The organism is Anaerostipes hominis (ex Lee et al. 2021) (assembly GCF_002270485.1).
Taxonomy (GTDB): domain Bacteria; phylum Bacillota; class Clostridia; order Lachnospirales; family Lachnospiraceae; genus Anaerostipes; species Anaerostipes hominis.
This window is the reverse complement of the sequence record NZ_NQOG01000010.1, coordinates 57,672-110,304: the sequence shown is the minus strand read 5'-3', so window position 1 is coordinate 110,304 and position 52,633 is coordinate 57,672. Positions and strand designations below refer to the sequence as shown.

43 protein-coding genes and 1 other annotated feature (1 of these 44 running past the window's edge) are annotated in these 52,633 nt (G+C 45.8%); of the genes, 4 read left to right on the top strand and 39 right to left on the bottom strand.

The annotated features are described in order from the left end of the window. Nucleotides 1-163: 163 nt before the first annotated feature. Nucleotides 164-538, bottom strand: coding sequence for a RidA family protein (locus CI597_RS10790; protein ID WP_024729152.1), 375 nt, complete (start codon nucleotides 536-538; stop codon nucleotides 164-166). A gap of 232 nt (nucleotides 539-770) precedes the next feature. Between CI597_RS10790 and CI597_RS10785 the strand changes: the two genes are divergently transcribed. Then, entirely contained in the window at nucleotides 771-1,475 is a 705-nt protein-coding gene (locus CI597_RS10785; RefSeq protein WP_024729151.1) for a helix-turn-helix transcriptional regulator, read from the top strand. 162 nt (nucleotides 1,476-1,637) lie between these two features. On the opposite strand, the gene rpoC is transcribed toward CI597_RS10785, so the two are convergent. The 10 genes from rpoC to CI597_RS10735 form a co-directional block, all read right to left on the bottom strand. Beyond that, nucleotides 1,638-5,213: a DNA-directed RNA polymerase subunit beta' gene (rpoC, locus tag CI597_RS10780; protein WP_024729150.1), complete on the bottom strand. Its 3,576-nt coding sequence runs from the start codon at nucleotides 5,211-5,213 to the stop codon at nucleotides 1,638-1,640. Between the two features lie 30 nt (nucleotides 5,214-5,243). Further along, a complete protein-coding gene (locus CI597_RS10775; RefSeq protein ID WP_024729149.1) occupies nucleotides 5,244-9,044 on the bottom strand; it encodes a DNA-directed RNA polymerase subunit beta in 3,801 nt (1,266 codons plus the stop codon). Nucleotides 9,045-9,293: 249 nt separating this feature from the next. Beyond that, nucleotides 9,294-9,662, bottom strand: a complete 369-nt coding sequence (rplL, locus tag CI597_RS10770) for a 50S ribosomal protein L7/L12 (protein WP_024729148.1) — start codon at nucleotides 9,660-9,662, stop codon at nucleotides 9,294-9,296. Between the two features lie 41 nt (nucleotides 9,663-9,703). Beyond that, nucleotides 9,704-10,225, bottom strand: a complete 522-nt coding sequence (rplJ, locus tag CI597_RS10765; protein WP_024729147.1) for a 50S ribosomal protein L10 — start codon at nucleotides 10,223-10,225, stop codon at nucleotides 9,704-9,706. Between the two features lie 50 nt (nucleotides 10,226-10,275). Continuing rightward, nucleotides 10,276-10,408: a sequence feature (ribosomal protein L10 leader region), on the bottom strand. Nucleotides 10,409-10,605: 197 nt separating this feature from the next. Beyond that, entirely contained in the window at nucleotides 10,606-11,475 is an 870-nt protein-coding gene (locus tag CI597_RS10760) for a cysteine ABC transporter substrate-binding protein (RefSeq protein ID WP_024729146.1), read from the bottom strand. Next, on the bottom strand, nucleotides 11,462-12,226 hold the full coding sequence (locus CI597_RS10755) for an amino acid ABC transporter ATP-binding protein (RefSeq protein WP_024729145.1): 765 nt from the start codon (nucleotides 12,224-12,226) through the stop codon (nucleotides 11,462-11,464). Before CI597_RS10755 ends, CI597_RS10760 begins: the two co-directional genes overlap by 14 nt. Nucleotides 12,227-12,236: 10 nt before the next feature. Then, nucleotides 12,237-12,914, bottom strand: coding sequence for an amino acid ABC transporter permease (locus CI597_RS10750; RefSeq protein ID WP_024729144.1), 678 nt, complete (start codon nucleotides 12,912-12,914; stop codon nucleotides 12,237-12,239). Next, nucleotides 12,895-13,554 carry an amino acid ABC transporter permease gene (locus CI597_RS10745; RefSeq protein WP_024729143.1) on the bottom strand — a complete coding sequence of 220 codons (660 nt, stop codon included), beginning with the start codon at nucleotides 13,552-13,554 and terminating at the stop codon, nucleotides 12,895-12,897. The genes CI597_RS10750 and CI597_RS10745 overlap by 20 nt, the downstream gene beginning before the upstream one ends. A gap of 274 nt (nucleotides 13,555-13,828) precedes the next feature. After that, nucleotides 13,829-14,167, bottom strand: a complete 339-nt coding sequence (locus tag CI597_RS10740) for a hypothetical protein (protein WP_095142947.1) — start codon at nucleotides 14,165-14,167, stop codon at nucleotides 13,829-13,831. A 199-nt stretch (nucleotides 14,168-14,366) separates the two neighbouring features. Then, a complete protein-coding gene (locus CI597_RS10735; protein WP_158221718.1) occupies nucleotides 14,367-18,827 on the bottom strand; it encodes a DUF11 domain-containing protein in 4,461 nt (1,486 codons plus the stop codon). Between the two features lie 368 nt (nucleotides 18,828-19,195). Between CI597_RS10735 and CI597_RS18565 the strand changes: the two genes are divergently transcribed. From CI597_RS18565 to CI597_RS10725, 3 genes are all read left to right on the top strand, one after another. Then, nucleotides 19,196-19,693, top strand: coding sequence for an IS110 family transposase (locus CI597_RS18565; RefSeq protein WP_024729141.1), 498 nt, complete (start codon nucleotides 19,196-19,198; stop codon nucleotides 19,691-19,693). Further along, nucleotides 19,677-19,811, top strand: a complete 135-nt coding sequence (locus CI597_RS19475; RefSeq protein WP_235824604.1) for an IS110 family transposase — start codon at nucleotides 19,677-19,679, stop codon at nucleotides 19,809-19,811. The genes CI597_RS18565 and CI597_RS19475 overlap by 17 nt, the downstream gene beginning before the upstream one ends. A 575-nt stretch (nucleotides 19,812-20,386) precedes the next feature. Next, nucleotides 20,387-20,908 (top strand): hypothetical protein, encoded by a 522-nt coding sequence (locus CI597_RS10725; RefSeq protein WP_095142945.1) that lies wholly within the window; start codon nucleotides 20,387-20,389, stop codon nucleotides 20,906-20,908. A gap of 185 nt (nucleotides 20,909-21,093) precedes the next feature. Here CI597_RS10725 and rfbC read toward each other — a convergent pair whose 3' ends face one another. The 28 genes from rfbC to ispE all read right to left on the bottom strand — a co-directional run. After that, nucleotides 21,094-21,648, bottom strand: coding sequence for a dTDP-4-dehydrorhamnose 3,5-epimerase (gene rfbC / locus CI597_RS10720; RefSeq protein WP_024729140.1), 555 nt, complete (start codon nucleotides 21,646-21,648; stop codon nucleotides 21,094-21,096). Nucleotides 21,649-21,657: 9 nt separating this feature from the next. Continuing rightward, nucleotides 21,658-22,503: a dTDP-4-dehydrorhamnose reductase gene (gene rfbD, locus CI597_RS10715; protein ID WP_024729139.1), complete on the bottom strand. Its 846-nt coding sequence runs from the start codon at nucleotides 22,501-22,503 to the stop codon at nucleotides 21,658-21,660. Between the two features lie 3 nt (nucleotides 22,504-22,506). Beyond that, nucleotides 22,507-23,538 carry a dTDP-glucose 4,6-dehydratase gene (gene rfbB / locus CI597_RS10710; protein WP_024729138.1) on the bottom strand — a complete coding sequence of 344 codons (1,032 nt, stop codon included), beginning with the start codon at nucleotides 23,536-23,538 and terminating at the stop codon, nucleotides 22,507-22,509. A 16-nt stretch (nucleotides 23,539-23,554) separates the two neighbouring features. Continuing rightward, nucleotides 23,555-24,436 carry a glucose-1-phosphate thymidylyltransferase RfbA gene (gene rfbA, locus CI597_RS10705; RefSeq protein WP_024729137.1) on the bottom strand — a complete coding sequence of 294 codons (882 nt, stop codon included), beginning with the start codon at nucleotides 24,434-24,436 and terminating at the stop codon, nucleotides 23,555-23,557. A 367-nt stretch (nucleotides 24,437-24,803) separates the two neighbouring features. Next, nucleotides 24,804-25,991 (bottom strand): MerR family transcriptional regulator, encoded by a 1,188-nt coding sequence (locus CI597_RS10700; protein WP_024729136.1) that lies wholly within the window; start codon nucleotides 25,989-25,991, stop codon nucleotides 24,804-24,806. 481 nt (nucleotides 25,992-26,472) lie between these two features. After that, complete coding sequence (locus tag CI597_RS10690) at nucleotides 26,473-27,087, bottom strand: hypothetical protein (RefSeq protein WP_024729135.1); 615 nt, start codon at nucleotides 27,085-27,087, stop codon at nucleotides 26,473-26,475. 19 nt (nucleotides 27,088-27,106) lie between these two features. Further along, entirely contained in the window at nucleotides 27,107-28,645 is a 1,539-nt protein-coding gene (locus CI597_RS10685; protein WP_095142944.1) for a Hint domain-containing protein, read from the bottom strand. Nucleotides 28,646-28,686: 41 nt separating this feature from the next. Next, nucleotides 28,687-29,775, bottom strand: a complete 1,089-nt coding sequence (locus CI597_RS10680) for a hypothetical protein (RefSeq protein WP_024729134.1) — start codon at nucleotides 29,773-29,775, stop codon at nucleotides 28,687-28,689. 10 nt (nucleotides 29,776-29,785) lie between these two features. Further along, the gene (locus CI597_RS10675; protein WP_024729133.1) at nucleotides 29,786-30,547 is read right to left on the bottom strand and encodes a hypothetical protein; all 762 of its coding nucleotides are present in this window, start codon (nucleotides 30,545-30,547) and stop codon (nucleotides 29,786-29,788) included. A 15-nt stretch (nucleotides 30,548-30,562) separates the two neighbouring features. Beyond that, a complete protein-coding gene (locus CI597_RS10670) occupies nucleotides 30,563-31,849 on the bottom strand; it encodes a hypothetical protein (RefSeq protein ID WP_207727540.1) in 1,287 nt (428 codons plus the stop codon). Nucleotides 31,850-31,854: 5 nt separating this feature from the next. Beyond that, a complete protein-coding gene (locus CI597_RS10665; protein WP_024729131.1) occupies nucleotides 31,855-35,256 on the bottom strand; it encodes a hypothetical protein in 3,402 nt (1,133 codons plus the stop codon). Next, nucleotides 35,253-36,071 carry a hypothetical protein gene (locus tag CI597_RS10660; RefSeq protein ID WP_024729130.1) on the bottom strand — a complete coding sequence of 273 codons (819 nt, stop codon included), beginning with the start codon at nucleotides 36,069-36,071 and terminating at the stop codon, nucleotides 35,253-35,255. The genes CI597_RS10665 and CI597_RS10660 overlap by 4 nt, the downstream gene beginning before the upstream one ends. Next, on the bottom strand, nucleotides 36,043-37,323 hold the full coding sequence (locus CI597_RS10655) for a hypothetical protein (protein ID WP_024729129.1): 1,281 nt from the start codon (nucleotides 37,321-37,323) through the stop codon (nucleotides 36,043-36,045). The genes CI597_RS10660 and CI597_RS10655 overlap by 29 nt, the downstream gene beginning before the upstream one ends. Nucleotides 37,324-37,335: 12 nt before the next feature. Beyond that, nucleotides 37,336-40,080: a DUF6603 domain-containing protein gene (locus CI597_RS10650; RefSeq protein WP_024729128.1), complete on the bottom strand. Its 2,745-nt coding sequence runs from the start codon at nucleotides 40,078-40,080 to the stop codon at nucleotides 37,336-37,338. A 245-nt stretch (nucleotides 40,081-40,325) separates the two neighbouring features. Next, nucleotides 40,326-41,135, bottom strand: a complete 810-nt coding sequence (locus tag CI597_RS10645; protein ID WP_024729127.1) for a LytTR family transcriptional regulator — start codon at nucleotides 41,133-41,135, stop codon at nucleotides 40,326-40,328. Between the two features lie 124 nt (nucleotides 41,136-41,259). Then, nucleotides 41,260-42,612 (bottom strand): MATE family efflux transporter, encoded by a 1,353-nt coding sequence (locus tag CI597_RS10640; protein ID WP_034550583.1) that lies wholly within the window; start codon nucleotides 42,610-42,612, stop codon nucleotides 41,260-41,262. Between the two features lie 73 nt (nucleotides 42,613-42,685). Further along, the gene (gene rplA / locus CI597_RS10635; RefSeq protein WP_024729125.1) at nucleotides 42,686-43,378 is read right to left on the bottom strand and encodes a 50S ribosomal protein L1; all 693 of its coding nucleotides are present in this window, start codon (nucleotides 43,376-43,378) and stop codon (nucleotides 42,686-42,688) included. A 180-nt stretch (nucleotides 43,379-43,558) separates the two neighbouring features. Continuing rightward, nucleotides 43,559-43,984 carry a 50S ribosomal protein L11 gene (gene rplK, locus CI597_RS10630; RefSeq protein ID WP_006568184.1) on the bottom strand — a complete coding sequence of 142 codons (426 nt, stop codon included), beginning with the start codon at nucleotides 43,982-43,984 and terminating at the stop codon, nucleotides 43,559-43,561. Nucleotides 43,985-44,061: 77 nt separating this feature from the next. Beyond that, on the bottom strand, nucleotides 44,062-44,610 hold the full coding sequence (gene nusG / locus CI597_RS10625; protein ID WP_024729124.1) for a transcription termination/antitermination protein NusG: 549 nt from the start codon (nucleotides 44,608-44,610) through the stop codon (nucleotides 44,062-44,064). A 15-nt stretch (nucleotides 44,611-44,625) separates the two neighbouring features. Beyond that, the gene (secE, locus tag CI597_RS10620) at nucleotides 44,626-44,823 is read right to left on the bottom strand and encodes a preprotein translocase subunit SecE (protein WP_024729123.1); all 198 of its coding nucleotides are present in this window, start codon (nucleotides 44,821-44,823) and stop codon (nucleotides 44,626-44,628) included. A gap of 27 nt (nucleotides 44,824-44,850) precedes the next feature. Continuing rightward, the gene (gene rpmG, locus CI597_RS10615; protein ID WP_207727542.1) at nucleotides 44,851-45,015 is read right to left on the bottom strand and encodes a 50S ribosomal protein L33; all 165 of its coding nucleotides are present in this window, start codon (nucleotides 45,013-45,015) and stop codon (nucleotides 44,851-44,853) included. A 96-nt stretch (nucleotides 45,016-45,111) separates the two neighbouring features. Next, complete coding sequence (gene nrdG, locus CI597_RS10610; RefSeq protein ID WP_024729122.1) at nucleotides 45,112-45,603, bottom strand: anaerobic ribonucleoside-triphosphate reductase activating protein; 492 nt, start codon at nucleotides 45,601-45,603, stop codon at nucleotides 45,112-45,114. 31 nt (nucleotides 45,604-45,634) lie between these two features. Further along, a complete protein-coding gene (gene nrdD / locus CI597_RS10605) occupies nucleotides 45,635-47,755 on the bottom strand; it encodes an anaerobic ribonucleoside-triphosphate reductase (RefSeq protein ID WP_024729121.1) in 2,121 nt (706 codons plus the stop codon). Between the two features lie 207 nt (nucleotides 47,756-47,962). Further along, a complete protein-coding gene (locus tag CI597_RS10600) occupies nucleotides 47,963-48,496 on the bottom strand; it encodes a hypothetical protein (RefSeq protein WP_024729120.1) in 534 nt (177 codons plus the stop codon). After that, nucleotides 48,477-49,535: a GerAB/ArcD/ProY family transporter gene (locus CI597_RS10595; protein WP_024729119.1), complete on the bottom strand. Its 1,059-nt coding sequence runs from the start codon at nucleotides 49,533-49,535 to the stop codon at nucleotides 48,477-48,479. Before CI597_RS10595 ends, CI597_RS10600 begins: the two co-directional genes overlap by 20 nt. Beyond that, on the bottom strand, nucleotides 49,516-51,039 hold the full coding sequence (locus CI597_RS10590; protein ID WP_024729118.1) for a spore germination protein: 1,524 nt from the start codon (nucleotides 51,037-51,039) through the stop codon (nucleotides 49,516-49,518). Before CI597_RS10590 ends, CI597_RS10595 begins: the two co-directional genes overlap by 20 nt. A gap of 85 nt (nucleotides 51,040-51,124) precedes the next feature. Beyond that, complete coding sequence (locus tag CI597_RS10585; protein ID WP_024729117.1) at nucleotides 51,125-51,805, bottom strand: GntR family transcriptional regulator; 681 nt, start codon at nucleotides 51,803-51,805, stop codon at nucleotides 51,125-51,127. A 16-nt stretch (nucleotides 51,806-51,821) separates the two neighbouring features. Further along, a protein-coding gene (gene ispE, locus CI597_RS10580; RefSeq protein WP_024729116.1) for a 4-(cytidine 5'-diphospho)-2-C-methyl-D-erythritol kinase crosses the window boundary here: on the bottom strand, nucleotides 51,822-52,633 show its 3' portion. 61 nt of this gene lie beyond the right edge of the window; only the last 812 of its 873 coding nucleotides appear in the window; its start codon lies beyond the right edge, outside the window; it ends in the stop codon at nucleotides 51,822-51,824.

The following is a 52,633-nucleotide window of genomic DNA, read 5'->3' as shown; positions in this document are numbered from 1 at the left end:
TTTTCAGGCATAGCGACAGTTATGTCTATTTTCTATGTTCTTTTTTCTGTTTTAAATAATATTTACTTTTCAAAGTACGTTTCTCGGCTGTTGCCGATAATAATCACTCAGGATTCCGAGAGATTATTAAACATAAATTATTCAATCAACTGTAACTTGGTCTTTATCCTATGGCAATACATTCAATCTCTACCAATGCATCCTTAGGCAGCCTGGCAACTTCCACAGCACTGCGAGCCGGACAGCTATTTGCAAAAAAATCTGCATACACAGTGTTGAAAACTGCAAAATGATTCATATCACTGAGAAAAACTGTTGTCTTAATTACATGATCCATAGAAACACCGGCTGCTTCCAGAACATTTTTACAATTCATCAGAGATTGTCTGGTCTGTGCTTCAATGCCTTGAGGAAATGTACCGGTATCCGGATCAATCGGTAATTGACCGGACGTAATTACGATTCCTCCTGCTGCAATGCACTGCGAATATGGTCCAATGGCTGCAGGTGCTTTGTTTGTACTAATAACCCGTTTCATATGTCACCTCCTTAATTATAATAAAATATTATCAGTATAATATTTTATTGTCAACATTTTTTGTCACATTATTATATTTTTCTTTATTTTTTTCACAAAATTTGTGCAAATTCCCCTCGTTTGGACAACTATCATCGTTCTAACTTTATTATTATTGAGAATTTTTTATTGCCTCTCCTTCGCAGAAATGGTATAATGACTACAATTTAATGAACGCTAGGAAGTGAAATAAATGACAAACGATATCCTTCGCCACTATATACCATTGGTCAAATTTTTAGGGAATACTCTGGGTCCCGATTATGAAATTGTACTTCATGATTTGACACTCAAGCAGCCTGCCATTATAGCTATCGCCAATAAACACATCAGCGGTCGTGATATGGATGCCCCCTTGACCAATATGGCAATGCAGACAATTGCAGAAAAATCCTATACAACTCAAGACTGGAAGTTGAATTACAGGGGTCAGTCTGCTAATGGCAAAATCCTGCGCTGTTCTACCTTGTATATCAAAGACGGTCAAGGTAAACTGATAGGATTGCTGTGCATTAACTTTGATGATAGCCGCTTCCGGGATATTTCCGAACAAGTCTTTGCTTTATGCCATCCCAATAAGTACGTCACCCAAAATATCGCCATCAATACAACTCCGTTAGCCTCGGATAACGGAGATAGCGAACAGGAAACTTTTTATAACAGTATCTCTGCCGCTACCGAAGATGCGCTATTATCGGTTGTAAACACCTTGCAGGTTCCTGCAGACCGATTGACTCAGACAGAAAAATTAAAGATTCTTCAGCTCCTGGATGAGAAAGGCCTTTTTATGCTTAAGGGTGTAGTCCCCATTATTGCACAAAAACTATCCTGCTCTCCGGCCAGCATTTATCGCTATTTGAGTAAAATCAGGCTGGAAAGCCAAAACAAGACCGAGTAAATCCAAAAACAATTAAGAAATGAAAATAATACAAAAAAGCCTTACGGATTTTCAGTTTGCATCTCTGAAAATCCGTAAGGCTTTTTATTTTTACAAAATAGTTATTCTTTATTCAGAAAGCTCCCGTCCCTGCAAAGTGCAGGGACGGGAGCTTTTAAGACCTTATTCGAAATCGATTTCGTCTTCGAGTGTCAGTTCTTCTTCCTCTGTGTTAATTTTTACATTGCGGTACCGTTTCATTCCGGTTCCTGCCGGGATCAGTTTTCCGAGGATAACATTTTCCTTCAATCCGACCAATGGATCGACCTTTCCTTTGATAGCCGCATCGGTGAGGACTTTCGTGGTCTCCTGGAATGACGCTGCGGATAAGAAAGAGTCTGTGGCAAGAGATGCCTTGGTAATACCGAGGATAATCTGTTCTGCCTTCGCAGTCTCTAAGTTTCTCTCTTCCAGCTCCCTGTTTGTCTTTTCAAATTCCAGCACGTCAATCATGGCGCCAGGCAGGTAGTCGCTGTCTCCACCTTCTTCGATGCGGACTTTCTTCAGCATCTGGCGGACGATGACTTCTACGTGCTTGTCGTTGATATCTACACCCTGCAGACGGTATACTCTCTGCACTTCACGGATCATGTAATCCTGAACAGCGCGGATACCTTTAATCTTTAAGATGTCATGCGGATTGACAGAACCTTCGGTCAGCTCGTCTCCGGCTTCCACTTCCTGTCCTTCCATGACTTTCAGCCTGGAACCGTAAGGAATCAGATAGGCCTTCATATCTCCGGTTTCTTTGTTGGTGATGACAACTTCCCGCTTCTTCTTCGTATCTTTGATCTGCACTTTTCCTGCAAACTCAGAGATGATGGCAAGACCTTTCGGCTTTCTTGCCTCGAAGAGCTCTTCGATACGCGGAAGACCCTGTGTGATATCATCACCTGCAACTCCTCCGGCATGGAACGTACGCATGGTCAGCTGTGTACCAGGCTCACCGATGGACTGGGCCGCGATGATACCGACTGCCTCTCCCACCTGTACCGCCTGACCGGTAGCCATGTTGGAACCGTAGCATTTTGCACAGCATCCCACCTGTGACTGACAGGTCAGCATCGTCCTGATCTTGACCTTTGTAAGACCTGCATCGATAACGGTCTTGGCCCTTCTCGGAGTGATCATGTGATTTGACTTTACAAGAACTTCTCCTGTCTCAGGATGTTTGATCTCTTCTGCGGCATAACGCCCTGTGATTCGGTCCTGAAGACTTTCGATGACTTCCTGTCCGTCCATGAACGCCTCCACATACATGCCCGGAATCTGTCCGTCCGCATCCAGTCCACAGTCTGCTTCCCTGATGATCAGATCCTGCGATACGTCTACAAGACGTCTTGTCAGATAACCTGAATCGGCAGTTCTTAAGGCCGTATCGGAAAGTCCCTTTCTCGCACCATGAGCGGAGATAAAGTATTCCAGTACGTCCAGACCTTCACGGAAATTGGACTTGATCGGCAGTTCGATGGTACGTCCTGACGTATCGGCCATCAGCCCACGCATACCGGCCAGCTGTTTGATCTGCTGATTGGAACCACGGGCTCCGGAATCGGCCATCATGAAAATATTGTTATATTTATCTAATCCTGTGATCAGTTTGTCAGTCAGGACATCATCGGCGTCAAACCATGTCTTGACAACCGCTTTGTAGCGCTCTTCTTCTGTCATGAGACCGCGTTTGAACTGATTGTTGATGAACTCAGCCTGATCCTGTGCTCCTGCAAGAATTTCCTTTTTCTCTTCCGGCACTGTCATGTCTGAAATAGAAACGGTCAGGGCTCCTCTTGTAGAGTATTTGTATCCCAGTGCCTTGATATCGTCAAGCACTTCGGCCGTCTTTGTAGCGCCGTGGATATTGATACATTTGTCGAGGATCTGTTTTAACTGTTTCTTTCCTACATGGAAGTCGATCTCTAAATCCAGTGCGTTTTCCGGATTGGATCTGTCTACAAATCCCAGATCCTGCATGATGATCTCGTTAAATAAAATTCTTCCGAGTGTACACTGTACGACCTTGGAAATCTTATTTCCGTCTTTGTCAACCTTTGTACGCCTTACATTGATCCTTGCGTGCAGGGTAATAGCTTTATTCTCGTAGGCAAGAAATGCCTCATTTTCTGATTTAAAGTATTTGCCTTCTCCCTTATCTCCCTCTTTTTCCAGAGTCAGATAGTAAATACCGAGAACCATATCCTGTGAAGGAACGGCTACCGGACCTCCGTCGGAAGGTTTCAGCAGATTGTTCGGTGACAGCAGAAGGAAACGGCACTCAGCCTGTGCTTCCACGGACAGAGGCAGATGGACAGCCATCTGGTCACCGTCGAAATCGGCATTGTAAGCGGTACATACCAACGGATGCAGCTTAATTGCCTTACCTTCTACTAAGATCGGCTCAAACGCCTGGATACCAAGTCTGTGCAGTGTCGGTGCACGGTTCAGCATAACCGGATGTTCTTTGATGACATCTTCCAGCACATCCCAAACCTCCGGCTGGAGCTTCTCTACCATCTTCTTGGCAGATTTTATATTATGGGAAAGTTTTCTCTCCACCAGCTCTTTCATTACAAACGGTTTAAACAGCTCGATGGCCATCTCTTTCGGAAGACCGCACTGGTAAATTTTCAGTTCCGGCCCGACGACGATAACAGAACGTCCTGAGTAGTCAACACGTTTTCCGAGCAGGTTCTGGCGGAAACGTCCCTGTTTACCTTTCAGCATATCGGAAAGGGATTTCAGCGCACGGTTACCCGGTCCTGTAACCGGACGTCCGCGGCGGCCGTTATCGATCAATGCATCTACCGCTTCCTGAAGCATACGTTTCTCATTTCTCACAATGATATCCGGAGCCCCGAGTTCCAGCAGACGTTTCAGACGGTTATTTCTGTTGATGATCCTTCTGTAAAGGTCATTCAGGTCAGAAGTAGCAAAACGTCCTCCGTCCAGCTGTACCATCGGACGGATATCCGGAGGAATGACCGGTACTACATCAAGGATCATCCACTCAGGATTATTTTCAGAGTTTAAGAAGGCTTCTACGACTTCCAGGCGTTTTACGATTCTTGCCCTTTTCTGTCCTGTGGCCGTCTTAAATTCGTCTTTTAAAGATTTTGCCTCTGCCGGAAGGTCGATGGCCTCCAGCAGTTCCTTAATAGATTCGGCTCCCATTCCCACGCGGAAAGAACTGCCGTATTTATCATAGGCATCTCTGTATTCTTTTTCTGTCAATACTTGTTTGTAAGCCAGATCCGTCTCTCCTGCGTCCAGCACAATATAGCAGGCGAAATACAATACTTTTTCGAGACTTCTCGGAGAAATATCCAAGATCAGTCCCATACGGCTCGGAATCCCTTTGAAGTACCAGATATGGGAAACCGGAGCTGCCAGTTCGATGTGTCCCATACGCTCACGGCGGACGTTGGCTTTTGTCACCTCAACTCCGCATCGGTCACAGACAACACCTTTATATCTGATTTTTTTATATTTACCGCAGTGACACTCCCAGTCTTTGCTCGGCCCGAATATCTTCTCACAGAAAAGACCGTCTTTTTCAGGCTTCAAGGTACGATAATTGATGGTTTCAGGTTTTTTTACTTCTCCCCTGGACCACTCTCGGATCTTTTCCGGGGAAGCCAACCCGATCTTAATTGCATCAAAGGCAATTTTATGATTTGAATATTCGTTGCTTGATCCTATCATTAAGGTTGCTCCTTCCTTATATCTGCACTTCTATGAAATAGTAGTGTCTTCGCCATCTTCAAAGTTCCCCTCTTTAAATCCTAAAGCTCCCAGGGAATCTTCGTTTTCTTCATAATTATTAAATACGCTGTCGCCTTCGATCATCGGTTTCAGATCCTGATTGGTGTCAGCCAGGTCTACATTTTCCTTGATCTCGACTTCCTCCGCATTTTCATCGAGTACCTTGACATCTAATGCCAGAGACTGAAATTCTTTCAGCAATACCTTGAAGGATTCCGGAATACCCGGCTCAGGAATGTTATCGCCTTTGATGATCGCTTCGTATGTCTTCACACGTCCGATGACATCATCGGATTTCACTGTCAGGATCTCCTGCAGTGTATAGGATGCCCCATATGCTTCCAGGGCCCAAACTTCCATCTCTCCGAAGCGCTGTCCGCCGAACTGCGCCTTACCTCCCAGCGGCTGCTGAGTAACCAGAGAGTACGGTCCTGTTGATCGTGCATGGATCTTATCATCAACCAAATGGTGGAGTTTCAGGTAGTGCATGAATCCGATCGTAACAGGGCTGTCAAACTCTTCACCGGTACGTCCGTCTCTCAGCCTTACTTTTCCGGTTCTGTCGAACGGCACGCCTTCCCAATCCTTTTTGTGATCCTGATTTTCTCTTAAATATTCAATCACTTTATCGTCAACGCGGTCTTTCCATTTCGCCTCGAAATCTTCCCAGCTGGTGTTGGCAAAATCATTGGCCATTTCCAGTGTGACAGCAATATCATCCTCGTCAGCTCCGTTGAATACCGGAGTTGCAACGTTAAATCCTAATACTTTTGCCGCAAGGGACAGATGGATCTCCAGCACCTGCCCGATGTTCATACGTGATGGCACACCCAGCGGGTTCAACACGATATCCAGCGGACGTCCGTTCGGAAGGTACGGCATATCCTCCACCGGAAGGATACGGGAAATAACACCCTTGTTACCGTGACGGCCGGCCATCTTATCTCCCACAGAAATCTTTCTCTTCTGTGCGATATAGACACGGACTGTTTTATTTACTCCAGGAGGCAGTTCGTCTCCGTTTTCTCTTGTAAAGATCTTGGTATCCATAACGACACCGTAAGCTCCGTGAGGAACCCTTAAAGAGGTGTCTCTGACTTCCCTTGCCTTCTCACCGAAGATGGCACGGAGCAGGCGTTCCTCCGCCGTCAGTTCTGTCTCTCCCTTCGGAGTTACTTTTCCGACTAAGATGTCTCCCGCACGGACTTCTGCTCCGATACGGATAATACCGTTTTCATCCAGGTCTTTTAATACGTCTTCGCTTAAGCCTGCCAGGTCCCTTGTGATCTCTTCTTGTCCAAGTTTCGTATCACGGGCTTCTGCCTCATACTCTTCGATGTGAACAGAAGTATACACATCTTCCTGTACCAGGCGCTCGCTTAACAGGACGGCATCCTCGTAGTTATAACCTTCCCAGGTCATAAATCCAATCAGAGGGTTTTTGCCAAGAGCCATCTCTCCGCTCTTTGTGGACGCTCCGTCTGCCAGGATATCATCCTTTTTCACACGGTCCCCCTCGAAAACGATCGGACGCTGGTTCATACAGTTCCCCTGGTTGCTCCTTGCAAATTTGATTACATTGTAAATGTCTTTGCCGCCGTCGGAGTCTCTGCGCACAATGATTTTTGTGCTGGTGGATTTCTCTACCACTCCGTCGTTCTTGGCCACGATACATACGCCGGAGTCAAAGGCAGCCTTGGACTCCATACCGGTTCCCACCACAGGTGCCTCTGTAGAGAGCAGCGGAACAGCCTGACGCTGCATGTTGGACCCCATCAGCGCACGGTTCGCATCGTCATTTTCAAGGAACGGGATCATTGACGTAGCCACTGAGAATACCATCTTAGGGGATACATCCATCAGATCCAGATTTGCTTTATCGAATTCTGAAGTATCTTCGCGGAAACGGCCGGATACATGGGCGTGAACGAAATGTCCGTCCTCATCCAGAGGCTCATTCGCCTGAGCTACAACAAAATTATCTTCTTCATCCGCGGTAAGGTATACAACATTGTCCGTAACGACCGGATTCTCAGGATCCGTCTTATCCAATACACGATATGGAGCCTCAATAAATCCATACTCGTTGATCCTTGCATAGGTCGCCAGAGAGTTGATCAGACCGATGTTCGGACCTTCCGGGGTCTCGATCGGACACATTCTTCCATAATGGGAGTAGTGTACGTCACGCACCTCGAATCCTGCACGGTCTCTGGACAATCCTCCAGGACCCAATGCAGACAGACGACGCTTATGTGTCAGCTCAGACAGCGGATTGTTGTGATCCATGAACTGAGAAAGCTGGGAGCTTCCGAAGAACTCCTTCACTGCCGCGGTCACCGGTTTAATATTGATCAGAGACTGAGGTGTGATGGTCTCGATATCCTGGGTCGTCATTCTCTCTCGGACAACTCTTTCCAGCCTGGAAAGACCGATTCGGTACTGGTTCTGCAGCAGTTCTCCCACCGCTCTGATACGGCGGTTGCCTAAGTGGTCAATATCATCATGGTTTCCGATGCCGTATTCCAGATGCATATTATAGTTAATAGAAGCTAAAATATCTTCCTTTGTAATGTGTTTCGGAATCAGGTCGTGAATGTTCTTTTTCACTGCCGCTTTTAATTCGTCACCGCTTAAACCTTCTGCCAGAATCTTCTCCAGCACAGGGTAAAATACATTCTCGTGGATGCCAAGTTCTTCCGGATCAAAGTCTACATATTCGGCCAGGTTTACGGTCATATTAGATAATACTTTTGTATTGCCGAATTCGGTCTGGATCAGCACACTCTGAACAGCGGCATTCTGGATCTTATCCGCCAGTTCCAGCGTAACTTCTGTTCCCGCTTCCGCAAGGATCTCCCCTGTGGAAGTATCGATCACATCCTCTGCCAACATATGGCCTGTGATGCGGTTCCTGAATGCCAGCTTTTTATTGAACTTGTAGCGTCCTACTTTTGCCAGATCATAGCGTCTCGGGTCAAAGAACATGCTGTTGATCAGGCTCTCTGCACTGTCCACAGACAAAGGCTCACCCGGACGGATCTTTTTGTATAACTCTAATAAACCGTCCTCATAGTTGTCAGACGGATCTTTCTCCATACTCGCAAGAATCTTCGGCTCTTCTCCGAATAATTCTTTGATCTCTGCATTGGTTCCGATTCCGAGGGCACGGATCAATACAGTGATCGGCACTTTCCTTGTACGGTCCACACGCACATTGAAAATGTCATTGGAGTCTGTCTCGTACTCAAGCCATGCACCACGGTTTGGAATCACTGTGGCAGAGTATAATTTCTTACCGATCTTATCGTGGGCAATTCCATAGTAGATACCCGGAGAACGCACCAGCTGACTGACAATAACACGTTCCGCTCCGTTGATCACAAATGTACCTGTATCTGTCATCAAAGGTAAGTCGCCCATGAAAATGTCGTGCTGTTTGATTTCATCCGTTTCCTTATTATGAAGTCTTACTTTCACCTTCATCGGAGCGGCATATGTGGCATCCCTCTCCTTACACTCTTCGATGGAATACTTGATATCATCCCTGCACAGCTTAAAATCGATGAATTCCAGGCTAAGCTGATCGCTGTAATCCCCAATTGGAGAAATGTCCTCAAATACCTCTTTGAGTCCTTCCCCCAAGAACCAGTTGTAAGAGTCCTTTTGAATTTCAATAAGGTTCGGTACTTCCAAGACGTCATCTTGTCTCGCATAACTCATCCTTATGCTCGTACCCGATTTCATTGGTTGAATTCTGTTTTTTTCCATGGACGTGTTCACCTCTTGATTTCTACATGGTTTATATACTACTTCTGATTGTGCGAATCTCTCACAATTTATATAACGAAAAAAAGGCTTGGCTATGGGCATACAATCCCATATTAAAGCATCGCTTAATAATACCACAGTGTCTATGCCATGTCAAGCACAAATTTCAATAGACGCAAAAAGAATCGGCTGGCCAAACCAGTCCGATTCTTTCATGAAGTTTTCTTACATTAGATATTGAACAAAGAACTATTTTAAAGTTACTTTTGCCCCTTCGCCCTCTAATTTAGCTTTGATATCTTCTGCTTCTGCTTTAGATGCAGCTTCTTTGATCACTTTAGGAGCTCCGTCAACTAATTCTTTTGCTTCTTTTAATCCTAAGCCAGTTACTTCACGAACGACTTTGATAACTTTAACCTTAGCTCCGCCGATCTCTGTAAGCTCTACGTCGAATTCATCTTTTTCTTCAGCTGCTGCACCGTCTGCTGCTCCGCCTGCTGCTACTACAACACCTGCTGCTGCAGATACACCGAATTCTTCTTCGCATGCTTTTACTAATTCATTTAATTCTAATACTGATAAACCTTTAATAACTTCAATGATTTCCTGAGTTGTCATTTTTATTTCCTCCTAATAATTAATTTAATGTAAACCGTCGATTATTCAGCAGCTTCTGTTGCTTCTTCTGCCGGAGCTTCTCCGTCTTTCTCTGCGATCTGTTTAATAACACGAGCAAAGTTGGTAATCGGAGACTGAATGCTTCCGAGGAATTTCGCAAGTAATTCGTCTCTTGACGGAATGCTTGCGATAACCTGTACGCCGTCTTTGTCGTAGAATGTTCCTTCTACAACTGCAGATTTCAGGTTGAATACTTCAATGTTCTTTGCGTATTTTGCCAAGATCCTTGCCGGTGCAGTTGCGTCTGTTTTGGAAACAGCCATCGCAGTCGGTCCGGTAAGGTCAGCAGTCAACGGTTCGAATTCCGTATCTTTTACCGCAAAACGAATCATTGTATTTTTGTATACCTTGTACTCTACACCTGCTTCTCTTAATTCCTTACGCATTGCTGTATCTTCTTCTACAGAGATACCGCGGTAAGAAACTAAAACTGCTGACTGAGCATCTGTAAGCAATTCTTTGATTTCGTTAACGATAGGTTGTTTTAATTCTACTTTTGCCATGATGAAATGGTGCACCTCCTTGATTTATTTTAGTGTACCGCCGCGTGGATCTGAATATAAAAAAAGTCTTTTGTCCGCAAGACAAAAGACACAATTAGTCCAATACTAATTATCATCCTCGGCAGGCCGTTCTTCGTTACGCCATACGGCACCTGCTGTCTTCGGCAGTGATACTTTTAGTAATATATCATATGGTGCCGAAAACGTCAACCAGTTTTTTTATATTTATTGTGTTTCCTGAGGTTCCGTAATTTATTCCGGCAACACCTCCGTCAGGTCATAGTTCTTCCCTATACTTGTGACTCCAAAATATTTCATGCAGGAACTCAGCAAAGAAACCGACCAGGACACTCTCCGGAGTTTCCTGATCGGTCTTTGTCTTACTTATATTCTTTTAATTCTTTTTCGTTCATGATAACTGTGTCAGCCTCAACCGTCTTTCCGTAAACCGGAAGCAGGGTCTTCTTATAGTCCTTCTCAAAGAATCCTTCCTTCGTAAGTTTGGTAATCTCATCATCGATCCAGCTCTTCAGATCATCATTTCCCTTTTTGACAGCCGGTGCGATAAAATCATGTTCGCCGAGAGATTTGATCCCAGTGGTAAATCCTTTATTCTCCCTTGCCCATGCATATACCAGTGTATTGTCATGTGCCAGCGCGGCTCCTCTGCCGTCCTTTAATGCGTTGAAAGCTTCCGTATTCTGATCATATTTTAAAAGCTCAATATCCGGATACTTCTGTGTGAAATAAGTCTCCGCAGTGGTTCCCTTGTTGACGATCAGCTTCTTTCCTTTTAACTGTTTTACATCGGTAATAACTTTTCCGTTTGGAGAAACCACACCGAGAGAAACTTTCATATATGGAAGTGCATAATCCACGACTTCTTTTCTCTCGTCAGTGACCGTAAAGTTTGCGAGGATCACGTCTACCTTGTTGCTCTGTAAGAATTCCACACGGCTCGCCGCTTCTACCAGCACAAATTCCACCTTGTTTTCATCTCCGAGCAAATCTTTTGCGAGACGGTGGGCAAGTACAACATCGTATCCCTGATTCTTTCCGTTTTTATCTACATATCCGAACGGCGGTTTGTCACTGAATACACCGACCTTGATCTTCCCGTTCTTCTTAATCTGTTCTACAGAAGACTGATTGTCGCTTTTTTCTGATTTTTTGTTTCCGCAGCCCGTCATCAGCCCCATAGCCATGCTGAGAACTGCCAGTACTACTAAGATCCTGCTAAATTTCTTCATCTTTTTTCATCTCCTCAAAATTAAACATGTTTAAAAACTTCTTTGCCCGTTCTGTCTGCGGATGTTCAAAAAACTCTCTCGGAGTATTTTCTTCCACAATGCGTCCCTCGTCAATGAAGATCACCCGGTCAGCCACAGCCTTCGCAAACTGCATCTCGTGGGTCACGATCGCCATCGTCATTCCCTGCTTTGCCAGTTCCAGCATAACATCAAGGACCTCCCTGACCATCTCCGGATCTAACGCTGCTGTCACTTCGTCAAACAGCATGATCTCCGGATTCATACAGAGAGATCTGACGATGGCGACTCTCTGCTTCTGTCCGCCGGACAGCTGTCTCGGGTAGGCATCCTTCTTCTCTTCCAGTCCGACTCTTTTGAGCAGGGCAACTGCCATCTCTTTTACCTCTTTAGAGTCTCTTTTCTGTGCTTTCGTAGGACCGAGAAGGATATTGTCCAGAATGGTCATGTGGGGAAAAAGATCATAACTTTGAAATACCATACCGATCTTCTGGCGGATCAGATGCCACGGCACCTTCCCGTCCGAAAGGCTCTGCCCGTCCAGGCTGATCTCTCCGTCCTGAAATTCTTCCAGTCCGTTGATACACCGAAGCAGTGTGCTCTTTCCGCATCCGGAAGGCCCCAGTATAACGACTACCTCTCCCTTATTTATATCAAAAGAGATATCTTTTAATACCTCTGTCTCCCCAAATGCTTTTTTCAGATGACTGATCTTCAATAACTCATTTCCCATTTGCTAACTCCTAACTTTGCCATTTTGCTTCCAGCCTCTTAGCCACGATGGAAATCGGATAGCAGAGGATGAAGTATAAGAAAAATATAAATCCATAGACCCAGAGCGGTGCCGCAGGCGTATTTAAAATACCTCCTTCAATGATCTGCTGTCCGACTTTCAGCACCTCCACCACGCCGATGATCACGACGAGTGATGTCGTTTTCACCATCCTTGTGGCAAGATTTATCGCACCGGGAAGTACTCTTCTTACGGTCTGCGGAACTAAAATGTAGCGGTAGATCTGCATTTTCGTAAGTCCCAGGGACAGGCCGCTCTCCGTCTGATGCTTTGGCATGGAAGTCACGGCTCCCCGCACGATATCTCCCATCTCTGCAGTTCCCCACATGGTAAACACTACAATGGAGATAAACTCACCTTCCAGATGGATTCCCATGGCCCTTGTGAGTCCGAAGTAAAATAAAAACAGCCACACCAGAATCGGAATGATACGGATAGCCTCAAGATAAAACCGGCAGACCGCTTTTACAATTAAATTCTTTGAGGTCATGATGATCCCGAATATCACCCCGAATATCAATGAAAGCACGACTGCGATCAGGGCAATCTTAATGGTCACAGCCAAACCGGACATGAGCCGTGCCATATTCTGTCCTTCAAATAAAATATTAATTCCCGAAGCCAGCATACCGAGCCTTCCTTTCTAACACACTGAAAATAACCGATATCGGAAGCAAAATGATTAAATATGCAACGACGAGCATAAACAGTGCTTCATTTGTTTTATAATACATGCCAATTAAGTCTTTCGCCACAAACATAAGGTCCGCAAGAGCAATTGCACTGAACACCGAGGTCTCCTTCAGAAGAAAGATCACATTGGCCCCCACCGACGGCATGGCGATGGCCAAAGCCTGCGGCAGTATAATATAACGCATCAGCTGAGGCTTTGTAAGCCCGATGCTCAAACCGGATTCTTCCTGGATCTTATTGACCGCCTCCAGCCCTCCGCGGAAAGCCTCTGACATATAGCTGGCACCGAGAAACGTCAGCCCGATCACAGCGATGACAAAAGCATTTAATTTAATTCCGATCTTGGGCAGTCCATAGTACAGAAAAAACAGCTGGATCAGCAGAGGCGTATTTCTGGAAAGCTCTATATAAATTCCTACAACCCTGTTCAGCACAGGAACTCTATAATAACGGACCATAGAACACAAGAATCCGATCATCACTGACAGCACGACGCCCAGAGCCCCGATTCCCAACGTCAGTTTCGTTGCCTCTATATAGAGAGGTATGTTTCGTTCTATAAATAACCAATCCATTTTATGTCCCTTCTACATTTCATACTTTTTTGGTATGTATTATATGAAATAGTATAAACTCCATTTTAAACCTTGTCAATATAAGACATCCGAAATTAATCGTACATTTTTCTATGGAAAAAGTCAACTTTTGTATTCACTTCTTTCCTTTAGTCTATGCCCTTTTTCAAGAGAAAGTTCGTTATGTAAAACTTTACCTCTGTTAAACAGAGAAAAAAGGAGGCAGTATACTATGCAATGTCATTAAGTTAAGGTGGCATTGAGCAAACTGCTCTCAAAAAAACAAAAAACGGATAGACATTTCATAGTCAGGGTACTTGCTGCTGGGAATAAAGTCAAATCTTGCCTGTTTGGTCATGTTTTTGTATTTTTCTTTGTTCACAGCATACGGATCGGTAGAGTGCCTTGTGATAACAATATCTTTTGTGATGTCAAAGACTTCACCAGCAGGTAAATTCAACCCGGATAAAATACTGCCATTGTTTTTAGTTGATTTTAACCTGACGACATAGTCGAGTAGTTTTTCTTCCACATGAGCAAAAAAATTGTAGTTTTCATAGCCTCTGTCAGCCGTAATGATAACAGGAAACCATTTCGGTAGACGTTCTGTCATAGTAACAACAGCTGCAAGCAGTCTATACCCTTTAAAAAGCTTGACATCTTGTGGAATAGAAGAAAATATATTAAAAAAACGGACATACCCTTTTCTTTGATATATCCGTTTTTTGTTTTTTTGAGAGCAGTTTACTCAATGCCACCTTAACTTAATGACATTGACCAAAAGTAGGGCCGCTTTCTCATAAAAACAATTTTTAACATTTCCGCCTTTTCAAAACTGCAATCAGAGCGCCAGCTGTACCAACCAGTAACAATACATATCCTAACAAATTATTTCTGTCAGAGGTCTGTACAATGTTGGCGTCTGCAATCCAGTTGCCATTGGTATCAATATTGGTGTCCGCAATACCGTCACCGTCTGTATCAATGTTGATATCTGCTTTTCCGTGACCATCTGTATCAATGTTGATATCCGGAACGCCGTCACCGTCTATGTCGATGTTAATGTCCGGAATGCCGTCACCATCTGTGTCAATATTGATGCCGCCCTGTGGTCCCGTTGGTTTGTCCGGGTTGTCTGGACTATCAGGATCGTCCGGGTTATCCGGATTGTCTGGATCTTCCGGGAAAATCGGTATAGTCGGTTTCTCCGGCGATACCGGTTTGGATTCAGGCTTTAATTCACCATCGTTTGGATGATCTTGATCTGCCGGCTCCTTTGGAGTTCCCGGATCCTTAGGCGTATCTGTTTTTTCTTTTTCGTCCGGTGTTAATCCGGATGCTTTTGCAATATTCTTCACTTCTCCCGTGCCTACGATTGCATAAAACTCTACCGTTGCACTTTCAGCGCCGTAAAGATCACCTACATAAACACCGACCGTCTTTTCTTTATCGTCATAACCATCATTTCTTTTTCCGGTATCATTATGCAGTTCTTTTACTGTTTTTCCATCTCTCATGACAGTAATCGGCTGTGTAGAATCCAGTTCCAGCCCTGCCGGAAGCGGATCGACAATTGCCGCATTATACCACACGCTGCCCAGCATTGTATTCCTGATTGTAATCGTGTACTTGATTACATCACCAGGTCTTGCTTTTCCTGACTCTCTTGTAGTATTTTCAGCATTTTTTACAAGCGTAAGATCTGCTTCGGTCGGGCTTTCCGGAACGATTTCTTCAGGCAGTGACGGCGCGCTTGGCGTTCCCTGTCCCGGATAGTCTTTATCATCGTCGTCCGGATATGCGGGATTTCCCGGCTTGCCCTCGATATCATCTCCCGGTGTAATCCCTGTCGTGCCATCCGGTGTTCCCGTCGGCTTGTCATAATCCTCCGGATCAAAATCTCCCGGTTTTACTTCATCCTGATCATCCGGATCACCACTGTATTCATAACCGGATGCGGTTGCGATATTCTTGAGTTCGTTTTTCTGCGCGTCTGTATAGCTGTCTGCTACTTTTGCCAGGAAGGTTACCTGATAAACTTCACCGCCCATAACCTGATCTGCAGCAGGTACTTTTAGGATTCTGGTGGTTTCATCAAAATAGTTGTCCGGGATCATCTGGATTGTGCCGTCAGGCTTATGTAACTTGATGGTGCCCTTCTGCAGTTCCAGCATTTCCGGAAGTTTATCCCATACGATAACATTCGTCCAGACTGTACCGATTTTTTTATTAGTTGTAGAAATCGTATACTTGATGGTGTCCCCGGCTTTTACCGGTTTGTCCGGATAATACAGATTCACAGCTTTCTTTGTAGTTTCCGGCACAGGGCTTCCATGGTAAAGAGGGACTTTTAAGGTGAAAGTCAGTTTGCTTTCCTTATATGCGCTGGTTGCAGGCTGTTTCACTTGAATGTCTACAGTACCGCTGCCCTTTACTTTCACATAGTACAGCTTGCTGCCGTCCAGCTGCTTTTCTTCTATAATTTCCGCAAGGTTCTTGTCTCCTTTGACAAAACTAAACTCAAACGGCGCTTTACTGTCTGTTGTAATATCCAGCGGGAAGTAGTAATAGCCGTCTTTATGCGCAAGTAAATCATCAAAATTCTTGGTTAAAGTATCTTTATCCCGAATCTGTACTTTCACCGCTTTATCAGTTGCATCTTCTACCTTAAAGTTTGCATTGTCAATCGGAACGATAATAATATCCGGCGATGCTGACGCTTTGCTTTCATAATAGTTCTTGTCAGGTGTATACTTTATTTCGATTTTATGTTTATTGCCTGCGATAGGATCCAGAATCCAGGAGTCGTCCGCGCTTGGTACATAATGATAGGTTATCACCGTGTGATTGCGTTCGTCTTCTTTTTTCTCTTGGGAAACCGTCATCTCAGCCGGATTGTCTTTGCTGTCAGGATCTAACTTAACCGGTTTTCCTAACGGCTTTCCGTCAATATAAAACTGCGCTTCGCCGGTTGGATATCCACAAGTTACAGCAGTATCATCAGCGCTGACAATGTCCGCAACAATCTCGATCGTGTTGCTCGACTCTGTGCCTACTACGGCTCTCGTCGCGCTAATCGTTGTTTTTGAATTTACTTTTTGAATCTCCGCAAAGCCAGTTGCACGATGTCCCCAGTAACTCTTAGCAAAATCGCTGCCTGGTTTAGTAAATTCGCCAGAAGTCACAGTCAACAGATAATATCCTGCATCTGACAGGCTCTGGTCTCCTCCGGTATTCGGAATGGCAGCTCCAATTTCCTTATCATACTGCAGGTAGGAATACTCCATCTTCGTGTTATCGAGTAAGTACTTATTGTCTTTTTTCCCTGTATAAATACCTTTTCCGTCATTATAGCTTGTCAAATCTAATGTTCCGAAAGGTTTTCCGTCATATTTTTTAACGAGATTCTTCGCATAATCTTCCGGCAGCGTAAAATCTACATATCGCTTCAGCTCAGTATTTCCGTCGCCTACTTCCGGTACATAAAACGGTTCAAATGAAACCTTGTCTGTTCCATCGAATATTGCAAAATCAACCTTGATTTCTTTGCCTGCAGCTGATGCCGGCAACCATAGATACAGCTTGCCTTTATCGGTTTTACTTGGCGCGCCGTAAGGATAGTTTGCGCCGCCGATAGATAAATCCCATTCTTCAATATCATCATCTCGCTCACCGAGAGGCTGGTCGCCAACCTTTTCACCACCAAGGTCAATGGTAACCATCTTTACTTCTGTTGTCTTTGCATCATCTGCATAGGCTTTCCCGTCACTGCTTTGGAATTTTCCGCCGTTTACGGATCCGCCGGAAACGATAACCGTTCCGCCGGCGCCGCCGATATCATTCCAGCCGCTTACTGAATATGGAAGCAATGTGCCTCCGGTTACCTTAATGGTATTGCCTGTAGCTGTTGTTCCGCAGGCGCCGCCAAACGCATTTCCGTGCGCGCCGCCCACAGATTGTAAATATCCTCCGTTGATGAAGATATTACCGCAGGTGCCCGTTCCGTTTTTCCTTATGTCGGTCGGGTCCGAGCCCCACTGCTTCGGATGTGATTCTGCGCCGGCGCTGTATCCGGCTCCAATACCTGCCGCATGATAAGCGCCCTTTGCATAAACTTTGGCGGAATTGAAAATCATTGTTCCCCCGTTTGCGCCCTTGTCACCTCCGGAGCTTGGTCTTTTTATTCCGCTTCCCATACCGATGCCGGCGCCTGCATCAGTAAGTCCGCTGCCGGTAGTTCCTCTGGCATCAATGTCGCCTCCATTAAAGACCATGGTGCCGCCGTTTTCCATAGGTCCTGTACCAATTCCGGCAGATGCAGCTCCGCCTCTTGCCACCAGTTTTCCGATATTCGTACTGTTTAATCTGCGCAAAGAGTCGCCGGCTTTTAACTGGTCGCCGTTTGCCAAAGTAACATCCTCGCCGATCATGCCGTTCTTCGGTGTTACCATATCTCCATATGTATCCCAGTTTGGCACACTATCGTCAATATACAGAGTAGAGCCACCTCCGCAATGCAGCCCTGCAGTTGCGTAACCTGTCGCATCCAAAGTATTTGTCGTTCCATCTGCCAGAGTAAGGTAACATACTGTCGGCGTCATCAAATTAAACGGCGCATAACTGTGAATATTTACGCCAGCCAGGGTTACATGCGCTTCAATATTCGGCGCAATTTGAATACCGATGGCATTGGCTGCAGCTGGATTCGCATTTTTAATGGTCAGACTTTTGTCCGTTTTGATTAACAGCACATTCTTGCCACCCTGACCTGCATTGGTAACTTCGTAGTCTGTGCCTTCAACGCCGCCTGTCACAACATAACCGCTTTCTGCAGCTGATACGCGAGCTTCCGCGCTGGCTTTCATAACTTTACGTTTGCTCTTTTCATCATCCTGCCCAGATGCCAGCGCATCATCAGTGTCGGAGCCCCCCTCATCGGGTTCAGATACATCTTCATCAGCTCCCGTATTTTCTTCTACATCAGAGGAATCCGGAAGTTCTCCCTCATCTTCTGATTCCGAAACATCCGGCGGTGTCTCTGTGTCTACAGCTTCATCTTCCGATTCCGAAACACCCGGAGATGCCTCTTCATCTGTTTCCGTTCCCGAATTTTCTACGGACTCAATGTCAGCGCTGTTATAATTGCTGGCAACAAAATCACATGCCCAGGTCGGGTACATATTCATGATAAGCAAAAGAAAAGCACAAAAAAGTACACCAATCTTTTTGTAAGCAGATTTGTGCTTTTTCCTGCTCTGCGTCTCTCTCCTCATTACTATGCCTCCTCGTATAATATCTTTTAGATACATTAAATGTACCTTGATAACTAAATAAAATTTGTTCAATAGGCTTAGTAAAGCCCATGGTATAATTGTTCCTTAGTGTCAATCAGGTAATAGTTCTGTTACCTCCTGTTGAACCAGAAATGGTTGCTTCATAGTGAGTCTGTTCCCCTGACACGGATGTTAGCTTCAAACCTGCTGGCTGTTTGTCTGAGTCTATGGATTGCCATCTGGCAGTATGGTTCGCGTCAATCCATCTCAGACTGGATTCTTATACGCGAGGGTGTCGATGCTCCGTGATCATGGGTTTTACCAAGCCGATTGAACACTCAAATCCAACATAGAAAGAAGGTGATATCATGAACCCACTTTACGTCGGTATTGATGTGAGCAGCAAATCCAATGTCGTCTATCTGATGCTTCCTGACGGCAGTAAACATAGCAACTTCTCTGTGGCTAACTCGCAGGACGGATCCGCTCAGATGGTAAAAAGGATCTTTTCCTCTGTAACATCCCATTCCCTTGACACGGTAACTATCGGCCTCGAAGCCACCTCTGTTTATGGCGACAATCTCGTGTACTTCTTAAGGGAAGATGCCATTCTGACACCCTACAACCGGAAAATCCATGTCCTCAATCCTAAGCAGGTCAAAAAGTTCAAAGAGGCATACAATGACCTGCCCAAGAATCATTATGTGGACTCCTTTATCATTCCTGACTGCCTGCGTTTCGGTAGAATCAACAAAGAGGTTTATCTTGGAGATTACCGCCCAAGCAGAACTCCTGTCAAATGTGTTGATATCCATTCCGGGTATAGGTCCCGTTATTTCTGCCGGAATCATGGCGGAGATTGGTGATATCAACCGTTTTCCGAGCCAATCACAGCTCGGTAAGTATGCCGGTCTTGCATGGAGACAGCATCAGTCTGGTGACTTTGAAGCTGAAAACACAAAACAGATACAATCCGGCAACTGACTTTTAAAATATTACCTGTGTGAAGGCGCCTTGTCTCTCGTGAGATGTGACACGGAGTACAGCAACTTCTATCACTCCAAATATAAGGAAGTGAACAGGTATCAACACAAACGTGCACTCGCATTAACTGCCCGTAAATTTGTGCGGTTGGTCTTTGCACTGCTCAAAGACAATCGTCTATATCGTTCGGCAGAATAGTTTTACTATCTGCTGATGAGTCCGCCCTGCTCATTTAAAAAAAACTGGTCGACAGGGCTTGGGTAGGTGTGTCCATTTTTATGGATTTATGACAAAAAACAATCACATTTTTTATCAATTACCTATTGACATATCACCGCTGCACTTATTGATTGTTCATTCCTAATGATTCTTATTATTATACTACTCTATAAATGAAAAATCAATGTGAGAAACAAATCACATCAAAAAAGTACAAAACTTTATAAAACTTTACAAAACTTCGCCAAAATAACAAAAGGAGGGGACCGGTTAATCCAGAAAAGGATTTTAAACGCCATCGAAAACTTGGTTTTTCCGCAGTAATTAGACTCATTTTATCTATGGGAAGTGCTCCATTGGGACAGGAACTTCTCAAATACTTTCAATTTGATTCCAACTTTCCTTCTGTTTCAGCGTTCATTCAGCAACGCCAAAAGATAAAGCCAGAAGCTTTTTCGACACTTTTTAAAAGATTTTCTTCTATTCCACAAGATGTCAAGCTTTTTAAAGGGTATAGACTGCTTGCAGCTGTTGTTACTATGACAGAACGTCTACCGGAATGGTTTCCTGTTATCATTACGGCTGACAGAGGCTATGAAAACTACAATTTTTTTGCTCATGTGGAAGAAAAACTATTCGACTATGTCGTCAGGTTAAAATCAACTAAAAACAATGGCAGTATTTTATCCGGGTTGAATTTACCTGCTGGTGAAGTCTTTGACATCACAAAAGATATTGTTATCACAAGGCACTCTACCGATCCGTATGCTGTGAACAAAGAAAAATACAAATACATGACCAAAATGGAAACAATACTTTTGTCCCCAAACTTCGGGCAATGCTTTCTAGCGAAGTGTTTCCTTCCAGATATTTTGTGACAGCGGACAGTTTCATTTCAAAAGAATATTTGGAATGTTGTCCCATAAAATATGCTCCTCCTTATCGTGACAGTTTTTTATTTGATCTGACTACTATAAGGGGAGCATATCAGTCAGCCCGTACGCCGGCTTTTCTATATTTTTGTCTATATTTCCTATCACACTGCTATAATAACAGCTATCTTTTAAAACTTAAAAGTGTCCTTTAATCCGGACCATTTTTGATCTTTTTCTGAGATCACCAGCTCTGTACCCTCTTCAAGCGGCCATTTAATACCGATGTCAGGGTCATCCCACCTGATCCCACCTTCATCTCCGGGGTGGTAAAAGTCTGTACACTTATAGCAAAATTCCGCCTCCTCTGAGAGGACAAGGAAGCCATGGGCAAACCCTTCCGGAATATAAAACTGCTTTTTATTCTCTGCGGATAATTCTACCCCAAACCACTTTCCGTAAGTTTGAGAATCTTTTCTCAGGTCCACCGCCACATCAAACACCTTACCACGGACGACGCGCACCAGCTTTCCCTGCGGATACTGTTTCTGAAAATGAAGTCCCCTGAGGACCCCCTTTACTGACATGGACTGATTATCCTGTACAAAGGTCATGCCAAGCCCTGCCTCTTCAAAATCCATTTGGTTATACGTCTCCATGAAATATCCGCGCTCATCCGGAAACACTGCCGGCTCAATGATATGCAGTCCTTCAATATCACAGTCTGTAACCTTAATCTTTCCCATCTGTTCCTCCTAATATCCGATTTCTTTTAAATACCTGGCAAGCGCATCCTGCCATGAAGGCAGCCTTTCAAAACCCTTTTGTGTCAGCTTTTCCTTATTCATCCGGCTGTTCTTCGGCCTCCTTGCCTTCGCCGGATATTCGTTGCTGCCCACCGGAACCACTTCAATTTCGATCCCCGCCTGTTTAAATATCTCACAGGCAAACTCATACCAGGTACACAGCCCTTCGTTGGTAGCATGATACCTTCCATACTTGTCTGTCTCTGCCATATCCACGAGGAGTCTGGCCAGATCAAAAGTATAAGTGGGAGATCCCGTCTGGTCATTTACAACCGTGAGTCTTTCATGATTCTTTGAAAGGTTCAGCATCGTCTTAATGAAGTTTTTCCCGTTGACTCCGAATACCCAGGCAATCCTCACAATAAAATAGCGGTCCAGAAATTCTTCGATGGCCAGCTCGCCTTCATACTTTGTCTGTCCATATACGTTCAGCGGATTCCTCTCATCATCCGGCTCCCACGGTCTTTCTCCCTGTCCGTCAAACACATAGTCTGTGCTGATGTACATCATTTTAAGATCAAGATCCCGGCATACCTCGGCTATATTCCGGGTCCCGTCTGCATTGATCTTCCTGCAAAGCTCCACATTGTCTTCTGCCGCATCCACGGCAGTGTAAGCGGCACAGTGAATCACCGCTTCCACATCCGCTTCCGTGACCACCTGCCGTACTTTTTCGGCGTCTGTGATGTCCATTTCCTGTACATCCACACCTATACCCTCATGGCCTCTCTTTTTCAGTTCGTCCATGACATCATGGCCCAGCTGTCCGGCTGCCCCTGTCACTAATACCCTCATACGCTACTCCTGTTCTAACCTTTTTCCATACTGATTCTCAAAATAGTTTGCATATTCACCGGATAAAATATTCTGCCACCATTCTTTGTTGTCTAAGTACCACTCGATCGTCTGACGTATACCGGTATCAAATGTATACTTTGGCTTCCATCCAAGCTCTGTCTCTATCTTTGTCGGGTCGATGGCATAGCGCATATCGTGTCCCGGGCGGTCTGTCACAAATTTGATCAGGCTTTCCGGCTTATCCAATGCTTTAAGTATGGTCTGCACCACCTCAAGGTTTGTGCGTTCGTTGTGTCCGCCTACATTGTAGACTTCCCCCGGTTTTCCTTTATGGAGGATCAGATCGATGGCTTCACAGTGATCAGACACATGGAGCCAGTCTCTTACATTCTCCCCTTTTCCGTATACCGGAAGTTCCTCATCCGCCAGCGCCCTGCTTATGATGAGCGGAATCAGCTTTTCCGGGAAATGATATGGTCCATAGTTATTGGAGCATCTGGAAATTGTCACCGGGAGTCCGTATGTGCGGTAATACGCCAGGACAAACAGGTCTGCACTGGCCTTGGAACTGCTGTAAGGACTCGATGTGTGGAGAGGTGTCTCCTCCGTAAAAAACAAATCCGGACGGTCAAGAGGAAGATCCCCGTACACTTCATCCGTAGATACCTGGTGATACCGTTTTACACCGTATTTTTTTGAGGCATCCAGAAGAACTCTGGTTCCCATTACATTGGTTGTCACAAAGATACCCGGATCTGTGATGGAGCGGTCTACATGGCTCTCCGCCGCAAAGTTGACGACCATGTCAAAACGCTCTTTTTCAAACAGGTCCATGATAAACGGCTCATCCGCGATATCTCCCTTTACAAACTTATAGTTGGGCTTGTCTTCCACAGGTTTTAAAGTCTCCAGATTCCCTGCATAGGTGAGCAGATCCAGATTCACGATCTCATCATTCGAATACTTATTCACCATGTGATGAACAAAATTCCCTCCGATAAATCCGGCGCCGCCGGTCACTAAAATCTTCATAATGTTTTCTCCCGTCTTACTTGTCTATATATTTCCCATTCATTACATCCAAAAGGTATTGTCCGTACTGGTTCTTTTTCAGAGGCTCAATGTCTTTTAACAGCTGGTCCCTGGTGATCCAGTGCTGAAGGTATGCGATCTCCTCCGGGCATGCAATCTTTCTGTGCTGATGTGTCTCCACCGTTTTGACAAAGTTGGTCGCCTCCACGAGGGATTCATGTGTCCCTGTGTCCAGCCAGGTGAATCCCTGTCCCAGCAGAGTAACTTCCAGTTCTCCGTTTTCCAGGTAGATTTTATTCAGATCTGTAATTTCTAACTCACCTCTGTCCGAAGGCGCAAGGTTTTTTGCGTACTCTACAACCCGGTTGTCATAAAAATACAGTCCCGTCACACAGTAGTTGGACTTTGGATGTTCCGGCTTCTCTTCTATGGAGATCGCTTTTCCGTCAGAATCAAACTCTACAATGCCGAACCTCTCCGGGTCATCTACATAATAGCCGAATACCGTAGCCCCGCTCTTTTTGTTGGCCGCAGTCTGAAGACGTTTCCTGAGCCCGTGTCCATGAAAAATATTGTCCCCCAGGACCATAGCCACATTGTCATCACCGATAAATTCTTCTCCAATGATAAATGCCTGTGCAAGCCCGTCCGGTGAAAGCTGAACCGCGTAGGAAAGCTCGATACCAAACTGATGTCCGTCTCCTAAAAGTGCCTCAAACCGGGGGGTATCATCCGGAGTGGAAATGATCAGGATCTCCCTGATGCCTGCGTCCATGAGCACAGACAGCGGATAATAAATCATCGGCTTGTCATAGATCGGAAGCAGCTGCTTTGACGTCACCATTGTCAGCGGATACAGCCTTGTCCCGGAGCCGCCGGCTAAAATAATTCCTTTCATAATGAATATTCCCTTTCTCTTTGTCCGTTATCAGTTAGTGTTATTATAGTGGGTGACGTAACGTAATCGTCAAGACTTGATTTTATATTCTAAACATTTTCTTTTTTGTAAATATATTGTCTTATCTTTAATGATAACGTTTGGAATGTTCATGATTGCCGAAAGCAAATAATTTCCTTACGCATCCGTGCACAACCCGCGTAGCACCTTTATGTTATAGGAGGTTCCGCAGGAGCTTCCTATAACATAAATAAACCTACCTTTGTACTTTGCCAGTCAAGGTAGGTTTATTTCTTACCCCAGAGGCTAACCACCGATGTGGGCAGTTTGCTCCTTTCTTTATTTTCAGTATAAATCTGTTTTCTTATCATTTCGCTTTCTTCGATACAAATACACCAGACTGTTTCGTAATTTTTACTTGCCCCTGTGTATCTATTTTCTTTTTGAGAAACTCCTTAAATTCCATCTGACGGTCATTTAATATCTCATTCTGGTTTCCATGGCAGGAAAGAATATAATCCAGCAGAGGCTCTGCCTCGGTAACGATCAGGGCATCCTCGTACTCAATCTTTTTCACATCTGCAAAATACCTTTTGAGGACAGCTTCCCCTCCCTCAAGGCCAAACATGTCAAAAAGATTCACTTCCGACAAGCTGATACGCGGATCAAATTCCTGGACCAGCATAGTAACTTCTTTCATATGTTCTTTTCCATAAGCGCTGCAGTAAAAAATCCCGTCATCTTTCATTACTCTGTGTATTTCCTCCAATGCCTTTTGAAGACTGCCAACATAAAACAGCACATGATTTGCAATGACCCTGTCAAAGCTCTTGTCAGAAAACGGTATGTTCTGGCAGTCAAACCTCTGAAACGAAAAATCAGGTCCTTTCACCTGTTCAATATTCTTTTCGGCATCAGACAGCATCCCCTCCGAGATATCGGATAGCACGACTTTCAGACCGGACAGTTCTTTTGTTTTTTCATTTTTCCACATCTGCCCGTTGCCGCAGCCGACCTCAAGCACTGCGCCTGCGTCCTTGAAATCCACAAGAGAAAAAAGCCACGGAAACCACCCCTGTTTATTTACAGAAAACCTGTCGTGCAGGCTGATCCTGATATCCAGATTCGTGGAATTTTGATAATGTTCTACCAGCGTCCGCTCCATACTCGTCATATGGATCAGGCCAAGAATCTCATTCCAGTCTACCTCGCTGGTCTCTTCAATCACTTTTGTCGTCTTTCGCAGAGCTTCTTCCATCAGCTTTAAATGCTCTGCTTTTTTGTGCAGCAAATCCGCCTGCATCTGGAGAGATTTCGTAATATCTGATACGTCATCGTTAATGGTCATATTTTTGATCTCTTCCAGGGAAAATCCCAGATATTTTAAAGACAGCACTTTTTGGAGTTTTAAAAAGTCCTGATCTGTATACATCCTGTATCCGGCATCGTTGCGGAAACTCGGCTGTAAAATGCCTTTTTTATCATAATACCGAATGGTCCGGATGGTTACTTTCGCCTTTTTGGCAAATTCACCGGTAGTATAACACTTCTGCATAAGATTCCCGCCTCCCTCGCAGTTTCTATCTACCAGTATAAGTGATTCTCCTTTCTCTCACAAGCCTGTATGAAAGCAGATAAAAAGCTGAAGAGACTCCGGGGATCAAAATCTGTTCAGCTTCGATCATTATTTTATATTCAATTCCTTCTTTAGCTGACCAATCATAGTCTCATATTCTTCATCTGTGAGGAATTTTGGTTCATCGTTTCCGATGGCAAAAGCACCTCCTTCATTGACCCACTTCGATCATAAGATCCTTTCTGCCCTGATGGTTTGGATCACAATAAAAACATACTTCAACTTTTCCTGCCATAACGCACTCCTTTTGATTATTATTTGATTATATTATTGTTATATTATAATACTATTTTTATAATATTTCCACTACTTCTTCAAAATATATCTCAACACAAGACATTCCCGGAGGCTCCTGCCCCCCGGGAATGTTCTCCTGTTTATTTATAATTTTCAAACTGCTTCAGGCCTGTGCCGTCTCTTTCAAAAAGTCTTCGATCATAAACATATTCATAGTGTCTGTGACCTTTTTACGGTTTGTTTTCCACACTGAAAAATAGATTTCGTCGAGAGTGAACAGGTCCATGTTTCCAAGAAGCTTTGAAGTATCGGCTTTCAGACTGAAGGCATATTCCAGCTCTTTTTCTTTTGTTCCATCCTCCTTTTTAGCAGAACGGTAATAGAGAAACGCCTGCTGTACATAGATACGGATTGACATAGGATCAAAACCGCTGCCTGCTTTCTTAGGATCACTCATACTGCTCACTGTACTGTTCAGCTGAGTCTCCATATCCGCAACTTCTTTGTCTCCTTCTTTGGCTCCCATTAGTTGCTTGACTTCCTCCACCATCTCCTGTATGGTCATTCCCTCCTGTCCGGCAGAATCCGTCGGTGCCAGCAGGAGCATCATGACGTCCCCGTCCTTTTCGAGCGCAGCCACAAAATGATTTTTCAGCAGCGTAAATTTCACTCCCGCATTGATGCGTACAGGGATCGCGACATCTGTTCCCGTCCCTCCTTCCAGAACTATTTCCGGTTCCTTTGGCACTACTTCGCTTGGTTCTTTTGGATCTGGCATAATGTTTCTCCTTTCTCTTTTATGAAAAATTTTTAAACTTCTCTAAATCATTCAGGATATCCTGCGGCAGCTTCGGTTCCGGCTTCTCCATACTGTTTTGCTTTCCAAAGTCTCCCACATAAAAACCATTGGCAAAAAATCCTTCTCCCTGTTCCAGTTCCAGAGAATACACCCGGTCATAATAAGGCTCATCATAAACCTCATCCACCGGACTGTACAGTTCTCCATCCATGCAGATCTGATCTGACGCAGTGACCTCTCTTGCCTGTTTCCATCCTTCCTTTGTCATGACCGGATGGTCCATTGTCATCATGATGGTTTTTCCTCCGGCCTTTATATATTTCAGGATTTCTTCATTTCCCGTATAAATATTGATGACCTTTTCATAGGTTCCCTTGGCGGAAGCCACGTAATTCCCAATCTTTACATCACACACCGGAATACTGCCCCGACCCCTTGTTTTGATCACAGCTCCTTTTTCAAGGCATCCCCAGAGCAGATGCATACAGGGGATCTCCACAAGATTGCCTCCCTCATATTTTTTTGGGACCAGCTGACTGTCCATCTGCAGAGAATATCGAAGCCCATCTGTACACGAGAACTCTATATACATGGATAAATAAAAGTCATCTTCCCCTGCCACGCCGCCCTGGCTGATAAAGCTGTTCCACGCCTGAGGCAGAACTAACAGGTATCCCTTTGTAAATCTCTGTGATATCAAAGGATAAAACGGCGGCATATTGCTCCACTGAGATGCAGGGATTAATTTAATCTGCTGAAAGTTTTGAAACTGCACCGTGGAATGTCTGGTGCTATAAATATAAATATCTCCCTGCACCCTGGGATTTTGAGCCGCCTGCTTTCCTGCGTCCATCTCAAACTGAATGGCAATCGGCAGATAAACACAAAAATTATTGTTCCGTCTCTCGGGATTCGCATAAAAGTAGTCCGATGTACCCATGGCATCTGTGCGGAAATAAACAATGTTGATCTTGGACCTTCCGGCTTTGGACACCGGATGAAGAATCTGGCCCTTTCCGATAATATCCAGGCCCGCACCGATGACCGCGGTTCCCCTCAGATTTCCTGCCTTAACCGGCTTCCAGAGGGCGGGAACCCTTAACATATAATTGATTTCTGCCTGTATTCCGGACAGTTCCTCCCGTTCCATCCTTATCTTCTCCTCAATCATAAGGAAACTGCACTGCGTTACTGCATAAGAAAAAGTCCATGTTTTCCCCTGCTCATTCCAAATTTTCAGCCTTGCAATCAAATAATTGGGACCGCCTGATTTATGGATCTTTCCTTTTACCGTGAGTATTTTTGCCTTTGAATCATAAAACAGCCTTAATTTTTCAAATTCCTCCCATCCATCAAAATCGGCGTTCTGTGTACTTGCCCTTCCCTCTTCATTCCGGTTCCCGGCCTGCTTTTGTGCCGTTACCATGTCTTCATACAATGCCGGGTATTCCTCTTTTAATTTCTGCTCTCCTCCGAAGATACTGACGAGTATCTCTTTTTCTTTGCCCTTAAAAAGTTCCGTCTGTATTTCCCGCATAATATCCCCCTTTCTTAACTTTCAATGAATTTTGACTTTTATTATCCTCTGTAAATATACTGGCTGCTGTCCTCATAAATATTTTCAATTTTGGTCCTGACTGTACGAAATTCAAACAGATACTGATTGCCCGTATTGGAGATTACTCCGGCCCGGAGCAAAGAGTCCGCAGTAAACCCGTCTCCGCTGTCATAAAGATTCCAGAATTCTTCTGAGAGTTCTGAATAGATTTGATTCTCTGCCATTTTTTCGGGACTGTTTCCGTCATTAAATTTCCTGCTTTTCAAAAAGTTAAAAACACTTTTTTCGTTAATTTTTAAATAATCCACCAGCTTATATACCGGTGACCTGGGAAGCACACCCCACATATTTTTTTCTTCTGCATGGTTTCTGTCAAAGTCTGTAAAATGTGTATGATTTGGATGCTGCCTGACATAAAGTTTTACGGACCAGTCGAAGATTGATCCAACGTAACTGTACATAAATTTCTGCTCCGCCGTGGGATTGACAGCCCCAAGCGGATCGGCCAGTTCTTCCGACAGATCTTTCATCCATGGCATATCCCATTTTCGCCGGTCCCAAAGTGCTTTCTGTAAAAACTCGCCGGTAAGATCATCTCTTCCGATTCCAATCGTCATCTGATTGGCACATCTGATAACGGAGTGGTACTCATTCCGGAAAAAATAAAATTTTCTGCGGTCTCCGGGTTTTCCTTTTATCTTATACGTCTCCAATCTTTCTCCCTGAACCTCTGTCGAGAATTCACCGGCAATATAATGTTTCCCTGCTACTGTAAGGTCAGCGTCCGCAGGGTTTTTTGTCTGTTTCTGCATGGGCACAAATTCCCTGACAAAAAGCTTAATCGCTTCTTTTCTTTTTCTCCATCGGTCCGCTTCATGGTTTCCTGCGGGCGTGGTGGCAAGCTCCAGCTGAAAACACGTCCCGAATCCTGGAATGGTAATTCTTGTGTCTGCAGTCACATCAGCAAGCTTCTCCTCCCCTTCCCAAATAGAAGCAATGGCCTTGCTGTCCTGGTCCAACTCAGCCGGCGAACCATCTTCATTGACGAGAAACAGATATACTTCTTTTATTTCCTGTTCCGTACCGATCGTAATACTTTCGTATGCCATAGTAACCTCCTTATTTCAGTTCAAACGGATAAATATCCGCAAATTCAATTTTCCCCTTTTCTCCTGCATCACACCGGATAGAAAGCGTCACGGTGTCCCCGCCTGTCCGGGTAAAGGACGCATGTCCGGAAGCACTCTTTGCAAATGTGCTCTTGTGATCCGACGCCTCGATGATCACGTCCTTTCCGTCATTGTTCACAATCCTCCACGAGAGCTCATACCTTTGCTCATTCCCATTCTTCATCATCACATATTTAAGCCTCTGGATTTCCAGTGCGTCCGATCTTCCCGCCTTTACCGTCTTTTCTTTATATCCGGTTTCTCCGCCGGCAGCCAGAATGTCATATCTATATACGGTGTATTGGTTCTTTAAAACATAACTTCCTGAGTTCCCCTCGACTCTGCCGATTCCATGATCTAAATACCCAAAATCAGTTTTTCCCAGCTCAAAATCAAATTTGGTCTCCTCACCGGCACTGACAGGACCCGCAGGGGATACAGAAATCTCCTTTACATCTTCTCCCCCGCTGATTTTTGCTGTAATCTCTTTTTGTACACTCTCCCTGCCCTTGACTGCTCTGAGGATTACGGTCATTGTTTCATAAATATAGACTTCCAGTTCTCCGTTTCTGTCGACTTTCCAGTTGTACGGATAGATCATACAAAAATCACAGTCCGGACAATCCCACATAAGCTTCAGAAGTTCTCCTGCGGCTGCCTCGTATGTCTGCTCCGGGTCGGTCCCGTTTATTTTAAATGACTTAATTTCCATGGCATTCCCCTTTTTCTAAATTGTAATCTGATAACCTTTGTGTGCTCCGTCATCATATCTTTCCACATACATCGTCACCAAAATATTCTCTCCTGCCCTTGTTGCCTCTGTTCCCGTCAATATCTGCTGCCAGCTTCCCTCCGTTCCCAGATTCTCACCTCCCTTTATGTCGTAAAGTTCATTCCGCTCACGATCCTGATAGACAATGCGGATGGATTTTGCAGTATTTTTGCTTTTCAGCTCATAAAGTTTCCACAGGACGTCCAAAATCTGAAAGCCTTTATAAAATGTAATTGTTTTCTGAAAATGTACGATATCAATTCTCTCATCTTCTGTTCCATAGTACACTGCACTCTCCACAGACGTATTTTTCCCCTCTGCGGTCAGAACAACAGGGAGACCCGGCGTATAATCGCTGAGATTTGCCGACCCGGAAGAAAAGCTTGTGGAAATATCGTTTATTTTAATATGTTTCCCGCAGCATACGTCCCACTTGATCTTTTCTTCCTCATAGTCGGCCCAAAACTGTCTCAGGCAGAGCGGCAGTACCTGGATCAAAGTTTTTCTAGAATCCTTCTTCTCACCGTTGACTGCTTCCAGCGTATATTCAGCCGTATTTAAAACAGTGACCACCTCGCTGCTCTTTGACGGGTCGATCTCTTTCTTTACTCCTCCGGAGAAAAGAAACAGCTTTTGGGCGTTTTGGGCAAACCAGTTAAGCCTGACTTGTTCTCCGGATAAAGCACACCCCGACTCGGGATAAAAATCCTGGACCTTCACTGTGTGATCCCGTTCTTTTTTAATCTCCAACCCATATTCCTGCGGATCTTCTGCAAGAATCCCGACAGTGCACCGGATAACAGAAGCACCTTCCGCGGCAGTGGTCACCACGTTTTCCATCATCAGATCCATAATCTGTTGATCCTTCATAGACCACGCTTCGCCCGGTGTTAAAGCATAGATAAATTCTTCTTCCTCCTCAAACCTGCACGCATACCACCCGGCATTTCCACTCCGCTTTTCTTTCTTCTGACTTTTCAGTTCCATAAATTCTTCTTTTGAAACATCAACCACAGTCCAGTCATCTATCTTGAATTCTATTTGTCTGAGATTCTTTAGTTCCGCAAAATCTTTGCCTTTCGTTCCCGCCGGAAATGCATACTCGATCTGGCTGATCAGCGGTTCCTCATTCTGATCATACGTAACCTTGATCTCCAGTTTATTTTTGGCAGGAGACGCCTGACTGTCAGAGACGATCAGTTTATTTCCTCCCACAGTCTCAAACGTAAATGTTCCTTCCATCACAGTCACCCCATTTCTTTCGCACCGGCCTTAAGCAGCAGCCAGCCTTCTTTGATCTGTTTCCATTCTTCTTCCTGGTCCATGTCCATCCACGGAGGTTTGATGTCCCGTTCCTCATTTTTTATTCCCGGTTTTTCAAAGGATAAAAAGCTCCATTCTTTTTCCATAGCTTTGGGAAGAAACATCTGAAGCTGGCTTTGCGGCGTCAGGAAAGGCCCGTAATACAATGTAAGATAAATATTCTCTATAGCCCGCTCTGTCCAGGCTTCGCTGAGTTTCATCTCTTTGACCGGAAGCAGCCCTGTTGTCATACTGATATTTCCTGCCGGATGAAACAAAACAGTCAGTCTTGTGGGCAAAGCGTCTTTTGCCGTTTTCATGTTCAGCGTTGTATTCTGATCCAGATATGCCGTCCTGCTCTCTGTTCCCTTCTCGCTCCGGCACTGATGAAATACGCAAAATCCCCCGCCTTCTCCGTGCAGATAAAACCCTGCAGTCCCGTCTGTCTGGCGGACTTCGTCTCCGATGCGAAGGGGTATCTGAAGCCGGTCAAGCAGAGACTCTGCCCTTTCACTGTTATCGTAAATCATGGGCACAGGGCTGCTGCCCTTCACTTCCACCTTAATTTCAATCCCTGCCAGTGCCAGCGGCCTGCCCATGCCGGCCTGAATCTGTTCCTGAGCAGTACCGCCTCCGGATCTGCTTGTCCACATACTGTCATCGAGAGCCTTTAAAAATTCCGGCAGCGTGGACGGTTCTCTCCTGCCGGCTTCTAAGAGCCCTTCTGCAAATCCCCGGAGGCCGGGCCCCATCCCGTCTAAGATCTCCTCTTCTTTCCCTGTCTGCCCCGGCGGGTTCCTCAAAGAAATTTCAAAGATGCCGCTGCCGTCCATCCTCATGGTATTTTGAATACTGCCGGCCATAGTGCCGTCTGGATGGTAGATGTGCAGACAGGAATCCAAAAGGTTCACCCACAGCCATCCAAAAACCGGTGATATTTCATCACCTATGCCTGTCTCCTGCATAATCCAGCGGCTTCTAAGCCTCATAGGCGCCAGGATTCTCGGCCTCAGCAAAAACCTTGGTGCAGGATTATCCTGCCCCATTCGAAGGTTCTCAGGCACGATTACGTCTCCTACATCATACTTCAGCACCCTTCCAAAGCTGTCGATCACACGGACCCGGTCAATCCTTCCGAAACCCGCCCTTATGGGATAAAAGGCCTCTGTCGGCTTTCTCTGGTTTCTCTTGGACTGATTCAAGTCCTCGTAAAGTTCTGTCCCCTGAATGGCCCGGGAAGTCAGGGCCGTGATCTCCTGGTCTAACGTCCGGTTCATCCATGGAGCCACAACCACACTTTCCTTTCTGGTGATCAGTTTGTCATGAAAACCGTCCAGGCTCTGTGACAAAATCTTCATCCCTGTCATCTTATTGCCTATATCCCTGTATTTCTCATCCGACACATATTTCTTAAACATCCCCGACAAATAGTCAGCCCCATATGGTGATAAAATACATCTGCCGGTGAAAGGCTCAAAAACTTCCTCCCCGATCGTTTCTCCTTCATAGTCAAAATCCGTCTCTTTTAGCCTCCAGTTTTCAAAGCCCGAAGCCCCCTCTTTTATTTTCGGGTCGGGATAATACTTGATACTCCACTCAAGGATCAGGGGATTCCACGCCGGAGACCATACATAGTTTCCAATAGGACTGGCCATTGTTCCTCCGCATAGGTTTTCTCTGCTATTAAGACAGTCTTCATATGCCGTGACCGCATGAGACATCAGCCTTGTATCTCTCTGTTTTTTATACCGGTGCAGAAGCTTGTCCGCCGTATAAAAAATACAGCCCCTGGCAGTCAGTGCCCCCTCCCGGACAAGCTGCTCTATGACCGGTTCTTTGATCCGCTCCGTCCCCTCTAAAAGCTGCTCACCTGAAATTTTGACCTTTTCTCCCTCCGTAACTCCCGAAATCTTTACTATGACTTCAGAAATGATATCTTTCCGGTTCCGCCCGGGGATCTTACCGTCAATTTTATACTCTTCCAGCCGCTTATAGATGCTGCTCTGGCCGGCCCCTTCCAGCAAGAACGTAAGGTCTCTCGGCCTCCAGTATCTCTCTCCCGGTGCCTCGATCAATGCTTCCCCGTCTCCAAGCAGAGCTCTGAGTTTTTTGACCGCCTCCTGCTCCAGGGCTTCCTCATGTTTCCTTTTCTTTTCCAGATCAGTGACCGCTTCCATCCTCTGTGAAATTCCACTCTTTGCCTTTTCAAGAAATTTGGGGTCCATCGCATATTTTCGCCAGAGCAGATAGATCTCCTGCCGTTCTTCTTTAATCTGTTCCTCATATTCCTCCTGATGTCTTCTGCGGCGGAAAATCTCATAAAGGATTTCCTCCCTTTCCCGAAAACACCCGGCTTCTTTTCCCTGAATTTTAAGCTCTTCCCTGGAGGGTTCGGGGAGGAACTGGTACTGTTTGATCTTCTTCTCCCCCTCCAAAGCTCCGTCAAGCTTCTCCCACTCGGACAGGGTGCCGAAAAACAAATGCTTCAGCACTTTTTCCATCTCCGGCTGCTTCAGATAATAGCTTCCGAGGGCTGCCGCGGCCTCTTCCAGTGAATTTCCCACCGCCACATTGGGCATGCTGGTGCCGCTTGGGAGCCCTGTCTCATAGCTGCCGGAGGGACCCGTCCATTTGATTCCGGTGACAATTCCATGGCACACCGTATGATCTTTGGGGTCCTCATTCTCTGTCCAGCCGCACACAATATAAGTAAGTCTTATAAAATCCTCTGTCCCTTCTTTGACCTCAAGATCAGAAAGACTGTCATAACAGCCAAGGACATTTTTACACTCCGGATAATATCCGCTGAAATGAGGCTTCCCCGTACTCACTGCCGAAAGATGGGGAAGATGTTCTCCGGGAGAAGTAATCACGCCGTCGCAGTCTCTCATTTTGCCCAGAAACCGGTACGGTTTTTTCGGATCATGATATCCGATGGACGTGTACTGTTTGTCGCTGTCGGGGAACGCTGAGAGAAGATCACTCTCAAGAATCCAGTTTTTTCTCGTCAAAACCGGTTCCTTTCCTTCGCTTTCCAAAACCGCGATCCTTGTTACAGTCCACCGGTTCGGAAAGTCCGGATAGACGATATCCCCGCCTTCCTCCTGCTGGCTTCCGTGGGTAAACTCCTCCGGAAGAATAAAATGCAGATGTACCCCGGGCTCCTCCGGGCTGTTGTTTCCCGTAAATGTTTTGCTCTCCATGTCATCTCCCGCCGGCGCTGCCAGCAGGCTCCGATAATTTTCATTGATGTTGGCCATGGAAACATTTCTCCCGCTGCCGAACACAGCAGCCTCCACATGGATTGGGAGCAGGCGCATTTCTTCAAGATCATCTGAAATTCTCATTTAAATTCCTCCCCCATTGTATACACTCCGGTCTGTGCGTTTTGTATCATCTCCAGTGCAAATTCTGCCGATGTCATATTTTGAAGTCCTGCTGCCTCCTTCAGTTTGGCCGCCGAGGCTTTCACATCGATCACTCTGTCTTCTTTGGATTTCCAGACAAGCTCCGCCTGTTTGTCACCCAGCTTTCCCTCGTTGATCTCCCGGACCGTTTTTTTCATCACCCCATCTTCGGTATGGAATCCAAAATGGAGCCCCTCCGGGGGCTGCGCAATCTCAAGCCTGCGGATCTCTCCTTTAAAAATTCCCAGAAGAAGCTGTCGCCCGAGAGTTTCAATCCGAAGCGCCTTTAAGGGCTCTCCTCCCTCCCGCTGACCATATGCCCGAAATTCCAGTCCCCGGAAATTTTCTGTCAAAACGGAATTCAGCAGAAATCCGCTGATCACTTCCGGGACATCCTCTTCTGTATCCGTGTATTCTCTTTCCTGGAGCTTCAGGCGCACCTGCTCATTTTCCCTTAAAGCCTGCCGGTAAATATCCACGATCAGCTCCGTGTCGTGGGCATAGTCGATGGATGCATTCCTTCCCACACTGCAGATCCCATCCAGCATTGCCAGCACCCAGTTGTGGTCCACCTGAAAAAAGTTCAGGCTGTCCTTTTTCAGCATATCCGGCACCGGAAACAGGTACGCCGCCGGAACATGATAAAACAGGCTTGCCTCTTTTAACAGTTCCAGCACTGATTCCGGAAATCCTTCGGAGCCCAGCCCCTCAAAATAGCCGGTACGGTCACACTTTCCCTGAATCCACCGTCCCATCGGCCTCATCCCCTTTCTCGGCTGCCAGCTGACTGGCCGCCCGGACACATGCGTTTATAAGCTGCTCCCCCACATCTTTTCCCTCTGCAGGAATCCGGTCAAAAAGCTGGCTCTGCTGAAAATTCTGTGCCGCCTCCGAGCAGTGATCCAGCCTCCATGAAACAAGCTCCCTGCACACCGTCAGATGATTCATGGAAACCATCCGTCCCAGCTGCCATGCACATGCATAACTCACATCCATCATTCCGCAGGCGGGATCATAAAAATAAAATTGATCCGAGAATATCCGGTATCTGGGTTTCATCTGTTTTTCTCCGTATGGAATCCAGGGTCCCCGATACCAGGAAACCGTTTTGCTCCCATCCCTGACATCGTGATTCACCGGACAGTACCCCCTGCTTAAAATATCCACAAGCTCCCCCTGCTTTCCTTCCGGGCTCACCGCCCTTTTCAGCACACCGGGAGAGATTCTCTTCAAAGCTGCCCGGAAATCATACGGTTGTTTTGTGACGACAAACTCCCATGCATACAGGCAGATCAGACGCACAAATCCTGCATTTTCAGGAATGGTGACCCCCTCATACTCTTTAAGGGAAACTACATAGGCTTTATGGGCAGTCTTTTTCCCCTTTTCTTCCGGCTCCTTCGGATACCTCTTCGACACCAGGCAGGAAAATGTCCCGTCCCTGACCAGAGGATCTGTTACCTTGTCATCAAGCTTCACCTGTCTTACATGAGTGAGGAGTTTTCGCTCTTCCGAGTCTGTGAACAGCCGACGGTATAATTTCAGGGGAATATCCACAAACTCACATGTTTCATCCCCGGTTTCGGCATCGCTGTTCTGCGCCCGGAGGTGTTCGGATACAAAAACACCCGGTTCTTTCGGACAGCAAATGTCTGCCACTTTCATCGTGCGCTTTTGCACTCCCTCATCCTCCGTACAGAGGAATACAGCCAGCCCCGGGCTTCCGTCCCGGCACCCGAACTCCCACGGCAGAGTCCCCCGGTTAAACACAATATGGGGAAGACAGTTTGAAAACTCTCCTTCACTCCCTGCCGCCGGATAAACAGAATACACCTCGCCGGGGTCCATCGAAAATCTTTTTGCCGCGGCGACCAGGTGAATTGTCTCTTTGCTCTGTTTTTCCGTGCCGTCTTCTCTGATCCCGGTATTCAATTCTATTTCCAGCTCATAAAGCCCGCTCTTTATCTCAGGCAGATCTTCGTCTGCAAACCTCATGCTCACTTCCATAGCCGGACCTCCTTATTTTTTATCTCCCCGGTATCCCATACTCCTCATCTCCGCCGGTGCAGAGAGGAGCTGCTTTAAATGTGCTGCAAAATGCTCCATATGGATCTCGTCTTCCGTCCTCACTCCAAACTCATTCAGTTCCGAGAGCCATTCTCTTCTCTTATCATTTTCCGCAATGGAATCCTCCATCTCTTCTCCCGTAAAATCCTTTCCCTCTATGTTTTTTGTCTTCTCCCACATAAAATGCTCCGGACAGTGGTACTCCTCATTTTTTAAGAGCTGTGCCAGCCGGTACCATCCCGGACTTCCTCCTTTATCCGGCGGTATGAAGTGTCCGGTCTTTTCGCCGCCCCAGATGGAAAGTCCCATGCATGCGTCCTTTATCATGTCCTGGTTCATATCCGGTCTCCGGTCATTCCACAATGCCCTGGGGACATTTTTATAGATGGGCCGGTAATTCACCCCTGTCTCCGACATCTTTCCATCCGCATCGTATCCGTAAAGACGAACATCCAGCGCAGCATGAAGTCCCGTAAGCCCCATGGGGTATATCCCATACCCCGGGTTCTTAAGTCTTTCACCCTTTTTGTTCACCTGTGCAGACACAACCGGCAGGGCACTCTCAATTTCCATTTGAAACTGTCTCGCACTTATGTAATGGTATTTGGTCCCTTCTTTCTCCCTTTCTCCAAGATAACCTCCCTGCGGATTCATTCTTGCCAGTTTCAGCGGCTCCTGGCTCTTTTCACTGATGTCGGACGAGGACACTTCTCCTCTTACGCCGCCGCCAAAATCCGGCAGAAATTCTGTGTAAAACTGTTTCCAGTTAAGCCTTGGCGGCTGATTCTGGCTTCCCGAATTGAACTTTATAGTAAAAGAGATGATAAACCATTTTATATGTGCGGTTCCGGAAAATTCAGGCCCCCACAAGTGCAGGTCCGCGCCCAGTTCGATCCTGAAAGTCTTATGAATGAAGCAGAGGTCCAGACGGTAGGACGCGCCGACACTCACTCCTATGTTAATATCGTAGTGAAACGGCTTCCACCGGATCAGAAAGTCCGCATAAGCATGACACCAGGCCGCAAGCTTTCCTGTATGATAATTAAGTTCCAGTTTGCCCCCTGCCATCAGACAGTTTGGCGTCAGCGCAAAATAAGCTTCTCCGATCAGTTCCAGATGATCGCTGATCTTCCAGTTCAGTCCCACCCTGTCCACCGCCGGATAATGCCTTCTCTGGAACTGAGGATGATATCCTCCTACAGAGAGCACAAAATCCCCTGCATATTCTCCTTTAAGCCAGGAATAAAAAGCAAATCCTCCGGTGAGTCCGGCATCCCTGCAAAACAGGTAAGAGTCATTTGACATTGCCCCCTCGATCAGCAGAATTCCGTCATCCGGTGAGAAGACCGCTCTCAGATTAAGGCATCCGTAGACAACCGGATCACTGCACTTGGGAGGAAGTGAGATCTCAGACGTCCCCAGGAGGGAAAGCTCAAATTTCGTCCCGAACTCCACGTTGACAATCACAACCGACTCTACGATGCCGAAGGATGTAAATTTGACCCCTGCCGTCAGAAAATTCATGCCCTCACACGGTTCAATATGATCACTCAGAGTATTCAGGGCCTCGGAAGCTCCTGTTCCCGGCTTTAATGTCCCGCCTGTGCCCCTTGCCGCTGCCACAAAAGGAAAATCCTTGACCCCGGACAAAGACGGTATGTTGATTTTCCGGTTCAGGCCAAAACCTGCGCATAATCCCGTAATATAAAAACAAGGCGGCCCGCCGAACGCATAATCAAGCATCAAATATACGAAAAAAGAAGGTTTGTCTGTTTTTTTCGTCAGTCCGTAAGAGCCGAGGGCTAAAAAAGTGAACTTCTCAAATGCCACTGTAACTTCACCGTTATAGAGCCGTCCGGGTTCAGCCACATACAGTCCTCCTGAGATCATCAGGGGAGGTTTTTTCACCGTCACTGCCATGCCTTTTAATCCAAACTGAAAATCAAATTTCGGTCCGGGCTTGATCCCCAGAGAAAGTTCCATGAATTCAAGAGTCAGGACCGAGATCGTAATTCCTGCATCCACACACACCTGGATTGCTCCGTCCTGAAACGCTCCTCCGATTCTTTTTACAAAACAAGGGCCGATTTTTTTGTTCAGTTCCATCCAGTGTACGCCGGATTTCTTTTCTTCTGACGGAGACGGCGGCTTTGATTTCTCAATGTCCTGCTGGGGAAGTTTGACGTCCTCATCTCCGAATTTGTACTCGTTTCCCGAAAAACTGGCTTCTATGAGACACTGTCCCCGGAATCCTCCCTCTTCCTGGTATGCGGCCTGCATATAACGGACTCTGATCAAATCCTGCTCTCCCAAGTATTTTCCCATCACGGGCAGATCGCGAAGCCTGCAGGAGATTTCAGGATATAGTCTGAGACTGTAAATCCCTTCTTTTATTTTGGCAGCAAACAGAAGTCTCCTGTTTTCGGCAGTGCTGATCTCCATTAAAATTTCCTGTCTTCCCGCCCTGTATAATACTCCTGCTCTCTTAAGCTCCATTTCCCAGTTCAAAAATTGGGGAAGACCCAGTGACAGACTGTCCATGATACCCCACAGGCTCAGCTTGTGATGATTATCATTTTCCCATCCGGCACCCAGACAAAGGCCGTGTTCACCATAGACAATGGACGCCCGAAAAGGCTCTCCTGCTATATGTACTCCTGTCTGGAGTGCTGCCTTAAGTTTCGGTTCTTCTGCCACATGATCACCTCCGTCTCAAAACAAAGTCTTTCCTGAAAAATAATAAACAAAAAGACCCCTCAGCAATGAAGGGTCTTCTTATTATTACCGTTATGTATCTATGCCTGTTAAAACTCCGATGTCATCTGTTTTCCCAAAGACCCTGCAGTTTTGTTACAATGCTTATCTTTTACTATATCGGGGTTTTGTTGTATTTTCAATCATATTCTGCCAATGACTGCTCAGGACAAGTCAATAACCAAATATTATATATAAATTTCGTTTTGTCTCTGGTTCACTGCGCGCAGAACCTTTTCTTTGATCTCCCTGTATTTTTTCTCAGGAATCGGAAGCTCAATTCCCTGGCTGATCGCCAGCTGGTATCTCTTAATTCCGGTAATATATCTGCTGTTGACAATAAAACTTCTGTGCGTTTTTATGAAACCTTCTCCGACTTTTTTCTCCAGATCGGATATAGATTCCCTGGACAGAATATCCCTGTTCAGACAATGGATCACACTGTCTGTATTTTCTGCTTCTATATATACAATGTCTTTATTCCTTATAACATAAGTCAGATCATGTTTCCCGTAGGCAATAAGGCGGCTCCGATTTTGGCTGAGCAGTTTTTTAACATATTCATATGTCTCTGTTCCCATCGAATGAGAAAAACGTTCATTATTTTTCTGGGATTCAATCGGATTTGATACATGAAAATGAAGCAGCTTAAACTTCTGCCCCTCTGTCTTCCATATAAGAGTAATGCGCTGAACTGCACCTAATATTTCACCCCTTCCCTGTGAAGCGGCAACCTTCATACACCCTGCTACAATAAAAATCTCATCACTGTTTGCAACTACCTGAAATTCTTTTTTAAGAATATCACATCTGGGCACATCAAAATTTTTAATGTATTCACAAACCTGTTCATAGCCTTTGATACACTGTCCGTCCGCGGCTCCGATCCACGTTACATCCGGATGAAGTTTTTGGATTAAATTATTCGAATCCTGATGATAAAAGCTTTCAATTACTTGCCTGGTTAATTCTTCTGCCTGATGATAAATTGAGATCATATCCAGTCCTCCTTTACGTTTCCGCGGAAGCATTACTCCCGCACACTTAAGTCAATCGCCTGTATTCTCTCTTTTCCATTATATCACATTGATCATTTTATTAAGTCCCCGGTCTTTTTACTGCTCATATGTATTTTTTCTGTGCCCGTTTCCCGAACCACACCGACACGCTGGTCCCTATCACCCATCCGATGGGCCAGGCAGCCCATATTCCTGCAGCACCAAACGGAACTGACAGCACATAGGAAAGGGATACCCTCGCGATCAGATCGGCAAATGTGGAAGCCATAAATCCTTTCATTTCACTCATGCCCCGGAGCATTCCGTCGCAGACAAATTTTACACTGACCAGCGCAAAGAACGGAGCATTGATCCTCAGAAAATCAACCCCCACTCCCATGCTCCTGACTGCCTCTGCAGAGTTTCCGGAAAGAAACAGCCCCATTGCCTGACGGCTGAAGACCAGACAGAGAACAGAAAATACTGCGGCCATAGCCACAATAATTTTAATCCCGGCATTTGTGCCTTCCTTTGTTCTCTCCCATTTCCCGGCGCCAGCATTCTGAGCTGTAAAGCTTGAAACTGCGTTGCCGATAGTTCCAAGTACCGAAAGGATAAAGATCTGTATTTTAAATCCTCCCGAATAGCCTGCCACGACCACAGACCCAAAGCTGTTGATCCGTCCCTGCACAAACAGCTGTCCCACCGATACAAAAGACTGCTGCATAATGCTTGGAACCGCGATCCATGTCATTTTTTTTAGAAGAAGAGGACTGAATCTCTGATAGTTTCCGGCCTGTATTTTGGCATTCTTTTTAAATACCGTCACCACGGCCAGAACAGAGGCAATACCCTGGGCTATAAAGGTAGCCCATGCAACTCCTGCGACACCCATGGAAAACGTGGTGACAAACAGCACATCCAGAATGATGTTCAGCACCGATGAAAAGATTAAAAAGATCAGCGGTGTGATAGAGTCACCCAGCGCTGTAAAGATTGCATTTGCCCCGTTATAAAGCATCAGGAACAAGATGCCCATGATATAAATCCTCAGATACAGGGCCGAATCTTCAAATATATCGGACGGGGTGGACATGGCACTCATCATCCACCTGCATCCCACCAGCCCCAGCACCGTCAAAATAACACTCATGATCACGATCGTGATCACCGCCGTGGAAATACAACTTTTTACTCTTTTATATTTTTTGGCTCCGAAAAAGCCGGATATGACAACATTAATTCCCATGCCGGTCCCCACGGCTATGGCAATAAAGATGACTGTAATAGGCTGAGACGCGCCTACTGCTCCCAGTGCATTGACTCCAATGAACCGGCCGGCCACAATGCTGTCCACAACACTGTACACCTGCTGAAATATCATACTGAGAATCATAGGGAGCGCAAATTTTCCGATGACTTCAAATGGTTTCCCTACCGTTAAATCCTTCATATTTTCCTCTCTTTTTGCACGCATGGCACACAATTTACTGCATTCAAAAACCCCTCTATAAATTTAGAGGGGTTTGTCATAACTTTAACTATTTTATTTAAGCAAACTTGCCTGTGTCAATTTTAACTCCAGGTCCCATTGTAGAAGTGATTGTCACATTCTTAAAATACTGACCTTTTGCTGCTGACGGTTTTGCTTTGATAATAGCATCTATTAACGTCTGGAAGTTGTCCGCTAACTGTTCTTCTGTAAAAGAAGCCTTACCTACCGGTACATGAATGATATTGTTCTTGTCCAGTCTGTATTCGATCTTACCTGCTTTGATATCTTCGATCGCTTTTGTAACGTCCATTGTTACAGTGCCGGCTTTCGGGTTCGGCATTAATCCTTTTGGTCCAAGATCACGACCTAAACGTCCCACGATACCCATCATATCCGGTGTTGCAACTACTACGTCAAAGTCAAACCAGTTTTCTTTCTGGATCTTAGGAATCAGTTCTTCTGCTCCTACATACTCTGCTCCTGCTGCCTTTGCTTCTTCTGCTTTTGCATCTTTCGCAAATACAAGAACACGAACTTTTTTACCGGTACCATGAGGCAGTACGACTGCTCCACGGATCTGCTGATCTGCCTGACGGCCGTCTACTCCGAGACGGAGATGTGCTTCGATCGTCTCATCAAATTTGGCATTCGCTGCTTTTTTTACTACAGATACTGCTTCCTTCACGTCGTACAGTTTCGTTCTGTCAACTAATTTGGCAGCCTCTGCATATCTTTTTCCTTTTTTCATTCTAAAAATACCTCCTGTGGTCATATCGGGAGCAACCCTCCCACTTTCTAAATTTAAGGAAGTTACACTCGACTAAGCGTTCAGGCTTCGTCTTCGACTCGCCTTCACTGAGTCTCGGTAACGGCTTTCACACTAAATTCGGCCTGCGCCTCTGGCTTGCCCTCATTAAGTGTTTAATGCCTATTCCTCCACTTCGATTCCCATGCTTCTTGCTGTTCCTGCAATCATGCTCATTGCAGCTTCGATAGATGCAGCGTTTAAGTCTTTCATCTTTGTCTCAGCAATCTGCTGTAAATCTGCTTTGGATACTGTTGCGACTTTCTTTCTGTTCGGCTCTCCGGACCCGGACTGGATCTTGCAGGCTTTCTTTAATAAAACTGCTGCCGGAGGAGTCTTTGTCACAAAACTGAAACTTCTGTCCTGATATACTGTGATCACAACAGGAATGAGCAGGTCTCCCTGATCTGCAGTCTTTGCATTAAATTCCTTTGTGAACTGTACGATATTTACACCGTGCTGACCAAGTGCAGGTCCTACCGGCGGTGCTGGTGTTGCCTTTCCTGCCGGAATCTGAAGTTTAATATATCCTTCTACTTTCTTTGCCATAATCGTTAACCTCCTGATGATTGTGGTAATTACGGGAGATATCCCTCCCACCTTGTTACGTGCAGAGGTTTTGTCATTTACTCTGCTTTTTTGATATCTAAGAAATCAATCTCTACTGATGTGGCACGTCCAAACATCTCCACCTCGATGGTCACTGTCTGTTTGTGCTCATTTACTACGGTAACTGCACTTGTCGTACCTTCCCAAGCACCGGAAGTAACAACAATGATATCACCTACTTCAACATCAATATCAATTTTTTCCTTCTTAGGCGTTTCTTCGTTTGTACCGCCCACGTTGATTCCCAATGGCTTCATCTCAGCCGGTGTCAATGGGACCGGTTTGGAGCCAGGGCCTACGAATCCTGTCACACCTCTGGTGTTTCTGACAACATACCATGTATCGTCGTTCATCACCATGTGGATCAGCACGTATCCTGGGAACATCTTCTTGGAAACCTGTTTTTTCACACCATTCTTCAGTTCCGTTACGTCCTGAAGCGGTACCCGGACTTCTAAAATCTGATCTTGAAGCTTACGGTTCTCGATCGTCTTTTCGATATTTGCTTTTACTTTATTCTCATATCCGGAATAGGTATGAACTACATACCAATTTGTTTCTGCCATATGCTCTCCTTACCTTTACCCTACTAACATCTTGATTCCATATTGAAGTCCCAAATCCAGAACAGCAATAATCATACCAATGATAATAGCACACACGACCACAACGCCGGTTTCTTTGGCAATGCGTTCTTTAGAAGGCCAGATGATTCTTCCGAATTCTGATTTCAATTCTCTGAACCAGCTGGTTTTGCTTGATTTGCTGGTATTCTTCATGTTCTCACTTCCTTAAATAAACGTGCATTACTTAGTTTCTTTGTGTAATGTGTGTCTTTTACAGAACTTGCAGTATTTCTTTGTTTCCATACGTTCCGGATGTGTTTTCTTATCCTTCATCATATCGTAATTACGCTGCTTACATTCTGTACATTCTAATGTGATTTTTGTGCGCACAACTTCCACCTCCATTGTTTTTAAAATAAGGCATAAAAAAAAGACCTCTTCCAACGCTAAAGTCTAGCTTACACATTGTATCATGGAAGAGGCAGGCCGTCAAGCCTTGTTTTATCTTATGTACAGCACTTTTTTCATTTGTTCCAGCGACTTTTTCACATCGATCACCTTCTGGTTGGAACTTCCCCTCCATTTGAGGGCAGTGTCCTTTAAGTCTTCCTCAAAACGACCGTCCACCAGAACATCTGTATTTTTTACGGCATCCAGAGTACAGACTTCATCCCACAGAAAACCGGTATACATCCATATGGTCTTTTCCGGAAACTTTTCTCTGACCTCTTTGACCAGCTGTTCTACCGGCTCCCGGTTCTCAGGGTGCAGAGGATCTCCTCCGCTTAACGTCAGACCGCTGATATAATTTTTACTGAGCTCTTCAAACAGTTCTTCTTTTGCCGCCCGGTCAAACTCCAATCCGCCATGGATATCCCAGGTGACCGGATTGTGGCAGTTTTTGCACTGATGGGTACATCCTGACAGCCATAAGACAACTCTTAAACCGTCCCCATTCAGCATATCGTCCTTTGTAATGTTGTGATACCTCATACTTCCCACCTCTATGCTAATATCATCCTTTCTACATCGACTTCCGGTCGGCGATCTCCGCCATCTTTGCGTCATTGAGCCTCGTGTCTCCCTTGACTCTGGAATAAGACAGATAACCGTTCATGCGGTCGATCTTGGTCAGATTCCTGCTTCCGCAGACCGGACACACATCCATTTCCAGCTCCTCATGCCCGCAGTCGTCACAGTATGACAGGGATAGATTCACCCCTTCATAGTAACCCAGGTCCATGGCACGCCTTACCAGCGTCCGTATAGCGTCTTTATTGTAGCTGATCGGATACTTCACGTACTGGATCTTTCCGCCGTTGCATTTTTCCCAGAAACGTCCCTCTAAGTTCTGTTTCTCGATCGGCGTCAGATCTTCGGATACATGGCAGTGAAAAGAGTTGCTCACATATTCCCGGTCAGAGACATTTTCGATCACACCGTACTTTTTTCTGAACTGTTTCACCTGAAGTCCGCAGAGGTTTTCTGCCGGTGTTCCATAGATCGCATACAAATGCCCGTCTTCTTTCTTAAACTTAGTCACCTCACTGTTGATGTACTCAAGGACTTCCAGTGCAAATGCGCCGTCCTGAGCAATGGATTTTTTGTTGTGCAGCTGCTGAAGTTCATTGAGCGCCGTGATCCCAAAAGATGCTGTGGCAGACTCAAGCAGCGGCTTGATCTTGTCGTGAAGTCCCAGATGTCCTCCCAGGAAGCCTCCCTCACAGTATGCCAGAGGATTTGTGGATGCCTTCATCTCTCCCAGATAATCGTAGGTCCTTCTGTGGAGCTCCCTGATCAGATTCAGATAATAGTCCAGCACTTCATAGAAGTCACGGCTTTCCTGCTTTGCCTTTGCATAGATCATCGGCAGATGCAGACTTACCGCCCCGATGTTAAAACGGCCCACAAAAACCGGCTTGTCCTGCTCGTCCAGAGGCTCTGCCCCTCCCTTTTCATACCAGGGAGATAAAAATGCTCGGCAGCCCATAGGGCTTACGATCTTTCCATATCTTTTATACATGTCCGGGACATATCCGTCCCCTGTAAGGCTCAGCCAGTCGGGATACATCGTCTTGCTGGAACAGCGGATGCCCGCTTCAAACACATCCTCCAGTTCTCCGCCGGGTCCATGGAGATTTTCATCGTAGAGAAATACGATCTTTGGAAACAGCACCGGTTTTTTATGTCCTTCTTTTCCCTGTCCTCTTCTCCTGACATCCAGCATCGTAATCGTTGCCATCTTTGCAAACCGGCCTGTGCCGGTTCCTGCGGTCACTGTGATAAAAGGATAGTCTCCGCGGCTGGAAGAAACACTGTTAAACTTATATTCAAGCCCCTGGAATCCCTGACAGAATTCTTTCTGCACATCCTTGAGGGACTCGGTCTCTGCCCGCTCTCTGGAAAGGCCGAGGGCTTCATACTTTTCAATGCCTTTTTCATAAGACTTCTCGGCATACGGTTCCAGGATCAGTTCAATATTCGGCACCGTAAATCCGCCATACTGCTGGCTGGCCGCGCTCAGCACGATGTCTCCTATGACGTCAAAGGCCACATCCAGTGTCTTTGGTTCATTGTACCAGAGATTCCCCATCTCAAAGCCGCCTTTTAACACGGCCTCCACATCAAACAGACAGCAGTTCATCGTATCTCTTCTGGCTGACATATCATGAATATAAATGTACCCGTCCCGGCAGGCCTGAATCTCTTCTGTCGTTAAAAAAAACTTCTGATACAGAGACTTGTTCAGCTCATTAAAGATGAGACTCCGCTTCGTTGACACAAGGGCGCTGTCTGTATTGCTGTTCTCTTTGTCTCCTATGTACATGATGGACTGGCTTTTCTTATACACATCATCCAGCATTTCCACAAAATCCTGTTTATAATTCCGGTAGTCCCGGTAGCTTTTGGCCACGTCGGGATTTACCCTCTCCAGAGCCCCTTCCACCACATTGTGCATCTCCGTAATATGTACTTCCGCCTTATTAAGCTCGTCCACTCTCCCATTGACAAACCGGCAGATCTCATCAAGCTCATCTTCCGTAAATTTCACAAGGGCACGGTAGGCGGATTTATTTACCGCCGTCACCACCTTCTGAATATTAAAATCCTCTGTTGTTCCGTCCTTTTTTACTACCCGTATCATACTCTCTCCTCCCTGACTGTTCCCAGAGCATCGTCCTGCCTGCGGCATATCCCGCTGAAAGCAGGAGACACCGCAGGCAGGGGACTCATCGCTATTTTCTCAATCAAATTACTATATATTGTTTGATATGATCTTTTATTCTACTATATCTTGTGTGAATGTATCCATCTTACCATCTCATCCGATACAAGTCAAGGCTGATTTTTTTCACTTTCTGCCGTAAATCCTGCCAAGGCTCAGATCCTTGGGCTTTTTCACTTTCGGAGAACTTTCAATGCCTTTGGCCATGTATTCACCAAAGGAGACAGGCAGCTCCTTCTCGATCGAAAAAAGCTCTTTTAACTGTTTTTTACTTTTAAGAATCAGTACGGATTTTGCGATTTCCGAATGATTTAAAAGCTCCTCTATCATAGTATCATCAATCTGTCCGTTGGTAAATACAATCACCTTTAAATGCCCGAAGTTTAATTTTTTCGGCTGGGTTCGCTCAAAACTTTGGTTTGTCTCATTAAAAGACCTGCCTGAATAAACCACAGACTTGGACGGCACGTTCGTTCCCTGGTTGTCCTGAGCCTTGGAAAAATCTGCACAGGAATAATCGATCAGATATCCGTTCTCTGTCTTTTCGATGCCCATTGCCAAAACATAGCTGCTGTCCTCGATGTCCCCGGCTTCTTTGCAGCCCGTAAGTGCCGCTGCTGTGACTGCGGCCATCAAAAGGCTAATGATGATCTTTTTCATGGGTGCCTCCTCTCCGTTCCAGCCAAAACAAAACTGCCGGAATTAAAATGCCCAGCAATAGATTTGCAAAAAGGAACACAGAAATATAATTTTCCCAAAGACGGATCATAGGGATCAGAAATCCAGTGGTCAAAAACAGTCCGCCGTAAGAAATCCACCTGCCCCATTTCTTTTTCCCCGGAAATGTGTTTTCAAAACTCCAGTTTCCATAAAACAGGTATCCGCTCAGCACACAAAAAACTCCAACGATCCAGAATGCGATCAGGAAAATGTCCAGCCTTGCCATGATCCCTCCCGGCATGGCTACATTCTGGGCCATGGAGATCACCGGAAACGGGTCTCTCCTGATCATCCGAAGACCCAGGCTTCCCGCCGTGGCGGCAAACACTCCTGCCGATAAAATGATAATTCCAAGCAGCGTCCTCTTATTTATTCCCTTTTCCTTCATATGCCCCTGATAAAACCACACCAGTTCCATAGGATGAAACAGTGCGAGCACATACAGCCCGCCCATCGCCAGATTCTCCGGTTCAAACTTCCGGATCAGGAAGGGTTTCATAGAAAATTCCGTGGTACTGAGAAGAAGGATAAAAATAAACGGGATCAGGATAAACCAGAACAGCCCTTCCATGACTCTCGCTCTGTCGTCCAGCCCCTCCCCGTTCATCCGGAAAGCCAGAAAAATGATCGGCAGTCCGATCCAGTAAATATTCATATACGGCAGAAGGAACACCCTGGCTAAGATCAGCATATATGCATAAAAAAATGCGGCGTTTATAAAAAATCTCACATAATAGAGAAAGGAAATCACCCGGTGCTTTTTTAATACCTCTTCCATGGTCAGACTGCCTTCTGCTTTTTGTACAAGCCACGGATAGCAGGCCGCGGCAAGGGCCCCAAGGAGCACCGTATAAAGCCCTGTTTCACCGGATTTCAAGGCAGATGCCTGGGGAAGGAACATGCCCACTCCGCAGAAGGTTTCCAGAAGAAAGATCCTGCTTCCCTGCTTTTTAGAAATTTCAAGATTCGCCGTCCACATGATGTTTCCTCCTTCCCTGGCGTTTTTTCGCCCCGTCCTTTGTAAACCATGGCCTGAAAATCATACGCCTGATAGGCAGGCGCACCATATAATCCTCCCAGGGGTCCGTTTCTTCCACCGTGGCTGATACGGTCGGAAACAGATACGGGATTCCATAGCTCTGAAGCTTCATCAAATGGATTGCAATCGCAAGGAATCCGAGAAAGAATCCATAAAGACCCCATATGGCACAGACGATCATAATAGAAAATCTCAGCAGCCGGAATACCCCCGAAAAGCTTTCATTTGGTATAGAAAACGATGCGATGGCTGTAAAGGCTACAACAATTACCACGATCGTGCTGACAATATTGGCATCCACCGCTGCCTGTCCTATGATCAGCCCTCCTACAATGCCTATGGTGCCGCCCAGCTGTCCCGGAAGGCGGATACCCGCTTCCCTTAAAAGTTCAAACGCAAGTTCCAAAAGCAGAACTTCCACGACGACAGGGAAAGGCACTCCCTCCCTGGCCGACACAATGGACAGCATAAACGGTGTGGGAAGAATCTCCGGATGATAATTTGCAATGGAAATATAAAATCCCGGCAGCCCGATGGCAATAAAAGAAGAAATATATCGAAGGATTCTGGCAAATGTGGCTACTTCCCACCGATTATAGTAGTCATCACTGGCCTGAAAAAAAATGTTCAGCGTCACCGGCAGCACAATGACCTCCGGAGAATTGTCCACCACGAGCACAACTCTTCCCTCCATGAGCCCGCTTGCCGCCTTGTCCGGCCTCTGAGTCAGCTGGTACTGGGGAAACGGAGATTTGCTGTCCTGCTCCATGAGCTGTTCCAGCATTCCGCTGTCAAAAATTCCGTCAATATTCAGTTCATCCAACTGTTTTTTTATCTCCTTTACTACCTCATCTTTGGCCAGATCCTCGATATACATAAGCGCTACATCTGTTTTGCTCCTTGTTCCGATCCTGAGCTGGACAACCTTCATTCTCGTATCCCTGACCCGTCTTCGGATCAGTGCCGTGTTGGTCCTGAGACTTTCATTAAAGCTGTCCTTCGGACCGATCATTGCTACTTCCCTGTCGGCTTCCTGCACTCCTCTGGTAGGGAAAAACTTGCTGGATATAAAAATCCCCTGATCAAGCCCGTCAAAAAACAGTACCGTATCTCCTGATAAAACGGCCGTGACAACTTCATCCATTGTCGTAACCATTTTCCGGTCTGCACTCTCAATCACCCAGGAGGTCACAGACTCTTTCAGAGGGTGAAGAGGGTCTGTGAGGAGAGGTTCCAGTACATTTTCCTGGATCATGTCGGCTTTGGCAAGACCGTCCGTGTAGATCACATACATTCCTGTGTGTTTTTTCTTCCCAACGTAAAACTTCTTTTTTACAATATCATTGCAGTCTGAAAATACCGCTTCGAGATATGCAATATTCTGCTCCAGATCCTTTGATATTTTACCTTTCATTTTGTGATTTTTATCATGAAATCGATCCATTTTTTCACACCACCTTTGAAAGTAGTATGAGCAAAAAAAAGAACTCTATGCGCACGCACAGAGTTCTGTCTGAAAGTCCACGGACCTATTTTTCTTCTTCCTGAATCTTTTTGATTACCGTCTCTTCCTGATTGTCGATATGACGTTTCATGATCTCTTTCGCTCTCTCTTTGTTGCCTGCGAACATGGCTTCCACCAGTTCCTCGTGTTCTTTGAGAAGAACCGCATGATATGCCGTATCCTTGACATATTCCAGACGGTAGCGGTAAATCTGTTCTCTCAGATTGTTAATGATCTGGATCAGCCTCTTGTTCTGAGTCGCCTCGAAGACGGCATCATGAAATTCCACATCACAGTCTGCGATCTTAGGATTGTCATCCGTCTGGATGGCCTCCCGGAAATTGTCGAGGGCTGCCTGAATCTTCTCTCTGGAACTTTCATCCAGGCGCTCCGTGGCAAGTCCTGCTGCCAGTTCTTCCAGAGAACTTCTCACTTCCAGGACATCTCTTAAATCTTTTTCCGTGATGCGGGCTACTTCCGCGCCCTTTCTCGGGATCATGACTACCAGACCCTCAAGCTCCAGCTTCCTTATGGCTTCCCTGACCGGGGTACGGCTGACTCCGAGACGGTTTGCCAGCGCGATCTCCATCAAACGCTCTCCGGGCACAAACTCTCCGGTGATGATCGCCTGTCTGAGTGTATTGAACACCACATCCCTCAGCGGCAGATATTCATTGACATTTACTTTTAATTTATCACTGCTCATCTTTCGTTCCCTCCAATTATGATTCTCTATTGACCGGCGCCACCACATAGGCCTGCTTCACATCTTCAAAGGATCTTAGATTGGAAAGGGCTCTCTGTGCCTTTTCCTGTGAAGCAAAGATTCCAAAGACCGTCGGTCCGCTCCCGCTCATGAGTGCATTCTCGGCTCCCTGTTTAAGCAGGAACTCTTTGATCTCATCGATCACGGGATATCTTGGTATGGTGACTGTTTCAAGAACATTTTCCATCCTTCCTGTGATCCCCTTCAAATCCTGATTTTCAATGGCAGATATCATTCCTGTGATGTCCGGGTGTGAGGAAAGCCCCGGCACGTCCAGATTCTCATACACAGTTTTCGTGGATACACTGATCCCCGGCTTGGCAATCAGTATATGGCAGTCCGACACAGGGGGCAACTTTGTAAGTTTTTCTCCGATCCCTTCGGCCAGTGCAGTTCCTCCTATGACACAATAAGGCACATCCGCTCCCAGCCCGGCTCCGATCTCACACAGTTCCTCTTCCTTAAGTCCCAGTTCAAACAGCTGGTTCATTCCTCTCAGTGCTGCGGCGCAGTCAGAGCTGCCGCCCGCCATGCCTGCGGCGATAGGGATACGCTTTTCCAGATACGCTTCCACGCCGTCTTTGAGCGAATACTTTTTCTTTACGGCTGCGATGGCCTGACAGACAAGATTCTGTTCATTGACCGGAAGAAATCTAAGATTGGCGGAAAGTGTGACGGAATCACCGGAAGTCTTTTTAAGCTCCAGCCGGTCAAAAAGACCCACTGTCTGCATGATCATCCTTACCTCATGATACCCGTCATCTCTCC

Coding starts and splice junctions, on each gene's coding strand:
- CI597_RS18565 (WP_024729141.1), top strand. CDS start 19,196: ATGAACCCACTTTACGTCGGTATTGATGTGAGCAGCAAATCCAATGTC.
- CI597_RS10600 (WP_024729120.1), bottom strand. CDS start 48,496: ATGAAAAAGATCATCATTAGCCTTTTGATGGCCGCAGTCACAGCAGCG.
- CI597_RS10585 (WP_024729117.1), bottom strand. CDS start 51,805: ATGAGCAGTGATAAATTAAAAGTAAATGTCAATGAATATCTGCCGCTG.
- CI597_RS10785 (WP_024729151.1), top strand. CDS start 771: ATGACAAACGATATCCTTCGCCACTATATACCATTGGTCAAATTTTTA.
- rplK (WP_006568184.1), bottom strand. CDS start 43,984: ATGGCAAAGAAAGTAGAAGGATATATTAAACTTCAGATTCCGGCAGGA.
- CI597_RS10775 (WP_024729149.1), bottom strand. CDS start 9,044: ATGGAAAAAAACAGAATTCAACCAATGAAATCGGGTACGAGCATAAGG.
- rfbB (WP_024729138.1), bottom strand. CDS start 23,538: ATGAAGATTTTAGTGACCGGCGGCGCCGGATTTATCGGAGGGAATTTT.
- rfbD (WP_024729139.1), bottom strand. CDS start 22,503: ATGAGGGTATTAGTGACAGGGGCAGCCGGACAGCTGGGCCATGATGTC.
- CI597_RS10755 (WP_024729145.1), bottom strand. CDS start 12,226: ATGGGAAATGAGTTATTGAAGATCAGTCATCTGAAAAAAGCATTTGGG.
- nusG (WP_024729124.1), bottom strand. CDS start 44,610: ATGGCAGAAACAAATTGGTATGTAGTTCATACCTATTCCGGATATGAG.
- rfbA (WP_024729137.1), bottom strand. CDS start 24,436: ATGAAAGGAATTATTTTAGCCGGCGGCTCCGGGACAAGGCTGTATCCG.
- rpoC (WP_024729150.1), bottom strand. CDS start 5,213: ATGATAGGATCAAGCAACGAATATTCAAATCATAAAATTGCCTTTGAT.
- CI597_RS10655 (WP_024729129.1), bottom strand. CDS start 37,323: ATGGAAGTGAGCATGAGGTTTGCAGACGAAGATCTGCCTGAGATAAAG.
- CI597_RS10735 (WP_158221718.1), bottom strand. CDS start 18,827: ATGAGGAGAGAGACGCAGAGCAGGAAAAAGCACAAATCTGCTTACAAA.
- CI597_RS10660 (WP_024729130.1), bottom strand. CDS start 36,071: ATGGGACGGTGGATTCAGGGAAAGTGTGACCGTACCGGCTATTTTGAG.
- nrdG (WP_024729122.1), bottom strand. CDS start 45,603: ATGAGGTATCACAACATTACAAAGGACGATATGCTGAATGGGGACGGT.
- CI597_RS10680 (WP_024729134.1), bottom strand. CDS start 29,775: ATGGCATACGAAAGTATTACGATCGGTACGGAACAGGAAATAAAAGAA.
- nrdD (WP_024729121.1), bottom strand. CDS start 47,755: ATGATACGGGTAGTAAAAAAGGACGGAACAACAGAGGATTTTAATATT.
- CI597_RS10590 (WP_024729118.1), bottom strand. CDS start 51,039: ATGGATCGATTTCATGATAAAAATCACAAAATGAAAGGTAAAATATCA.
- rfbC (WP_024729140.1), bottom strand. CDS start 21,648: ATGGGAAAGATTAAGGTTACAGACTGTGATATTGAAGGACTGCATATC.
- CI597_RS10740 (WP_095142947.1), bottom strand. CDS start 14,167: ATGACAGAACGTCTACCGAAATGGTTTCCTGTTATCATTACGGCTGAC.
- rplA (WP_024729125.1), bottom strand. CDS start 43,378: ATGAAAAAAGGAAAAAGATATGCAGAGGCTGCCAAATTAGTTGACAGA.
- CI597_RS10700 (WP_024729136.1), bottom strand. CDS start 25,991: ATGCAGAAGTGTTATACTACCGGTGAATTTGCCAAAAAGGCGAAAGTA.
- CI597_RS19475 (WP_235824604.1), top strand. CDS start 19,677: ATGGCGGAGATTGGTGATATCAACCGTTTTCCGAGCCAATCACAGCTC.
- CI597_RS10670 (WP_207727540.1), bottom strand. CDS start 31,849: ATGGAAGGAACATTTACGTTTGAGACTGTGGGAGGAAATAAACTGATC.
- CI597_RS10645 (WP_024729127.1), bottom strand. CDS start 41,135: ATGATCTCAATTTATCATCAGGCAGAAGAATTAACCAGGCAAGTAATT.
- rplL (WP_024729148.1), bottom strand. CDS start 9,662: ATGACAACTCAGGAAATCATTGAAGTTATTAAAGGTTTATCAGTATTA.
- CI597_RS10790 (WP_024729152.1), bottom strand. CDS start 538: ATGAAACGGGTTATTAGTACAAACAAAGCACCTGCAGCCATTGGACCA.
- CI597_RS10760 (WP_024729146.1), bottom strand. CDS start 11,475: ATGAAGAAATTTAGCAGGATCTTAGTAGTACTGGCAGTTCTCAGCATG.
- CI597_RS10675 (WP_024729133.1), bottom strand. CDS start 30,547: ATGGAAATTAAGTCATTTAAAATAAACGGGACCGACCCGGAGCAGACA.
- secE (WP_024729123.1), bottom strand. CDS start 44,823: ATGAAGAATACCAGCAAATCAAGCAAAACCAGCTGGTTCAGAGAATTG.
- CI597_RS10640 (WP_034550583.1), bottom strand. CDS start 42,612: ATGCGTGCAAAAAGAGAGGAAAATATGAAGGATTTAACGGTAGGGAAA.
- CI597_RS10665 (WP_024729131.1), bottom strand. CDS start 35,256: ATGAGAATTTCAGATGATCTTGAAGAAATGCGCCTGCTCCCAATCCAT.
- CI597_RS10595 (WP_024729119.1), bottom strand. CDS start 49,535: ATGTGGACGGCGAATCTTGAAATTTCTAAAAAGCAGGGAAGCAGGATC.
- rplJ (WP_024729147.1), bottom strand. CDS start 10,225: ATGGCAAAAGTAGAATTAAAACAACCTATCGTTAACGAAATCAAAGAA.
- CI597_RS10690 (WP_024729135.1), bottom strand. CDS start 27,087: ATGCCAGATCCAAAAGAACCAAGCGAAGTAGTGCCAAAGGAACCGGAA.
- rpmG (WP_207727542.1), bottom strand. CDS start 45,015: ATGGAGGTGGAAGTTGTGCGCACAAAAATCACATTAGAATGTACAGAA.
- CI597_RS10685 (WP_095142944.1), bottom strand. CDS start 28,645: ATGCGGGAAATACAGACGGAACTTTTTAAGGGCAAAGAAAAAGAGATA.
- CI597_RS10750 (WP_024729144.1), bottom strand. CDS start 12,914: ATGCTGGCTTCGGGAATTAATATTTTATTTGAAGGACAGAATATGGCA.
- CI597_RS10745 (WP_024729143.1), bottom strand. CDS start 13,554: ATGGATTGGTTATTTATAGAACGAAACATACCTCTCTATATAGAGGCA.